49 protein-coding genes and 2 pseudogenes (1 of these 51 running past the window's edge) are annotated in these 57,671 nt (G+C 38.2%); 10 read left to right on the forward strand and 41 right to left on the reverse strand.

Annotation, left to right across the window (positions count from 1 at the left end; all coding sequences use genetic code 11):
* Positions 1–95 precede the first annotated feature (95 nt).
* The 13 genes from sda to COE25_RS07925 form a co-directional block, all read right to left on the reverse strand.
* Positions 96–269 (reverse strand): sporulation histidine kinase inhibitor Sda, encoded by a 174-nt coding sequence (sda, locus tag COE25_RS07860; protein WP_098932208.1) that lies wholly within the window; start codon positions 267–269, stop codon positions 96–98.
* A 191-nt stretch (positions 270–460) separates the two neighbouring features.
* Positions 461–1,075, reverse strand: coding sequence for a hypothetical protein (locus COE25_RS07865; protein ID WP_098932209.1), 615 nt, complete (start codon positions 1,073–1,075; stop codon positions 461–463).
* A gap of 528 nt (positions 1,076–1,603) precedes the next feature.
* On the reverse strand, positions 1,604–3,037 hold the full coding sequence (gene aspA, locus COE25_RS07875; protein WP_088090371.1) for an aspartate ammonia-lyase: 1,434 nt from the start codon (positions 3,035–3,037) through the stop codon (positions 1,604–1,606).
* Positions 3,030–3,845, reverse strand: a complete 816-nt coding sequence (locus tag COE25_RS07880; RefSeq protein ID WP_098932210.1) for an alpha/beta fold hydrolase — start codon at positions 3,843–3,845, stop codon at positions 3,030–3,032. The genes aspA and COE25_RS07880 overlap by 8 nt, the downstream gene beginning before the upstream one ends.
* 174 nt (positions 3,846–4,019) lie before the next feature.
* Positions 4,020–4,802: an SDR family NAD(P)-dependent oxidoreductase gene (locus COE25_RS07885; protein ID WP_256942321.1), complete on the reverse strand. Its 783-nt coding sequence runs from the start codon at positions 4,800–4,802 to the stop codon at positions 4,020–4,022.
* A gap of 46 nt (positions 4,803–4,848) precedes the next feature.
* Complete coding sequence (locus COE25_RS07890) at positions 4,849–5,358, reverse strand: aromatic-ring-hydroxylating dioxygenase subunit beta (RefSeq protein WP_098932211.1); 510 nt, start codon at positions 5,356–5,358, stop codon at positions 4,849–4,851.
* Between the two features lie 21 nt (positions 5,359–5,379).
* Positions 5,380–6,681 carry an aromatic ring-hydroxylating oxygenase subunit alpha gene (locus tag COE25_RS07895; RefSeq protein ID WP_098932212.1) on the reverse strand — a complete coding sequence of 434 codons (1,302 nt, stop codon included), beginning with the start codon at positions 6,679–6,681 and terminating at the stop codon, positions 5,380–5,382.
* Positions 6,682–6,718: 37 nt separating this feature from the next.
* The gene (gene nadX, locus COE25_RS07900) at positions 6,719–7,504 is read right to left on the reverse strand and encodes an aspartate dehydrogenase (RefSeq protein WP_088086708.1); all 786 of its coding nucleotides are present in this window, start codon (positions 7,502–7,504) and stop codon (positions 6,719–6,721) included.
* Between the two features lie 15 nt (positions 7,505–7,519).
* Positions 7,520–8,965 (reverse strand): aldehyde dehydrogenase family protein, encoded by a 1,446-nt coding sequence (locus COE25_RS07905; RefSeq protein ID WP_098932213.1) that lies wholly within the window; start codon positions 8,963–8,965, stop codon positions 7,520–7,522.
* A gap of 13 nt (positions 8,966–8,978) precedes the next feature.
* Positions 8,979–10,667 (reverse strand): thiamine pyrophosphate-binding protein, encoded by a 1,689-nt coding sequence (locus COE25_RS07910; RefSeq protein WP_098932214.1) that lies wholly within the window; start codon positions 10,665–10,667, stop codon positions 8,979–8,981.
* Positions 10,668–10,697: 30 nt separating this feature from the next.
* On the reverse strand, positions 10,698–11,489 hold the full coding sequence (locus COE25_RS07915; protein WP_088086705.1) for an SDR family oxidoreductase: 792 nt from the start codon (positions 11,487–11,489) through the stop codon (positions 10,698–10,700).
* A 260-nt stretch (positions 11,490–11,749) separates the two neighbouring features.
* Positions 11,750–12,283 carry a cupin domain-containing protein gene (locus COE25_RS07920; protein ID WP_088086704.1) on the reverse strand — a complete coding sequence of 178 codons (534 nt, stop codon included), beginning with the start codon at positions 12,281–12,283 and terminating at the stop codon, positions 11,750–11,752.
* Between the two features lie 361 nt (positions 12,284–12,644).
* Positions 12,645–13,460 carry an IclR family transcriptional regulator gene (locus COE25_RS07925; RefSeq protein WP_098932215.1) on the reverse strand — a complete coding sequence of 272 codons (816 nt, stop codon included), beginning with the start codon at positions 13,458–13,460 and terminating at the stop codon, positions 12,645–12,647.
* Between the two features lie 275 nt (positions 13,461–13,735).
* On the opposite strand from COE25_RS07925, the gene COE25_RS07930 reads away from it, so the two are divergent.
* Complete coding sequence (locus COE25_RS07930) at positions 13,736–15,025, forward strand: MFS transporter (RefSeq protein ID WP_098932216.1); 1,290 nt, start codon at positions 13,736–13,738, stop codon at positions 15,023–15,025.
* 150 nt (positions 15,026–15,175) lie between these two features.
* Here the strand turns inward: COE25_RS07930 and ystJ are convergent, their stop codons facing one another.
* From ystJ to COE25_RS07950, 5 genes are all read right to left on the reverse strand, one after another.
* Positions 15,176–16,423, reverse strand: coding sequence for an NADP-dependent malic enzyme (gene ystJ, locus COE25_RS07935; RefSeq protein ID WP_098932217.1), 1,248 nt, complete (start codon positions 16,421–16,423; stop codon positions 15,176–15,178).
* 125 nt (positions 16,424–16,548) lie between these two features.
* A complete protein-coding gene (locus COE25_RS30575; protein WP_179195767.1) occupies positions 16,549–16,707 on the reverse strand; it encodes a hypothetical protein in 159 nt (52 codons plus the stop codon).
* Between the two features lie 42 nt (positions 16,708–16,749).
* The gene (locus COE25_RS07940; protein ID WP_088086700.1) at positions 16,750–18,030 is read right to left on the reverse strand and encodes an MFS transporter; all 1,281 of its coding nucleotides are present in this window, start codon (positions 18,028–18,030) and stop codon (positions 16,750–16,752) included.
* A 456-nt stretch (positions 18,031–18,486) separates the two neighbouring features.
* A complete protein-coding gene (gene thrC, locus COE25_RS07945; RefSeq protein ID WP_098932218.1) occupies positions 18,487–19,890 on the reverse strand; it encodes a threonine synthase in 1,404 nt (467 codons plus the stop codon).
* 304 nt (positions 19,891–20,194) lie between these two features.
* Positions 20,195–20,482, reverse strand: coding sequence for a putative quinol monooxygenase (locus COE25_RS07950; RefSeq protein WP_088086698.1), 288 nt, complete (start codon positions 20,480–20,482; stop codon positions 20,195–20,197).
* A gap of 297 nt (positions 20,483–20,779) precedes the next feature.
* Between COE25_RS07950 and COE25_RS07955 the strand changes: the two genes are divergently transcribed.
* Positions 20,780–21,886: a GntR family transcriptional regulator gene (locus COE25_RS07955; protein WP_098932219.1), complete on the forward strand. Its 1,107-nt coding sequence runs from the start codon at positions 20,780–20,782 to the stop codon at positions 21,884–21,886.
* A 190-nt stretch (positions 21,887–22,076) separates the two neighbouring features.
* Here the strand turns inward: COE25_RS07955 and ftsZ are convergent, their stop codons facing one another.
* Positions 22,077–23,228 (reverse strand): cell division protein FtsZ, encoded by a 1,152-nt coding sequence (gene ftsZ, locus COE25_RS07960; RefSeq protein ID WP_088086696.1) that lies wholly within the window; start codon positions 23,226–23,228, stop codon positions 22,077–22,079.
* Between the two features lie 369 nt (positions 23,229–23,597).
* Positions 23,598–23,768: a YuzK family famiily protein gene (locus COE25_RS30580; protein ID WP_179195766.1), complete on the reverse strand. Its 171-nt coding sequence runs from the start codon at positions 23,766–23,768 to the stop codon at positions 23,598–23,600.
* Between the two features lie 496 nt (positions 23,769–24,264).
* Between COE25_RS30580 and COE25_RS07965 the strand changes: the two genes are divergently transcribed.
* On the forward strand, positions 24,265–24,963 hold the full coding sequence (locus tag COE25_RS07965) for a hypothetical protein (protein ID WP_098932220.1): 699 nt from the start codon (positions 24,265–24,267) through the stop codon (positions 24,961–24,963).
* A 239-nt stretch (positions 24,964–25,202) separates the two neighbouring features.
* On the opposite strand, the gene COE25_RS07970 is transcribed toward COE25_RS07965, so the two are convergent.
* Complete coding sequence (locus COE25_RS07970) at positions 25,203–28,286, reverse strand: MMPL family transporter (protein ID WP_098932221.1); 3,084 nt, start codon at positions 28,284–28,286, stop codon at positions 25,203–25,205.
* A 240-nt stretch (positions 28,287–28,526) separates the two neighbouring features.
* Here COE25_RS07970 and COE25_RS30585 point away from each other — a divergent pair, with 240 nt between their 5' ends.
* Positions 28,527–29,072 (forward strand): TetR/AcrR family transcriptional regulator, encoded by a 546-nt coding sequence (locus COE25_RS30585; RefSeq protein ID WP_180247440.1) that lies wholly within the window; start codon positions 28,527–28,529, stop codon positions 29,070–29,072.
* Between the two features lie 272 nt (positions 29,073–29,344).
* Here COE25_RS30585 and COE25_RS07980 read toward each other — a convergent pair whose 3' ends face one another.
* The 9 genes from COE25_RS07980 to COE25_RS08025 all read right to left on the reverse strand — a co-directional run bounded on the left by COE25_RS07980 (position 29,345) and on the right by COE25_RS08025 (position 39,238).
* Entirely contained in the window at positions 29,345–29,995 is a 651-nt protein-coding gene (locus tag COE25_RS07980; protein WP_098932222.1) for a 3-oxoacid CoA-transferase subunit B, read from the reverse strand.
* Positions 29,996–30,024: 29 nt separating this feature from the next.
* Positions 30,025–30,711: a CoA transferase subunit A gene (locus COE25_RS07985; RefSeq protein ID WP_373408530.1), complete on the reverse strand. Its 687-nt coding sequence runs from the start codon at positions 30,709–30,711 to the stop codon at positions 30,025–30,027.
* A gap of 72 nt (positions 30,712–30,783) precedes the next feature.
* Entirely contained in the window at positions 30,784–32,316 is a 1,533-nt protein-coding gene (locus COE25_RS07990) for an acyl-CoA carboxylase subunit beta (protein ID WP_180247460.1), read from the reverse strand.
* A gap of 40 nt (positions 32,317–32,356) precedes the next feature.
* A complete protein-coding gene (locus COE25_RS07995) occupies positions 32,357–33,139 on the reverse strand; it encodes an enoyl-CoA hydratase (protein ID WP_098932317.1) in 783 nt (260 codons plus the stop codon).
* Between the two features lie 13 nt (positions 33,140–33,152).
* Positions 33,153–34,079 (reverse strand): hydroxymethylglutaryl-CoA lyase, encoded by a 927-nt coding sequence (locus COE25_RS08000; RefSeq protein ID WP_098932223.1) that lies wholly within the window; start codon positions 34,077–34,079, stop codon positions 33,153–33,155.
* A 32-nt stretch (positions 34,080–34,111) separates the two neighbouring features.
* Positions 34,112–34,324, reverse strand: coding sequence for an acetyl-CoA carboxylase biotin carboxyl carrier protein subunit (locus COE25_RS08005; RefSeq protein ID WP_088086689.1), 213 nt, complete (start codon positions 34,322–34,324; stop codon positions 34,112–34,114).
* A gap of 11 nt (positions 34,325–34,335) precedes the next feature.
* Positions 34,336–35,697 carry an acetyl-CoA carboxylase biotin carboxylase subunit gene (gene accC, locus COE25_RS08010; protein ID WP_088086688.1) on the reverse strand — a complete coding sequence of 454 codons (1,362 nt, stop codon included), beginning with the start codon at positions 35,695–35,697 and terminating at the stop codon, positions 34,336–34,338.
* 210 nt (positions 35,698–35,907) lie between these two features.
* Positions 35,908–37,875, reverse strand: a complete 1,968-nt coding sequence (locus COE25_RS08015) for an acetate--CoA ligase (protein ID WP_098932224.1) — start codon at positions 37,873–37,875, stop codon at positions 35,908–35,910.
* Positions 37,876–38,098: 223 nt separating this feature from the next.
* Complete coding sequence (locus COE25_RS08025) at positions 38,099–39,238, reverse strand: acyl-CoA dehydrogenase (protein ID WP_088086686.1); 1,140 nt, start codon at positions 39,236–39,238, stop codon at positions 38,099–38,101.
* 244 nt (positions 39,239–39,482) lie between these two features.
* Between COE25_RS08025 and COE25_RS08030 the strand changes: the two genes are divergently transcribed.
* Complete coding sequence (locus tag COE25_RS08030) at positions 39,483–41,303, forward strand: helix-turn-helix domain-containing protein (protein WP_098932226.1); 1,821 nt, start codon at positions 39,483–39,485, stop codon at positions 41,301–41,303.
* A 175-nt stretch (positions 41,304–41,478) separates the two neighbouring features.
* On the opposite strand, the gene COE25_RS08035 is transcribed toward COE25_RS08030, so the two are convergent.
* The 3 genes from COE25_RS08035 to pdxR form a co-directional block, all read right to left on the reverse strand.
* Positions 41,479–41,661 carry a 4-oxalocrotonate tautomerase gene (locus COE25_RS08035; RefSeq protein ID WP_088086684.1) on the reverse strand — a complete coding sequence of 61 codons (183 nt, stop codon included), beginning with the start codon at positions 41,659–41,661 and terminating at the stop codon, positions 41,479–41,481.
* A 193-nt stretch (positions 41,662–41,854) separates the two neighbouring features.
* Positions 41,855–42,124, reverse strand: coding sequence for a hypothetical protein (locus COE25_RS08040; protein WP_098932227.1), 270 nt, complete (start codon positions 42,122–42,124; stop codon positions 41,855–41,857).
* A gap of 254 nt (positions 42,125–42,378) precedes the next feature.
* Positions 42,379–43,809, reverse strand: coding sequence for a MocR-like pyridoxine biosynthesis transcription factor PdxR (gene pdxR, locus COE25_RS08045; RefSeq protein ID WP_098932228.1), 1,431 nt, complete (start codon positions 43,807–43,809; stop codon positions 42,379–42,381).
* A 178-nt stretch (positions 43,810–43,987) separates the two neighbouring features.
* Between pdxR and COE25_RS31425 the strand changes: the two genes are divergently transcribed.
* Both COE25_RS31425 and COE25_RS08050 read left to right on the forward strand, forming a co-directional pair.
* Entirely contained in the window at positions 43,988–44,122 is a 135-nt protein-coding gene (locus tag COE25_RS31425; protein WP_257208728.1) for a hypothetical protein, read from the forward strand.
* Positions 44,119–44,457, forward strand: coding sequence for a replicative helicase loader/inhibitor (locus COE25_RS08050; RefSeq protein WP_180247441.1), 339 nt, complete (start codon positions 44,119–44,121; stop codon positions 44,455–44,457). Before COE25_RS31425 ends, COE25_RS08050 begins: the two co-directional genes overlap by 4 nt.
* Positions 44,458–44,657: 200 nt before the next feature.
* Here the strand turns inward: COE25_RS08050 and COE25_RS08055 are convergent, their stop codons facing one another.
* The 6 genes and pseudogenes from COE25_RS08055 to COE25_RS08080 form a co-directional block, all read right to left on the reverse strand.
* The gene (locus COE25_RS08055; RefSeq protein ID WP_098932230.1) at positions 44,658–49,121 is read right to left on the reverse strand and encodes a coiled-coil domain-containing protein; all 4,464 of its coding nucleotides are present in this window, start codon (positions 49,119–49,121) and stop codon (positions 44,658–44,660) included.
* Entirely contained in the window at positions 49,099–49,845 is a 747-nt protein-coding gene (locus COE25_RS08060) for a DUF6063 family protein (protein ID WP_098932231.1), read from the reverse strand. The genes COE25_RS08055 and COE25_RS08060 overlap by 23 nt, the downstream gene beginning before the upstream one ends.
* Positions 49,842–51,353, reverse strand: coding sequence for a hypothetical protein (locus COE25_RS08065; RefSeq protein ID WP_257208729.1), 1,512 nt, complete (start codon positions 51,351–51,353; stop codon positions 49,842–49,844). Before COE25_RS08065 ends, COE25_RS08060 begins: the two co-directional genes overlap by 4 nt.
* Positions 51,344–52,387, reverse strand: a complete 1,044-nt coding sequence (locus tag COE25_RS08070) for a DUF2220 domain-containing protein (protein ID WP_257208730.1) — start codon at positions 52,385–52,387, stop codon at positions 51,344–51,346. Before COE25_RS08070 ends, COE25_RS08065 begins: the two co-directional genes overlap by 10 nt.
* 166 nt (positions 52,388–52,553) lie before the next feature.
* Positions 52,554–53,076: pseudogene (locus COE25_RS31430) on the reverse strand (aconitase family protein); the annotation flags it as partial.
* Between the two features lie 4 nt (positions 53,077–53,080).
* A complete protein-coding gene (locus COE25_RS08080; protein WP_098932234.1) occupies positions 53,081–53,968 on the reverse strand; it encodes a LysR family transcriptional regulator in 888 nt (295 codons plus the stop codon).
* Positions 53,969–54,144: 176 nt separating this feature from the next.
* On the opposite strand from COE25_RS08080, the gene COE25_RS08085 reads away from it, so the two are divergent.
* Complete coding sequence (locus tag COE25_RS08085; RefSeq protein ID WP_098932318.1) at positions 54,145–55,128, forward strand: YeiH family protein; 984 nt, start codon at positions 54,145–54,147, stop codon at positions 55,126–55,128.
* Between the two features lie 396 nt (positions 55,129–55,524).
* Positions 55,525–56,025, forward strand: coding sequence for a hypothetical protein (locus COE25_RS08090; protein WP_098932235.1), 501 nt, complete (start codon positions 55,525–55,527; stop codon positions 56,023–56,025).
* A gap of 398 nt (positions 56,026–56,423) precedes the next feature.
* On the opposite strand, the gene COE25_RS08095 is transcribed toward COE25_RS08090, so the two are convergent.
* Positions 56,424–56,936, reverse strand: coding sequence for a hypothetical protein (locus COE25_RS08095; protein ID WP_088086648.1), 513 nt, complete (start codon positions 56,934–56,936; stop codon positions 56,424–56,426).
* A gap of 71 nt (positions 56,937–57,007) precedes the next feature.
* On the opposite strand from COE25_RS08095, the pseudogene COE25_RS30170 reads away from it, so the two are divergent.
* Positions 57,008–57,268: pseudogene (locus COE25_RS30170) on the forward strand (class III poly(R)-hydroxyalkanoic acid synthase subunit PhaC); the annotation flags it as partial.
* A 133-nt stretch (positions 57,269–57,401) separates the two neighbouring features.
* Here the strand turns inward: COE25_RS30170 and COE25_RS08100 are convergent.
* On the reverse strand, positions 57,402–57,671 hold the 3' end of the coding sequence (locus COE25_RS08100; RefSeq protein ID WP_098932236.1) for a hypothetical protein. It continues 441 nt past the right edge of the window; only the last 270 of its 711 coding nucleotides appear in the window; the start codon falls outside the window, past its right edge; its stop codon occupies positions 57,402–57,404.

Raw genomic sequence — 57,671 nt, forward strand, 5'->3', positions numbered from 1 at the left:
TGTAAGTCTAAAGATTCTTCATAGGGTGCAAGTAATCTATGATTAAAAAACATTACTCTTATCTACGAAAAAAAATATTTTACTATATTCAAATTCTAATCTGATTTAATATACTGATTTAAAATTTTTCTAGAATCATTTATGGGTGATTCATTAATAAATCGTGTGTTTAACTCATTAGCCAATAGCAGAATAAAGTCTTTGCAAAGATTTAACTTAATAGCAGAATTAAATGCTTCTAGCAATTGTTCAGTGCTAAGGTTATGCATACTTGTCTCACTCCACTTTACTCAAATACCTTCTTTCAAGTAAGAATATGAAGAGGGAATACTCAGTTGTAACAAAATTAAAAAAGCAGCGTGCCGTGAAGGTAAGGCTGCTTTTTTTGTACGATATAGGATATTTATTAACAAAGAAGGGCTCATCCGATTAAGAATGTGTTTTCCTTTAAATATGTACATTATTTACTTGGAGCAACAAGTACACGCACGCTATCTTCCAATCGATGGGCAATATTTTGATGAGTTTTTCTAGCCTGTTTTAAATAGTTGTCTGTGACAGCTTCCCAAGCATTCAGTGCTTCATTTGTATAGTCAATAAATGCCTCGCTATTTTGTTCAAAAAGTTTCTCAGTTCTTTCAATTAAATCAAAGGCTGAGTTAATTGGAGTTAAAGAAAGCTCCTCTAATTTACTAGCTGCTTCACTAACATGACTTTTTAAAGATTCAGTCACTTCATGAGTCGATTCATTTGTTTTAAAAATGTTGTTTTGGAATAATCCTTTACGCAAATCGCCATTTAATTTTGTTGTTTGCTCAAAAAGACCCTTTAACGTTTTGAGGTATACTCCATTGAATTTTGTAGTTTCTTTTATAGCCTGTAAGTAAAGTTCTTGGCGTTGTTCTCTATAATCTCTTGTACGAGATACGGCACCTTCAATTTGATCCCAAAATGTTTCAATAAATGAATCCGTAACATAGCTTGGTTCATTTTGCTCCTCTACTTTCGGAACCTCCACTTTTTTAACTTCCTTTTTTAGGACTTCTTCTTTTTGATGAATCATCTTTTGGACCATCTTCGTTCCTCCTCATTTACTTTGTAAATTTCTCTATTTTATCCTCCCTATGAAACGGAGGTATGTAGAGCTCAAGAAAACTAAAATACATTTTAAAAAATTGATCGAGCATGGATTGGTATAGCTCGAGTTGATTTGCATGACTACAGCTTAACAAAATTTCTATATATGTATTTTACACATATAGGCCACATTTCGTCAATTACATATAAACAATAAAATGAATAAAATTTAATAATGCATCTATTTTTTGACTATTAAAGTGCTTAAGGTACTTTTCTCCAGTAATATCAATATCGCGATGAGCTCTTTTTTATCGAACGCTAACGCCCGTCATATAAAAAATAGTGGCCTGGAATTATTTCCAACGCCACCATTCTCTTATTGACAATATTTTTACTTAAAGACACGTCACATCAACGTAATTAGTTTGCTTATGAGACACCCCTATGGCACATAGATGGATGTGTGGTACTCCTAATAAAAATTTGGAAGTTCCTCCTATGAAACAACAATAATTTAATATTTTTACTCTCGATTAAAAAGAACTGCTCCTGCAATGCCGGGGTGTGTCATTTCATAAGGATCTAATATTAGGTCTAACTCTTCTTCTGTTAATACATCATTTTGCAGGCAAAGCTCACGTACTGATTTTCCATTTAAAATGGCTTCTCGTGCGATACGTGCTGCCACCTCGTATCCAATATGCGGATTTACAGCTGTAATAATCCCTGCGCTTTTTTCTACATATTCTTTTAAACGATCTTCATTTGCTTCAATGCCTGCAAGACAGTAGTCGGTGAATGCGCGGAAGGCATTATTCATGATGCTGATGGATTGAAGTAAGTTGAACACAAGCACAGGTTCCATCACGTTCAATTCAAGCTGGCCCGCTTCAGATGCCAGGCAGATCGTATGGTCATTGCCGATAACTTGGAACGCTACTTGGTTAATCATTTCGGGCATAACCGGATTGACTTTTCCCGGCATAATGGATGAGCCGGGCTGACGGGACGGCAAGCTAATTTCCGCAAGTCCCGCACGAGGGCCTGAGGCCATTAATCGTAAATCATTGGCGATTTTCGACATGTTCATCATGCATACTTTCAAGGCAGCAGATACTTCTGTATACGCATCCGTATTTTGTGTTGCATCAACAAGATGCTCAGCGCCTATAAGTGGAAGGCCGCTAATGTCTGCCAAATGTTTTACCACGTTTTCAATATAGCGAGGGTCTGCATTTAAGCCTGTGCCAACGGCTGTCGCACCCATATTGACTTCATATAAATGCTGGCGTGATTGTTGAATACGTTTAATATCACGCTCCAACACTCGGCTATATGCTTCAAACTCTTGCCCAAGACGGATCGGTACCGCGTCTTGAAGATGTGTACGCCCCATTTTAATGACATGATCAAATTGCTGTGCTTTTTTCTTAAACACTTCCAGCATATATTGCATCGTGTCTAACAATTTTCCAACCAAATGGAGGGTTGCGATATGAATGGCGGTTGGAAACACATCATTCGTTGATTGTGACATATTGACATGACTATTTGGACTTAACTCAAAATAGGAGCCTTTTTCTTTGCCGAGCAGCTCAAGGGCGCGGTTCGCAATGACTTCGTTGGCATTCATATTCATGGATGTACCAGCCCCGCCCTGAATCGGGTCCACCATAAATTGGTCATGCCATTTTCCTTCGATGATTTCATCTGTTGCTTGAACAATCACTTGTCCAAGTCCCTCATATAAACATTTCACATCCATATTTGCAAGTGCTGCTGCTTTTTTAACGATGGCCAACGCTTTAATCAATTCTTCATGAATGCGATATCCCGTAATCGGGAAATTTTCCATAGCCCTTACTGTTTGAACACCGTAATACGCATTAATAGGCAGTTCTCTTTCACCTAAAAAGTCTTTTTCAATTCGTACATTTGATTGAATGGTATTAATCATTGACAAAACAAGCACCTTCCTCTTTGTTAAGAAATTCTATGATGCTTGAATTAAACTTTTCAGGATTTTCTTGATAACACAAATGACCACCTTCTGGAATAATAACGAGCTGGGAGTTTATCAATTCTTCATGAATCGCTTTCGATTCCTTTACAGGAGTAACAGAATCCAATTCACCACAAATAACAAGAACAGGAACATTTATCTGAGATAACACTTTCATATGATTTTGATGATAAAGTGAATATGCTACTGAACGATATCCTGCCGGTCTAACCTGTGTCATAATCTCTTTTACCCGCTGATATACTTCTTTTGAAGCATAGGGAGATAGCAAGGCATTGATCCTTTTTTCCGCTATCTCCTCAGGAGACAGATTTTCAATAGAAAATAATCGATTTTTTAATTTCAGCTCGTTCTCTTCTGGATCCAGAGCAGCAGCTCCTCTTGTTGGATCAGCTATTATAAGCTTTTGAACCTTATGAGCGTAAAGTCTACAAAACTCTATTGCAATTGCTGCTCCCATTGAATGCCCGAGAAGATAGATCTTTTCCAACTTCAGCTGATCCAGCATGCCTTTTAGAATATGTGCAAACTCTTTAAAATATCTAAATTCTTCAGCTGGATCTGAACTTTTCCCATAACCCGGAGCATCCCAGGCAATAACTGTGTAATGCTTTTTTAAGTCCTGTATTTGTTCCTTCCACGACTGTGAATTATTGCTCATACCATGCAGCAATACTAATGGTTCTCCATTTCCTTCTATTTCATAATGGATACTCAAGTCTTCTACTTGTACGTAAGGCATACTACCAGTCCTCCGACTTCCCATGAAAAAGTTGATATTTCACCGATTTTACTTCTCATAAGTAGGGTCCATTTGTTCAGACAACGTCACATGACCGGACCCTATTTTTGCTGATGCATAAATGACAACTTTTAGAACCTTCTTTCTAAAGGTCTATTTATTTCATTTTTTTATTTAGCCAAGTCCTCGCACTGACAATCCGCCATCGCTGGAAATAACTTCACCGGTGATCGCGCGTGCTTGGTCGGATGCTAAAAGTACATACGCCGCAACATGATCTTCTGGCATCTGGGCGAGTTGAAGAACATTTCGTTTTTTAATTCTGCTTGCTTTCGTATCATTATCCACGATTTTAACAAATGGACGCAGCGGTGGGATAACCGAGAGTGCTGTCAGTGTGCCCCCTGGTGCTACCGCATTTACGCGGATAGACGGCGCGAGTTCGAACGCAAGCTGGCGCATCAGTCCTATTTGAGCGTGCTTGCTCGCTGTGTACCACACGCCACCTCCATCAGGATAGAAACTCGCACCAGAAACAGTAAAAATAATATTACCATTTGTTTTTTGCAGTTCTTCAAGAGCTGCTTTTGCGCCGAAAAAAGAACCTTTTACATTAATATTGAGAAGGTAATCATACGCTTCGGAAAGCGCATCAGGAGTCACATCGGCAAATTTAGCAAAACCATCGAATACTCCAGCATTAGCGATAAAAACATCTAACTTTCCAAATTTTTTGACAGTAGCTTGGACAGCTTGCTCATTGTCTTCGTATTTGCTTACATCTCCCTGATAAGTGAGGATATTTTCACCAAATTCTTCTTTCATTTTCTCTAACGTTTCTAAAGAGCGGCCGATAATGCTCACTTTTGCTCCTTCTTGTATAAAACGGCGTGTGACAGCTTCTCCTATCCCTGAAGCGCCACCTGTAATCAACACTACTTTATCTTTTAAGTCCATTACCATTGTCTCCACCTCTCTAGTTATCTTTCATACGTGATTATTGTTACACGAAGATGGCAAGATTTCTTGTATTTATTGTTGTTTGATCTACAATGAATACCCGTTTGGAAAGTTTCCATTTTCCATCTTCAAATAGAAATTCATCATTTCGTTCACCCGAAATTAAATCATGATGAATATCTGTGCTTCGGCTACGGTAAATCAGCAAATTGCTCTTTACAACTGCCTTTTCACCCTCAACAAAGTCTTTCACACGCACATTGCTGACAAAGCGGCGCGTTCTTGAAGGAGGAATTTCCGCCCATGCATAATCCGTTTTCAAACGCTCCACGCGAAGCTTTAACAACTCAATATCATCATTAAACGTAAACATATCAGTTGAATAGTCTGGACGTTCTACTCCTTCTTTATTAACACGTACAGGCATTTGATAACGCAAGCTCGAGTGCATTAAATGAAACCAATCATCAAATTCAATGTCATCAAGTAATTGTGCTTCATCATACAACCACTGTTCAAACTCACATTTTGTCAGCATTTTTTCTACGTTCATTTTTCTTCCCCCTACTGCTCATCACTTCGTCATTAATTCCAGCCAATATTTGTAGAAATTACGCTGAGCCGCTTCTGTGAATTTATCATTGAAGGCAACACCTGGTCCGATAAACTCAACAGGTTCGCGATGAAGACCCATTGTATAGTTATAATTTAACTTATTTTGAAAAGGCATTGAGCCTTGGGCTGCTTCCGTAATGTCCGTAAATACCTCAGTATCATCTTGTTCAAAAATACCAGATGGGCTAAACGTCAAGATAAACGAATCTCTCGAACGATCCTTCCAATCTTGAGGGGCGTTTTTTTCAACGAGCATCCAAGCGATTACTTCCATCTTATTAAGACCAATTGGCCGCCACATTCTTATGGAAGTGTTAGAGATTAACTGGTCTTTTATTTTTGTATGGGAAATTAAAAATGATAGGTTCGGAAAAACGTTACCAATCATATTTTTCAAGTTTGATAACACTTCAAATTGTTCTTCAGACAAATTATTTTTATATTCATCTTTCAATTCTTCCGGGAAAGCAAAGTCAGGGTTAGGTGTTCCGAGATTTAGCCCATGTCCGTTTTCTGTGTAAATTTGAAAACCGCGCTTTGAATACGTTGCATTTGGCACCATTCCTAGTTTTGCAATTGAACCATGTGTGACCATCGTATGATAGGAATCACCAACAAAGTTATCAGAACCGACTTTCCAGTTAGAGTTCACGATAAATCGTTGAGGAGCCCCAATCACTTCCATTTCTGCGCGTCCTACAACGATATCTAAATACCATTTGAAATCGCCGAGAAACTCTTCAAGCGGCTCCGCATCTTGATTCCATGTTCCAAATAAAAGACCTTTATAAGATTGAAGCTTCACTTGGTGAAGACCCATTTCTGAACGGTTAAGCGTCTCGCCATAAATATCTTTTTGAAGCGGAACACCAACAAGCTCACCTGTATTTTTAAAGTTAAATCCGTGATATGGACACGTAAATAAAGACTTATTCCCTTTGTCAGCCCGACATAGTTTCATTCCACGATGGGTACACATATTATAAAAAGCACGAATTTCTCCTTCTTTATCACGTGTAATTATGAGTGAATATCCGGAAAGTTCACGTGTCATGAAGTCCCCTGTGTTCGGGATTTCAGATTCATGGCCGACAAAAACCCACGTTTTCAAAAATACTTTTTCATGCTCTAAATCGTAAACAGTTTGATCGCCTAAAAGGTAAGCAGGGATTACCCCATCCTCTGGTTTGACCGTTTCGTTCAAATAATTAACCACTTGCTCTTTCGACATTTCTTTTAATGATTGATCAGTTTTAAGCATACTTGTACTCCTCCCTCTACGGGCTTCACTTAATTCATTATCCAACTAGAATAGTCTTGTCTTTGTTTTGAAGCGTAGCCAGTACACTTAACGCAGCTAAATAACTCGTTTTCGGATTGTTTGGCATCGGATCATTTTCTACTTCAAGCTTAAGTTTTCCGAACGAACCTGACGCTTCAATAAGATGGCTATTCTTCAACACATCTGGATCGGCAATAATTTTTACTTTCGTCTTTTCAGAACCAAGACCAGCTAAAGATAAAACAATCGCAACATTAATATTTCTCGGAAACTGCTTAATTGCTTCAGCTGCAAAGCCTTCAAATAAAACCGTTTCTTTTTCTAATGAAGCACCTGCTGGCAATGCGCTTGTCGGTTTTCTCGTTGTAATGGACACTGATTCAAGTCCATTCACGGCTTTTGCAGATTTTAGTACATCGAGTCCTCCAATCGCACCAGATGGAAGAAAAACGTTTACATTATTTTTTCGGCAAATTTCGCGTACGCTTTTTTCAAAAGCAGCATCGGCCATTACTCCTATGCTACTTAATAATAAATCTTTTCCACCTTCAAGCACTTTCAATGAGTACTCTTCAGCGGCTTCAATGGTCGCTGCTTCAATGACTAGATCCACATCAGAATGAAGGAGTGAGCCAACATCTCGATACGACTGTGTCCCAAATTCCTCTGCTAGTTGAGCTGCGATTTCTTCGCGGCGTGCATAAATCGAAACGATTTTTCCACCTGGAAGAAGTCCGTCCTTATTTATTGCCTGAAGCAGAAATGTACCGATATTACCGCACCCAATTAGCCCTAGTTTCATGTCATTCACCCTTTCTCAATCAGCAAACCCGTATGAATCTGCATAGAATTCCAGTCCACAATGTCTCGTTTCGCGGGAAACACCACTTTCTTTTAAACCCGGAAAGTCGAGAGCCAAATCACTGAAAACGGTATGATTGTTATGGAAAACAGCTCCTGCCTCGAGGCGATCGGCCAGCTCAATAGCTAATTCTTCATTCTCAGTCCAAACAGACGCCCGTAAACCAAATTCACTATCATTCGCTAACTTTACCGCTTCATCAACATCAGAGAAAGGCAAAATAGGGATGACTGGTCCAAATTGCTCGACGCGAACTACTTCGCTTTGCTGATCGATTCCTGTAACAATCGAAGGAAGCATATAATAACCTTGATCCCACGATTCCGGATTAAGTTGAATGCCGGAAGTGATTACTTCTGCACCTGACTTAACTGTACGTTTGATCAACTCATTCACATAATCAAACTGCGCTTTATTATTTAATGGCCCCATTGTTACATCAGGCTGAATGCCATCACCAACAACAACCCGTTCAAACTCTTTCGTTAATTTTTTCACAACTTCTTCATAACGTGATTCATGGACATACACTCGTTTAATAGCTGAGCAAACTTGGCCTGCTGCTCGTAAAATACCCATTTTAAGACGATTGATCGCTGCTTCATCCATGTTAGCATCGTCCAAAATAATTGCCGGATCATTGCCGCCGAGTTCCATATATACTTTTTGGAGATTTCCTGCAGACTTCTTCATAATATCTTTTCCTGTTTCAGTACTGCCGACAAAAGCGACGGTACGCACGCGGGAATCAGAGCAAAGTATGTCACCGATTACTTTTCCTGAACCTGTCACAATATTAATGACGCCTGGTGGAAAATGTTCAGCGACTACTTTTAAACAAGTCATAATTGTTAACGGACAATTTGTAGCAGGTTTTACAACGACGGTATTGCCTGCTAAAATGGCTGGGATGACTCGTTTAAATGTTAAAATCATGGGTGAATTCCATGGTGTGATCACTGCTGTGACGCCTCTTGCTCTTCTTCTAACTTGGACTTTTTGATTTCCTGGAAGCACTTCTGGTTTCCACCAGTTAAGCAGCTCTGCTGCGCAGCCCTTCATGACCTCAACACAGCGTAGTAAATCTTTTTTAGCTTCTACTAGTGTTTTTCCATTTTCCCGTACAAATAGTGTGACATTTTCCTCGATGATAGTCGCCAGGTCTTCTGCCGCTGTGTTCATGAGGGCTGCTCGGTCTCCTATATCAGAACGAGACCAGGTTTCATAAGCCTTATCTGCCACTTCTATCACTTCATTTACAATGTCCTCAGAACATATTGCCACTTGGCCTACTACTTCTGAAGTGTTTGCAGGATTAATCACATCGGCTGTTTCTTTTATTTCTTTCCATACTCCATTAACGAGGTATCTTCCTGAAACAACTGGATAAGTCGAAATCATTTTCAATCCTCCTTTATATTTTTTTTGGTTTAAATGCTTCCGCTGCCCCTGGAGGTCCGCCGAACGGTTTTGCCATTGGCCCAACAGCTTCCATATCGACAACGATCATTGACGGTTTACGTCTTTCTTTTGCTTTTTTTAGTTCGCTAACAAATTCATCTCCAGAACCAATCCGTACAGCAGCATAGTGCATTGACTCAGCAAGCTTTACAAAATCAGGACTCAATAAATCCACAGCTACTTGGCGTCCATATGCAGCGTCTTGGATATTGCGAAGAACCCCGTAGCCTGAGTCATCAAACAATACAATGATGATAGGTAAATTTTCTTCAGCTGCCGTAACCATTTCCCCGACATTGACCATAAACCCGCCGTCTCCTGCCATCAGCACAACTGTTTTATCTTGACAACCCATTTGTGCACCAATTGCTGTTGGAAGGCCTTGACCAATTCCGCCCCCTGACGCATGAATGGAAGTCCTCGGTTCATAAATTTCAAATAAACGGCTTCCCCAAACGTTTGCCTGAACAGTTACATCACGAACTAAAATGGTATCGCGCGGCAATATTTCTCTCATTCCATCTACAAATTGCTCATATGGTCCGAGCGTTTCACGGAGTTGAGCGCGCACTTCATCTCTTAGGGAACGTACTTCTTCTATATAAGAAGGTACTGCAGAAACTGATTTTTCTTCGAGCTTTTGCACGAGAGCCTCTAACAAATCTTTTGCATCGCCAACTAAACCGAATGTCGCTTTATAGTTACGGTTGATTGCCTGCCAATCCGCATCAATTGCAATATGCTCTTCTGGTACAGGTACTTTCCAGTTGGACGTTTCATTCCCTCTAAAACGGACACCTACGCTGATCAATAAATCCGCATTTCGTAAAAACTCTTTTGTGGACTCATATGCCGCAAAATGTCCGATGCATTGTTCGTGGTCTTCTGGAATCGAACCTTTTCCTGTTTGACTTGTAATAACTGCTGCGCCAAGAATTTCCGCCAATTGTTGCAGCTCATGTGAAGCATTAGCAGTGATGACACCGCCTCCTGCCCAAATTACTGGACGGCGTGCTTCAATAATTTTTGTCACTGCTTGTTCAGGAATAAATGCCTTTGATTGTTGTTTAGACTCTGCAACTTGTACACCATCAAGTGAAAGATCCTCTATAATCGCCGATTGAAAGTCAATCGGAATTTCCAGTGATACCGGTCCAGTCGGCGCAGTTAACGCTTCTTGAATCGCCTTTCTTACTACTGCAGCTGTTTGTTCCGGCCTTCTAAGCCGTACAGCATGTTTACATGCACCGCTCATCATCGAGAGCTGATCTTTGCATTCATGTATGTATCCTCTACCTGTTCCAAGATATGGAGATGCGACTTCTCCGGTAAGATGAAGAAGTGGAACGCCGGCAGCCCAAGCTTCAACTAATGAACCAGCTGCATTTCCTGCTCCTGTTCCCGTACTTGTAATAACTACACCTAATTTTCCAGTCGCACGCGCATAACCATCTGCCATATTGACTGCACCGCTCTCACCACGCGAACAGATAAGCTTAATGCTTCCCTCTCTAAGAATGGCATCATAGATAGGCATATTATGAATACTGACAATACCGAAAGCGGTTTCTACGCCTGCACGTACTAGCTCTTTTACAATGGCATCAGCTGTGGTAAACTCTATCTCTTCTTGTTTTTTCATTGTGATATCCACCTTTGTTTAGTAATATAATTAAAGCGCTTTACCTATCGCTCCTGCAGTTTCAATCGTCGAGCCAGCTACATAACTCGCTTTGTCTGAAGCTAGAAATACAATAACACTAGCAACTTCTTCCACTTCACCAACACGGCCAAGTGGAATATTCCGTTTTTTCGCAAGATCTCTATAATATTCTTCCGGATCCATATCAGGGGCATTTTTCAATCTTCTGCGCTCCCACTGATCAGTCCGAATCAACCCGAGGCTAACTGAATTCACTAATATATTGTCTAAGGCCAGTTCTTGAGACAAAGTTTTGCTTAAATTTAAAAGACCAGCCCGTGTAGCTGCAGTCGCTACCATGTGACGCTCAGGCTCTTTAGCAAGCGTTGCATTAATATTAATAATCCGCCCGCCACCTCTTTTAACAAGGTGTGGATGAGCAGAACGAACCGCATAAATGATAGCAAAATACTTTAATTGAATTTGTTCTTGCCACTGTTCATCTGTAATGTCAAAAAAATAACCCATCACGCTTTGTCCAGCAGCATTTACTAATATATCAATTCCGCCTAACTTTTCTGATGTGCTGTTAATAAACGATTCAACATCTGATTTCGAGGTAACGTCACAAGTTGATGCAAAAATATCTTCTTTGTTCCCAAATGATTGCAATTGATGTTGGGCATTTTCCATGCGCTCTTCGCTTCTTCCACATATAGCTACTTTTGCGCCTTCACCTAAAAACATTTCTGCTGTTTTTAATCCGACACCTGATGTGCCTCCCATAATAACAGCAACTTTTCCTTTCAAACCTAAGTCCATCTCGTCACTCCTTTAAATATGCAGCTTCTCGATTCGCCGCATTAACGAACGTTAACTGCTCCATTTACCCAGCCTGGACTTGTTCTTCAAAATTCGACGTAATCAAACTGATATGTCGTAAATGAGTAATTCCAAGCACTTTTTATACCTCCCTTTAAACAGATATCCCTCTCGTTAGAAAGCGTTTTCTTTGGAGATCCTCTAGAAAAGGCAACTGCATTATTTTTCATAATGCAGCTGTGACTTTTCTATTTTATTAATCAACCTTTAATGATTGCTTCTCTTTCTTTAGCACGTTGTTTACGTAGTTCTTCAAGTGCGCTACCTTCTGGATAGGTTGGCAAATTAGGCTTAACTGCTCCAAGCATAACGAGCATACGCGCCTCTTCTTTCCCATCATTTCTGATCCCGCGATATACTCCTGGAGGGCTGCTGATGCAGTCTCTCGCATTCAGTTTAATTTCATGAACTTCACTGTTGCTGTCTTCCTGAATTAACGCTGTAACTTCTCCCTCAAGAATAAAAAATACTTCTTCTACATCATCGTGGAGGTGCAACGGCCCGATACATCCTGGAGGAAGCACCATTGTACTTAATGTAAAATGTTCCGCTGCAATTACATTTGAATCATTATTCGCAGTAGCACCTCGTCCAATATACCGCAATTGTGCACGTCTATAAGCTGGGGCAATTTCCTCCTGGAACTTTAAGACATTCCAATCAAGTGTACGGTCTTCCAAGCGAGCCACATATTTTTTTTCAAATTCTTTAACCGAAAAAGTTTCTTTTGTCATTTTATAAATCCTCCCTTTATTCATTGTTCTTTACTTGCATTTTGTTTTATATATAAAACAATGTTTTATTTATAAACTAATTCTAAAATGGAATCATTATATTGTCAAGATTAGTTTTTAGAAAATTTAAAAGTGTTTTTATTTTAAAACCCCCTTTTTTTTGAACAATCCAAGGCTTTATCTAAAACTATGAACAAAAGCGGAAGGAACATATAAAACTTGGAACTTTATGTCGAAACGCTTACCCGCAGTTTATAAATTTATTTTCTAAACGACAAAAAAGTGTGGTTACCCTTAAAGATCGGGTATCCACACTTTTGAAAAAAGATGATTCTTTTTATAGTTAAGATCAATTGTTTTTTCAGATATCCTTTTGATTAAGCGCTTTTGGAATTCCTCCACTGTATCCCATATAATTCGATAGTAAATGGGAAACTTCCAGTACTTTTGGCAAGGATATTTTATCCATAAAATCTTCCTGGTAAGCCGATTCTGTTGCTACGACATTCAAAGCCGCCAAAATTTCTCCAGTTCTATCAAAAATCGGCGCTGCAACAGAACGAATACCCGGATGGAATTCTCCACTAGTCATTGAATATCCTTTTTGCCGTATTGTTTCTAATTGCTGTTGAAACTCACTCGGTGTTATGAGTGTCTTATCTGTATAAGGAGTTAGGTTTGAGACATGAAACATTTGCCTCAGACTTTCTTTTGACTGATAAGCAAGCAATAATTTTCCATTGGCTGTTGCATGAGCTGGGAGCCTCATGCCAATGTTCACATTGATGGCGGATACACCCCTGACCGGAGCACTTCCTACGTATACCACTTCCTGTCCATCCAAAATAGACAAATGACAAGAAGCACCGATTTCATCACGCAGCTTTTCCATATAAGGTTGGGCAATTTCCGGGAATTTCAAGCTGTTTAAATAACTAAAACCCAATTCAAGCACTTTTGGAGATAATTTATAATGTTTTGTATTTTCATCCTGAGACAGGTAACCCATATTTTGAAGTGTAAATAATAAACGATATGGTACCGTTCTGCTAACGCCCAGCTGTTTCGCTATTTCTGAAAGTGACAAGCTCGGCTGTTCTTCATTAAAAAGCTTTATTATTTCCAATCCTCTTACTAATGAATTGGCACTATACTTTTCTTTTTCTTCGCTTACCATTCGAGTATTCCTCCCGTTGTTTACTCTTTCAGAGCCCCTTAATATATAGGAGAAACTGATCATTATCTAATAATTTATTATTTCATATATAAAACATCGTTAATAAATAAATTATATATTTGTCTGAAATTAAATTCAATATGTTAAAATATTAAATTGACAAACAATTGTACTTATTTTATCGTATATATATTAAAAATGTTTTATCAACAAAACATATTTTTCAATTGTAAACGCTTTAATTATTGATTAAGTTTTAACAAGGAGAAGATATTATGCTTCAAGGACAAAAAAGATGGTTATATATTGCCGTACCGATTTTTTTCTTTTGGTTCTTTGGACAAATTGATAAGGTGGGTATTTCCATCATTCAAACAGATCCGGATTTCTTGAATACGTTCGGGATAACAGGTGAAGACAAAAATACAAAAATTGGTCTTCTTTCGTTTGTTTTTACTATTGCTTATGGGGTTTCAAATCTTTTTTGGGGCTTCATTATTGACAAATTTGGTGCGCGAAAAACAGCTATTGCTGGATTATCCATTTGGACGCTTACCATGTTTTCGTCAGGTCTCACTACTTCATATGAAATATTTTTAGTAAGCCGAATTATTCTCGGTTTTGGCGAAGGGATGATGATTCCTGTATCCGGTAAATTTATTTCTTCCTGGTTTAATAATCGCGAAATAGGACGTGCTCAGGCATCTGGGCTTACTGGAAACTATTTAGGACCGGCGATCGGAGCCGTTGTTTTGACTCTCATTATTTCATCACTCCACTGGCAGTCAGCTTTCTTTATTCTAGCGGCGCTTAACTTATTTATTAATATCCCAATGTTTATCTTCCTGACAAGAAATAAACCAGAAGAGCACCCGCATGTTAGTAAAGAAGAACTGGCTTTTATCCGTCATTTGGATGATGATGAAAAAGAGGGAATCACGTCTGAGAATAAGAGTTTTGCTCAGGATTACCGTTTCTGGATTGTCTGGTTTGGTATGCTCGTATGTTCTTTCCTTTTCTTCGGAATCAGTATTTGGCTCCCAACATATCTTTTGGAAGCAAAAGGCTTCGAACAAAAAGGGATGTCAAGCATCACTTCACTCTCCTGGTTATTTGCGCTTGGATTTGTCCTGTCATGCGGTTTTCTTGCCGATAAGACAAGACGGCCAGGTTTAATGGCATCGATTTTATTTTTAATGACAACCATCTTTTTGACAGTGGCAGTTTTTATCCCAAATCCAATTATAGCGGGGATTTGTATGGGTCTTGCAATGGGATGCCAGGGCGGTGTGTTCCATCTGAGTAATATGCTTATGGTAAAATACTCAACACCAGAAACAGCCGGTCGGGCAGCAGGCTTGATGGGATTCACAAATATTATGGGCGGCTTTTCAAGCTATATTATGGGCTGGCTTCGTGACATATCAAACGGGGACTTCAGTACATCCATTGCTATGTTAATTTTTGCATCTATTTTAGGTTTGGGCGCTTATGTATTTACGGTTAAAAAAGAGGCAGCTGAACTTCATTCAGCTCCTCTCGCTACGCAAAATAGGCACGCCTAATAGAATGCGTTTTTCGAAAATATGTATTGAATCAAAAATAAAAAAACGTAAAATTACAAATTGATAAATCCCCTGCCATTAGACCGACCAAAGTTAAATCTTTGAAGTCTTCTGGCAGGGGATTTTTAGATAGACATAGTTGCCCTGGATTTATACAAAAGCAGGTAGTTTTTCTTCTTCAAGTGTTAATAGACGCTCTTTGATCTCTTCTACATTTACAATTTTTCGTGAAACACCTGTTTCCATCGCAACTTTAGCCACTGCCGATGCTACATGGGCAGCAACCCGACGGTCAAATGGATTGGGGATCACATAGTCAGTATGGAGGTCTTCCTCTGAAATCAATCCAGCAATGGCATAAACAGCTGCCAGTTTCATTTCTTCATTGATTTCTTTTGCGTGAACGTCTAAAGCACCGCGGAAGATGCCTGGGAATGCAAGTACATTATTCACCTGATTCGGGTAATCAGAGCGGCCCGTCCCAACTACGAGTGCTCCCGCTTCTTTTGCATCCTCCGGCATAATTTCCGGTACCGGATTGGCCATCGCAAAAATGATTGGATTTTGATTCATGGAACGAACCATCTCTTTCGTGACAGCACCTGCAGCTGATACTCCGACAAACACATCTGCTCCCTCCAGCGCATCCGCTAATGACCCTTGTTGTTGTTCTTTATTAGTCATACGGGCCATTTCTTCTTTAAATGAATTCATTCCCTCAGGACGGCCTTTATAGATGATTCCTTTTGTATCACATAAAATAACATCTTTTACACCCATATGAAGCAACAGCTTAATAATCGCCACTCCTGCGGCACCCGCACCGTTTGCGACTACGCGAATATCTTCAATTTTCTTGTCAGCCAATTTAAGAGCGTTGATTAATCCGGCAGCTGTTACGATTGCAGTACCGTGTTGATCATCATGGAAAATGGGAATATTGCAGACTTTTCGTAAGCGATCTTCAATTTCAAAACATTGAGGTGCAGAAATGTCTTCTAAGTTAATCCCGCCAAATGTAGGCTCAAGCAATTTGACAACCTCGATAATTTTGTCACAATCAGTTGTATCTAAGCAAAGAGGGAATGCATCTACATCGGCAAATGATTTGAATAACAATGCTTTTCCCTCCATAACCGGCATGGCAGCTTTTGGGCCAATATTTCCAAGTCCGAGTACAGCTGTACCGTTTGAAACAACGGCAACTAGATTACCCTTCATGGTATAGTCATATACCTTGCTCTCATTCTCATGAATGTCTAGGCAGGGTTCTGCAACGCCTGGTGAATAAGCAAGACTTAAATCGTTTGCATTGCGTACTGCGACTTTTGAGTAAACACCAAGCTTTCCTCGATTTTCTTTGTGCATCTTTAATGCTTCTTCACGTAAAGTTGACATACAATGTCTCTCCCTTTGTTTAATATGTTATGGTTATAGGAAAATCTAGAGAAAAGGGCTATGTGAAAAGGATACAAAACTTTGGGCTTCAGCCCATTTTATTCTTAGTTATCATGGTAAAGATCTTAAACAGCAACTAAATCAACACCATAATCATTATAATAAGCAATCTCGGAAAGAATCTTACAGCCTTCAATGTTTTCGAAAGCTTCTTTTGCTTCTTCCGCTGTGTCATACTCAAACATTTTTATATTTGAATTTGAATAGAGCGTGATGACCCACATTAACATTTCCCCCAATTAAATTTGACTTCATTTCAATTCCATTTATACAATTACTTTATTTCCTGATGTATTGCTTAGATGATTTCCAGCAGCCTCTTTTTTAATCATAAACAGGTACGCCACAAATCCAATAATAGCTGCCACAATCAACATGATAATGGATGGACCAAAATCTCCGCCCGACGAATCGCGTGCCCACCCCATAATATAGCTCGAAAAACCACCCATAATATTCGTGAACCCCATTAAACCGGCTGCGCGGCCCGCTGTTTTAGGTGTTGAAAATTTGATAATGAATAAATTGGTTAGATGAAACATTCCTCCCTGAGATCCCATTGCGAGTCCCATTGAAACGCCTGCCACGATAGGATTTGGTGCAATAACTGCAATTGTCAAAAATGAAGCTGTAAGTATGAAAAGAATCGCCGCCTGTATACTCGGGCGTTTCGTTTTGTCTGCTAGGAATCCACCAACCAGTACAAATCCAAGTGCGAATAGCCACGATAATGATGTAATCCCCGTCATTGCTTCTCTTTCAAAGCCTTTGGCTTCAACGAGATATGTAGGCAGCCAAATACTGATTCCAAAGAAAAGAAAGGACGACATCAAATTGCCAAACCAGACAATCCAATAACGAAAATCCTTAGCGAAGAATTGCTTCGTCTCTGCATCAACTGCTTCGTCTTTTTGGCGAATATAGGAGACCTCTTCTTTACTGAGACGTGGATGTTCTTCTGGCGTATTACGTGTCAGAAAAAGGAACATTGGAATATTAATAAATAAGTTAAAGCCGGCGAGAACAAAGAATGCGGCCTGCCAATGAAAAGTGGAAATAACTAATATGAGGATAACCGCACCCACTGCTGGACCAAGATAGTTGCCAATAATCCAGGATGATTGTGCACGGCCAAGTTCTCGTTTATTAAACCAATTCGAAATAAATTTACCCGATATTGGAATCATCATACCTTCCCCGATTCCAAGGATGATTCTACTAATTAGAAACATTTCATATGAAGTAGACAGCCCTCCAATTACCATGGTCGCTGTCCATACCAGTAGACCCAAAACAGCTGTTTTCCTTGCCCCTAACTTGTCGATAATAATTCCCCAAAAAACGTTGGAACACGAGTATGAAATCATGAATATAAAGGAGATTAAGCCAATTTTGGCATTTTTATCTGGACCAGTTAAACCAAGATCACTTAAAAATCCCGGATCTGTTTGGATAACCGAAATGCCTACTTTATCAATCTGACCGAAAAACCAAAAGAAAAAAATTGGAACGGCAATATACAACCATCTTTTTTGACCTTGTAACATGTTAGTATCCCCCTTCAATATAGTCCTACACGAATACGCTTTCATAATTTGCGATAAAAATAATATCACTCACACTATTAAACACCATCAACTCCCCTTTAATAGAGTAAACCATTTGTTTTATATATAAAACAATGTTACTATTATTTATAATATTATATTGTATTTTAATAATAGTCAATAATATTCAGATAATTTGTTTCGATAAAGTAAAATAGTTTTATATACAAAACAAAAAAAGTATTGTTTCATTGAAGTCAACAATGAAACAATACTTTTTTCTTTTTCATCAATACTTTTCCCTGTATATCCCATAAAACCGGATAAAGAATCTGAAATTTCACGTGCCTTCATTCAGCCGATTAAAAATCCCTTTTCATTATCATTCTTCATCTTTGTGGACTATTAAAGTAAACTATAGTTCTTGATTCTATACCATGAACCTAATTTTAATATTTACTTAGCAGAAAAACTAAAAAGCTTTTCTAATTTACGTACAATTTCATCTTTATCCGCCTCAACAACTTCTAGATGCTGCGGTTTATTAAACAATTGACTTATTTGTTCAGGAAATGTCTGCTTAATATCACACCGTTCGATGGATTCATTAAATTTTGCCGGATGGGCTGTTGCAAGTGTAACACAAACTTCAATAGGTTCATTACAACTTTCGTAGGCAGCGACCCCACAAGCAGTATGTGGATCTAATAAATAACTCGTTTCAGCATAGTACTTCGTAATTGTTTGTAAGCATTCTTCCCCTTCAACTCCATGTGCTGCAAAATCCTCTTTTACCTTTCGGAGCAGTTCCTCGTTCACAACAATTTTTCCTTCTGACTTGAATTTCTCCATTAAGGCAGATACTTCGTTTGGATTTTCACCAAGCAAGTAGTACAAATAACGCTCAAAATTGCTAGCGACTTGAATATCCATAGAAGGGCTATACGTACTGCGGAACTCACCAGGCATGTACACCCCATCAGAGATAAAATCTTCTAAAATGTTATTCTCGTTGGTCGCAACGATGAGTTTACCAACCGGCAGTCCCATTTTCTTTGCAAGATAACCAGCAAAAATATCTCCAAAATTTCCAGTTGGCACACTGAAGTTAACGCTCTGTGAACCTGTCTCTTTTGTTACTTGGAAATACGCATAGAAATAATAAACTGTTTGAGCCATAATACGAACAAAGTTAATGGAATTGATCGCACGCATATGGTATTTGTTTTTAAAATCCACATCTGCGAACAATTCTTTGATGATTCTTTGACCATCATCAAACGTCCCTTTGATGGCTAAATTCAAAACACTTTTATCATCAACAGTTGTCATTTGTAATTCTTGTACCTTACTTACTTTGCCATGTGGGTGCAAAATGCAAATGCGAATGCCTTCTTTTCCTCTGACACCCTCAATCGCTGAGGCACCCGTATCCCCTGAAGTTGCGCCGAGAATATGAATTGATTCACCTGTTTTCTTTGATACATAGGAATATAAATTCCCTAAGAATTGCAGAGCAATATCTTTAAAAGCAAAGGTCGGACCATGGAACAGTTCTAGCACATACATGTTATCCTTCAGCTTTTGAACAGGTGTTACTTCTGGGTGGCGAAAGGTTGCATAGCTTTTCTCGATTAAAGCCTTTAGCTCATTGTCTGGAATTTCACCATCAACATAATAGGAAAAGATTTCGTATGCTAGTTCCTGATAAGTTAACTGGGACATTGCTTCTAACTTATCTGCAGGAATTTGTGGGATTTTCTCAGGGACTAAAAGTCCCCCATCATTAGCTAATCCCATTAAGACTGTATCAATAAAACCAATTTTATTTACATTTCCGCGTGTACTAACAAAGTTCATAGCATCCTCCAAGGTTATATTAAAAGTTTTTACTATCCGATAAAATTTGCTAACGAGGGTTTCCTATATTATTTTCGTGAAGCTATAATATATAAAATTCATTTTAATACATAATTTAGCGAATAGTCTATAAATTGTCGTTTAAGAAAGCATATTTTTTCTCAATTATTCTAAATCAGGCACCATCCTCATGGGAGGAAGGTGCCCGGGACAAGAAGAATATGTAAGTACTTTCCTTTTTAACCTCTCCTAAGTGGAGATTCAGGATTCCTCTCTATAAACTTGATTCAATTTCCATTGGGGGTTATTTTACTTCTCTATAAAGGTTGATTTCTGTACTTTCTCGAAGTTTTCTAAGCTCTGGAACAATTTTCATAACATGTTCACTTTTATTATGTTGATTTAAAGCCTCTTCATCCACCCATTCTTCGAGCATAGTAAGGATGGTCGGATCATTGATATCTTGATGAAGTGTGTACGTTATACAGCCTTTTTCTTTTCTGGTTTCTGACACAACTTCTCTTGCCAAAATAAAATATTCTTCTACCTTTACACCTGGTTTTAGTTTTGCTTTACATACAACTTTAATCATTTTATTAACTCCTTCTCTTTTTTATTATTGCCTTATTACGGAACATAGCTCAACTTTATAATAACATGATTTTCGATATAGCTTTACACTGTGCAATCTAAGATTACTTATTCAAAAACTTGATCTATACAAATTCCAAAAGCATCACAAATAATAGGTCAGCCTCAATATGTACGTATAATGCTAGTAAATTATCTCATGGTCAATCTCTTGTTTTTTTGTTAATATTAATTTATTAAACATGTTGTACGCACAAGTAAATAAACTTGCTTCCAAGTTGAAAGTGGTGTAATCCAATTGGCTCAACAAACTAAATATAATATGGTAAAAGAAAAGATAACAGAATGGATAACTAGCGGTCAGGTAAAACCTGGGGATAAGATTTATTCTGAAAATGAACTTGTCAAAATGTTTGGTGTAAGCAGACATACGATTCGTCAAGCTATCGGGGATTTGGTTCATGAGGGATGGCTATACAGAGAACAAGGTGCTGGTACCTTTTGTTCCAATAAGTTATGGAATGAAAAGCCTCAAATCCAGCATCAATCGAGTAATGGAAAAAATATCGGAGTTATAACCACCTACATTTCTGACTATATTTTCCCTTCCATTATCAAAGGAATTGAATCATATTTAACAGCTGAGGGATATTCTTTAACCTTTGCATGTACGGATAATGATGTTGAGAAAGAAAAACAATGTTTACAAACGATGTTAAGCAGGAATATTGACGGTCTTATTGTTGAGCCTACTAAAAGCAGCAATTACAATCCTAACATTCATTACTATCTGGAATTAGAACAGAACCATATCCCATACTTAATGATTAACCAATTCTATCCCCAGCTTATGCCTCCTCATATCGTTGTGAATGATGAACACGGTGGATTTGCGGCTACTGAACATTTAATTAAATTAGGACATGAAAAGATAGTTGGACTTTTTAAAACGGATGACCTCCAAGGGGTATATCGTATGCAGGGCTTTATCCGCGCTTTCAGAGAGCATGGCATCACATTTTTCCCGGAGATGGTGATTACCTTTACCACCGAAGAAAAAGATAGCAGATTATTAGAACGATTAGAAAAATTTTTCAATGCAGATTCAATCCCTTCAGCAATTGTTTGTTACAATGACCAACTGGCCTTACAAATATTAAATATGTTAAGAGAACTTGGATTAAGTATTCCTGATGATGTTTCGATTGTTGGATACGATGACTCCTTTTTAGCAGAGGCATCAGATGTAAAACTAACATCAGTAACCCATCCAAAAATGCAAATGGGTATTGATGCTGCAAAATGGATTGTTGAAGCTGTCGAAAAGAAGGATAACATTCCTCCATCTATCGTATACGAGCCTGAACTTGTGATTAGAAGTTCAACCACTACATTGAAAAAATAACAAGTGTAGAAATTATTTTAAAGTTAACACGAAGACGCTTTCGTAATGTATTTTTCAACACATTACGAAAGCGTCCTTTATTTAATTTAAAGAGATATATTAATTCCAGAATCTTTCATGAGGACATGTTCTATTAGATTCTACAAGTTTTGTCAGCATGACCCTTACATATGAAATTCAGATGTTATATTTATAAAAATCGTTTTTTTCGATTGCGCAAGAACGCTGGTATATTCAGAGATTCTTCTGACTGTTCTGAGTGTCTTTCATAATCTTGAACTGGTTCGCCTCGGTTTATTGGTTCACGCTGTTTACGTTGTTCCCTTTGATATGGATTAGACATTTCTTCCATTAATGGCTGGGAAAGCGGTTGTGCTAATATCTCCTCTTGCTCAGTGAATCCAGTGGCAATAACAGTTACGATAATTTCTTCTTCTAAGTTTTCGTTAATGACCGAACCAAAAATCATATTTAATTCCTCATGAGAAGCAGAAGCAACTATATCGGCTGCCTCCTGTACTTCAAAAAGACTTAAATTATTTCCACCAGTTATGTTCATGATCACACCATGAGCTCCATTGATGGAAGTTTCAAGTAAGGGACTATTTAAGGCTTTCTGCGCAGCCTCAACAGCACGATCTTTACCTTTTGCAATACCAATTCCCATTAAGGCAGTTCCCTTATGGGACATGACCGTTTTCACGTCAGCAAAATCAAGGTTGATTAGCCCTGGCACAGCAATTAAATCGGAAATCCCTTGAACACCCTGGCGTAGTACATTATCCGCTTCACGGAAAGCTTCAATCATGGGTGTTTTTTTATCTACAATCTCTAATAATCGATCGTTGGGAATAATAATTAAGGTATCTACTGCTGCCCTCATTTCGTTAATTCCACTTTCTGCGTTAGATGCACGCTTTTTGCCTTCAAACTTAAACGGACGTGTTACAACACCAATAGTCAGTGCACCAAGATTGCGGGCAATTTCTGCTATGGCAGGCGCTGCCCCTGTGCCTGTACCACCGCCCATACCGGCTGTAACGAAAACCATGTCTGCGCCTGCTAACACTTCTTTTATTTGCTGTTTGCTTTCTTCCACAGCTCTTCTACCTATTTCCGGGTTTGCCCCTGCTCCCAAACCTCTTGTCAATGCAGTACCGATTTGCATCGTGACCGCTGCTTTTGATTGATTAAGAGCTTGTGCATCTGTATTAACGGCAATAAATTCTACACCCTCAACTCCTTCGTCGATCATTCGATTCACGGCGTTGTTTCCCCCGCCCCCAACACCGATAACTTTTATCTTGGCGAGTTGGTCCATATTTGTATCAAATTCTAACATTTTCATTCCTCCGCTATAGTAGATTAGGTGACAGGAAATTTTACTATTGCTTTCTAATTATTTCAGAGCAAAACCTTAATCCTTATAAAATCCTGAAGGAAAAAGATATTGGACAGGTTAGGTTCTTCCCCTCTAATTAAAGTTGCTTGTATGACCTCTTATGATAATAAAGGTATTTATTATGAACTAGTTTTTAGTCTACTTAACCTAAATTTTCTTGTCCAGTTAAGATTAACCTATTTATAAGTTTAATAAATGGGAAAAAACCACCCTTAAATAAGAAAAGGATGAGGAATTTTTCTTATTTATTTTTGCTTTTAATCAAAAAAAAGGAAACCAGTGTGTATTCACATTGGTTTCCACTTTGATTCATGCCTTTAATCGATTATTAAAATGAACAAGCCGGTCTAAATCTGCAACCATTCTAAGACAATTAATATAATCCTTTTTACGGCGTTTTTCGACTCTCATTCTCACTGTATGATGTCTTCTGTAATCTTCATAACCTACACCATGTGCACTATACATCGCTTTTTCCATTTCGCTCGTATAACTTAATTGTAAATGATTGATAACAAATCATTCCTTTCAGTTCTTTTCCCCTGGGCGAATTGTTCTTTTACGTAGGTTTCATCTTATCATTGAATTCTAAGTCACACAAAGTCAAAAAGCCGGTGTATTTTGCTGTATATAGGATTGTCATTCAAACTCGAGAATATATCACTGACATCCTTACTCTTTTAGCCATATCCTTCCATATAGTGCACAACCTAAAAAAAATTCCAGAAAAAAGAATCTAACAGGATTTATAAAATATACTCAATAATAGGCTGTAATTTGTCGTTTTAGAAAGCAGAATTTTATCATTTACATGTTTCGATAGTAGATTTACTCATAATTTAGGAGGATCCATCGCATTTCATAGGAAAGTGACGATGAAAACTCTTTCTAATCATACAGGAATGTGAAGAACGATATTGAATTATACACCTACAAGGAAAATAATCTTGTAACAAATCGGAAAGGTTGTGAGTTTATGAGACTTTCGAATGTGCAGCCTAAGAAAAACTTCAGTTACATCTTCGTTCAATTTCCAGGGATGAAAATGAATGTCCCTATGCTTTCTGACGAAGAAGGAACGGTGATGAAAGAAGATGTTGCTTTATGTGTCCAATTAAACAGTAAAGAGAAGGTAAATCAATTATTCTTTGTACGCACCCAGAGTATAAAACCTTTTGATTTTACAGATGAAGGAATTGGAGCAAAAGCATATTATCGAGTCATTAAGCAAAAAGAAAACTCTCAAGACTCACACACGAAAGAACCCGAAGAATTCGTCACGTTTATCACAGATGAAGTAAACATTTTACAAAAGAAAACTGAAACAGGATATAACTTCATCTTGGTCGTCAACAATCGTGAAATCGGAATAGTCGCTTCGATTGAAGAAGAAGTTTTCCAAACCGAGAAAGGACTTTTAGTACTTAGTGAGAAAGTGAAAGAGCGTGTCACTGTTAACACAGATAGCAAGAAAAATATGACTGCCATCGTAAGGAGGAAGAAAAAGAGGATAATCATGGGAGGTAATGTCTTTCAGGATCATGAAATTCTTGAGCCGATCCGAATTGCTTTGGAGGGCAGTAAAAGAAAATTTACAGTATTTTCTCCTGCCGCATTAGATTTCATCGGTCCAGGTGATCAGAACCCATCCAATTTAATGATGAGGAGGTGCTGATTAAGATTGCCCTTTCGGAAAAAACTTCATACTAGTAAAATCGAAACAAAAGGATTAAATGGATAATCCTTTTCGATAAATAAACTTTAGGAAAGGAATGAATTATTGGCTTTAGCCTAATAATTACTAAGGAAAACTAACGAATCCATTTTATTATAAGGACTTAACCAACGAGTTAAGTCCTTTTTACTGTTCAGACAATTACATATTCAGACTTTTGATGCCGTGAAACATAGTAATTATAGTACTTTTTCCTCCAAACTTAAGTCATCTGCCTTTTTTCTTGAAAATAAATTGGCAAGAGCATCTGGCATGGCAATCATCGCCGGCAAAAAGACAGGAAGTAGTACAAAACAAAGCACTACGAGGCCTGTAATGACAGCGATCGCCAATTCAAACAAAAGCAGGATTCCGGAAGGCATTAGTGTAGCAAAAGTACCGCCAAGTATGATGACTGCGGATATGATTACCCCACCTGTCTGCCTGGAAGCCACCACGATTGCCTCTTTTGGCGACAATTGTGGATATTCCTTATAGCGCATCATCAGGAATATACTATAGTCCACTCCCAAGGCAACAATGATAATGAATGAGAAAAATGGAACGAACGAAGATATTCCTTCAAATCCCAGTAAATCTATGAAAATATAATTTATCATGAACATGGCTGAATAGTATGCTCCAATAAGAGACCCAGTTATGAAAACCGGTATCCAGAAAGATCTTATCACAAAGAACAGCACAAGTAATACTCCAATAATTACTATAGCTGTTGTTTTATTCAGATCCCGGCTCAATATATTATTCATATCATTTGTAGTGGCACTTGGTCCTGAGACACCAAACTTTGCCTGTGAAAGGACTGTGCCTTTAAGTCCATCAGAAACTGTTGAATTTATTTTATTAATCGTACTTAAAGCTTCTTTTGAATAAGGATCAGCTTTTAAAACAATAATCATCTTAGTAATTTTTCGATCATTGGACATAAACGCGTCTAATGATTTTTTGAAGTTCTTGTCCGTCAAGGCTTCCTTTGGAATAAAGAATGTTTTATTTGTTTTAAATTGCGTTAAGAAACCATTCGTTTGTCCTAATCCGTCAGAAATTTGCTCCAATCCGCCGTTAACATCGGACAGCTTTTGACCAAAAGTACTGAATCCATTAAGACCGTCTACAAGTTGCTGCTGACCTGATTTCATCTGCCCCAGCCCATCGGTTACACTATTCATATTTGTAACGATTGTGCCTATTCCTGAAGATGCTTTCCCAAGGCCGCTTTCGAGTTTTTTCAAACCATCGGTCATTTGGGAGAGACCGCTGCTTATTCTTACAAGATTTTTATTGGCTATACCAAAACCAGAAGTTACTCCATTATAATTTTCATTTAATGCTCTTATTCCTTCCGGTGTAATTTGGTTTAAAGATGAAGATAACTGATCTATTGTTTGCTTTAATGCTTGGTAATTAGCATCTTTCTCAGAATCTGAATAACTATTTCCTAGAGTAGCCACCATTAGTTGCATTTGAGAAAGTGCACCTTTTACACCAAGAAGAGCCCTTGCCGCATCTTGGTAGTGAGTTCCCATCTCTTTGTAACCAGCCTGCATTTTCCCATAATTATCAGCTAATACTGCTACTCCATTACTCATCTTTGAGAGATTCGTTTCTATGGCCGCTATACCATTACTTATCGTTTGTGAATTACTTGCCCCATCATCGATACCAGCCTGGATTTGCTTTAATCCATTGGTTAAGGCAGCCACACCATCTTGAAGCTTTGCCGTACCATCCACCATTTGGCTAACCTTTGAAAAGTCTGCTGATTCAAGTTTTTCTTGAGCCAGCTTTAATCCATCATTTATTTGATCCACACCATTTTGAGTTTTTGAAATACCATCCGTAACGGACCCCATTTGACTATCGATGTAGAAATCTTCAATTTGCTTTCCCTGAGGTTGTGTTACCGAAGAAACCTGATCCACACCTTTAATACTCTTCAGTCTTTCGGTTAAGTTATCGATTACGACAAGAGATTCATTAGTATCCAGGGCTTCCATATGTTCAATAGCAACAGTAGCAGGCATGGCCTGGCCTTTACCAAAATGCTCCGCAATTAAATTAAAGCCTTTAGTGGAAGGATATTTATTTCCAAGTTCTCCAATGGTATCAAAGTTAAGCTTTTCCTCATGTAAATACACCATCGGTCCGATGATCAAAAGAATTAAGACCACTGGTAGAAGAGGATGCTTTGTTGCATAGGAGGATGTTTTACCCCAGAATTTGTTTTCCTTATGTCCACCAACATTTTTGGAAGGCCAGAAAAGTTTTTGACCTAATACTTTCATGATGAAAGGTGTTAGTGTCAAAATTTCCAGCAATAGAATCGTTACACCGATTACCACCACAACACCGGATTTATAAATAGGCGATTCAGCAAAAACGAGAGCAAGGAAAGCAATAAAAACAGTGAGAATACTATAAGCAATTGTTTTCCCTGCCGTTTTATAGGTATTTACGATGGATTCATCGATCGAGTGGCCTAGGGATAGCTCCTCCCTAAATCGATTAAAAAGTAGTATATTGTAATCTGTACCTATCCCAAAGAGAATCAGGACTAGGAGCATTTGCGTAAGACTTGTAATCGGAAATCCTGCTTTATCAATTAATTGAGCTGCAATTCCCATGGAACAAAGATAGGAAAAGGCTACAGCCACTAAGGATATCAAAGGAGTAACTACAGACCTAAACGCAATGACAAGTACGACTAAAATAAAGATAACTGTCAATGCAGCACTTTTCTCTACACCACCTTGAGAAGCCTTCAGATAATCATTATTAATAAAGTCTTCACCACTTAGGTAGTATTCCACAGGTACTTGATTGAGTTTGCTATCCAGTTCTTTTTTTATATCATCTATTTCCCTTGATTTCTTATCAAGCTTAAAGCTGACCATAAGAGTGGTGCCATCCTTAGAAACTAAAGAACTTTTGGCATCCGGCATACTAAAAGGATCAATCATATCTGTAATCCCTAGCACTGTGCTGCTATCGCTAATGTCCTTAACAGCATCACCGATTTTGTCCATTTCTTCATCTGAAATTTTATCTTTATCATAAAAAACGATAAGATCGTTGGTACCCTTAGCCGTATCGACCTTCTTTAGAATATTATCTGCGACCACTGAGGGGCTGTTACTATTTGCACCTTGCTGCCCTTGTTGTCTTAATATTGCATTGATGTCTGGCTGAATAACTGTAAGCACGATCGTCGCGATTAGCCATATAGAGAAAATAGCCCAACGGCCTTTTATAATCTTTCTCACCTTATACCCTCCCAGATAATTTCGTTTAAAATATTTATTTTTCATACAACACATTAAAACAACAAGTTATTATTTAAACACTCCGTTGATTTAATGGCATGAAAAAAGTATATTAAATCTAATGGAAGGTAACAATAAGCAATTTGAAAACATGTGTTATTAAACCGACAAATCTTTTGTATTTTGTTCAATAAAATCCCTATTGAAAAAGATTTGGTTTTTAAAGAGGAGGAGCATTATATGGTTGGCGTAAAAGGAAACCGGCGAACATTGTATAGCAAAAAAGTAATTATTGATGCTTTTTTAATGCTGCTTCAAGAAAAAACCTTAAATAAAATTACGGTTACCGATATTTGCAAAGAAGCAGATATTAATCGTGGAACTTTTTATTCTTATTACAATGATCCGTTTGATTTAATGAGAAGTATCGAGGAAGTAATGATAGAGAAGTTGATGAGTACCATTAATATTTCTGGAGACGAATCTCTTCAAAATATGCTTAATGAAATATTTAATTTGATACTTGAAAATAAAGAGCATTGTAAAATTATTTTTAATGAAAAAACTAGCTCTCATGTGCTAAGCACCATTTTGAATTCTGCTTATGAAAAAAAAATCGAAGATATAAAAAAACAGTTTCCAAATGCTAATGAGACTCAATTAGAATATTATTTCACCTATATAACTGGAGGAACAATTGAAATCATACGAAAATGGATTAATGATGACATGAAAATTCCTACTGGAGAAGTTATACGTATCTTAGAAAGTTTGTACGAGACCTAGTCTCAATACTTTTTAAATGATTAAAAGATCGAATTTGCACAAATCTGAAACCATATTTTGAAGCTCAAATTACATAACTTATTTCTACCAAAACAACAATAAGGCCATCAATTAGTGACATTTCATCCTTGTAAAACATAAGTTCTTGAAATAATATCAAAAAACCGCACGAGTGATAAAATCCAATGCGGTTAATTTATGATAGTTTTTGATGAAACTGTGTGAGAAACCCCTAATAAAATTTATCCTATCACTGGGACCAGTCCAATCTTTTACTTCACTAGTAATTCGACACCAATTATAAATGAAGCCTCCGTTTTTTCAATAACTTCATCAACCGATACTCCGTCCTGGGTTTCCACGAGAACCATTCCTTCCGGAGTGAAATCAAATACAGCCAAATCAGTTATTAAACGGTGGACCACTTCTTTTCCAGTAAGGGGAAGTGTACACTCTTTTTTGACCTTTGATTCTCCGTGCTTATTAACATGTTCCATAATAACCACAACACGTTTTGCGCCGTTTACTAAGTCCATGGCTCCGCCCATTCCTTTGACCATCTTCCCTGGAATCATCCAATTAGCCAAATCTCCTGTTTCAGAAACTTCCATTCCCCCTAAGATAGCAAGGTCGATATGACCGCCGCGAATCATTGCAAATGATTCTGCACTGTCGAAAAAAGAAGCACCAGGTACAGCAGTTACCGTTTCTTTTCCCGCATTTATTAGGTCGGGGTCTTCTGTACCTTCAACAGGATAAGGTCCAATGCCCAATAAGCCATTTTCTGATTGAAGCAAGACGTTGTATTCGCTTGGAATTTCATTGGCAATAAGGGTAGGGATCCCAATCCCTAAATTTACGTTCATTCCATCCTGAATTTCTTGAACCGCTCGTTTTACAATGGTTAACCGCGCATCCTTCAATCCACTCACTCCTTGTCTCTTTTAAACTATTAGGCTTGTACTACTGTACGTCTTTCTATCCGTTTTTCATAGTTTGTTCCGAGCAGCACACGTTGAACGTAGATTCCTGGCGTATGGATTTCTTCTGGATTTAAATCTCCTACCCCAACGATTTCCTCGACTTCTGCAATTGTAATTTTCCCGGCCATTGCAGCCAATGGATTAAAGTTGCGTGATGTTTTTCGGAAAACAAGGTTTCCAAGCGGGTCGGCCTTCCAGGCTTTCACCAGGGCAAAATCGCCGACAATTCCCTCTTCTAATAAATAGGTTCTTCCTTTAAACTCCTTGTGCTCTTTTCCTTCTGCAATTGGAGTTCCCACCCCAGTAGCCGTATAAAAACCAGGTATTCCGGCTCCGCCGGCACGAATTCGTTCAGCAAGCGTTCCTTGAGGGACTAGTTCGACCTCAAGCTCACCGCTTAAAAACTGCTTTTCAAAAATTTTATTTTCACCGACATACGATGAAACCATTTTCTTAATTTGCTTATTTGCAAGCAGCAGACCAAGCCCCCAATCATCAACACCACAATTATTGCTAACGATTGTTAAATCCTTCGTTCCTTGATCTCTTAAGGCAAGAATTGCTTTTTCCGGAATTCCGCACAGTCCGAAACCACCAACAATGATGGTATCGCCATCTGAAATATCTTGTATTGCTTCCACAAAGGAGTTTACAATTTTTCCATTCTTCACAGGATCCGCCTCCTTATTAAGATAAAGTCTCTTACATTTGAAATTAACTGTTAAAAATTAGACCGGATATACAGAATGTTTTCGTTCTGAAAAAATGAGATATTTTGAAGAGTATGCCTCAAAACGATTAACAAGCTCTTTACGCAATGAGTTTGCTGGAATAATACCGTCGATCACCATTTCGGAAGCTAGATGGTAAATATCAATGTCCTCTTTATATTCCTCACGCTTTTGTTCAATGAATGCGGTTCGCTCCTCTTCAGGAAGCTCTGCAATTTTATTAGCATAAACGGCATTAACTGCTGCTTCTGGTCCCATAACCGCAATTTGAGCAGAAGGCAATGCAAGACAAGCATCCGGTTCAAATGCAGGGCCAGCCATTGCATAAAGACCAGCTCCATATGCTTTACGTACAATAACAGAGATTTTTGGAACACTTGCTTCAGCCATTGCTGAAATCATTTTCGCACCATGACGAATGATTCCTGCCCGTTCTACCTTTGTACCTATCATAAATCCAGGCACATCAACTAAAAACAAAAGGGGAATATGGTAGGCATCACAAAGATTAATAAATTTTGCGGCCTTATCTGCTGAATCGTGGAATAATACCCCGCCTTTAACACGCGGCTGATTGGCAATGATTCCGACAGGTTTCCCATCCATGCGGGCAAGTCCTGTAATAAGTTCGCCAGCAAAAAGTTTTTTGATCTCAAAGAAGGAGTCTTCATCAATAATCCCGTTTATTAGATCATGCATATTAAATGGTGCATTCTGATTAGCCGGAATCAGCTCTTCTAATGTTTTTTTCAATGGTTTAGGAGCCACAGACAAACGAACTGGCGGTTTCTCTGAAAAATTAGCAGGGAAATAAGAAAGATAGTTTCTTGCCATTGAAATGGCTTCTTCTTCATTTTTTGCAAGAACATCACCACAGCCTGAAACAGAACAGTGCATGCGCGCGCCGCCCATTTCCTCCAAGGTTACTTTTTCACCAATAACCATTTCGGCCATTCTCGGTGATCCAAGATACATCGATGCATTTTTATCAACCATAATAACAATGTCACAAAAAGCTGGAATATAGGCTCCGCCAGCAGCAGATGGGCCAAACAGAATACAGATCTGAGGAATTTTACCTGAAAGTTTTACCTGATTGTAAAAGATTCTTCCTGCCCCACGACGCCCAGGGAACATTTCCACCTGATCCGTTATCCGCGCTCCAGCAGAATCTACCAGGTATAATAATGGTACGCGAAGTTTTTCAGCTGTTTCTTGGATTCGAATGATTTTCTCAACCGTCCGAGCTCCCCAAGAACCAGCTTTGATCGTTGAATCGTTAGCCATCACACAGACAAGCTGGCCATTAATCTTGCCCATCCCTGTCACAACACCATCTGCAGGAAGATCCCCCGCCATGCAGTTTGCAAATAGCGCATCCTCCAGTTCAAAGCCAGGATCGAATAATAATGATAAACGCTCGCGGACGAACAGTTTTCCCTGCTCTTGGTTTTTTTCGTGATATTTGGGAGCTCCGCCCTTTTTGATTTGTTCGACTCGATCATTCAGAGTTTGTTGTAAAGGTTTCATATCCACTGTCATTATTTTTCCTCCTATTAATCTAGTTTTCTTATTCACCATTGTAGATTGGGGCGCGTTTCTCCTTAAAAGCCTGTAATCCTTCTGAACGATCTTTTGTTGGCATCGTCACTTCATAGGCATTTTGCTCAATGGCAAGACCGGTGTTTATATCAACATCATAGCCTTTATCGATTGCGAACTTTGATTGTGCAACGGCAATCGGGCCATTCCGAACAATTTGTCCTGCAATTTCTAATGCTTTATCAATTAAGCTTTCAGCAGGGACCGTATACTCTACTAATCCAATCTCAAGGGCTTCTTTTGCATCAATTCGTCTTGCAGTGAAAATCAGCTCTTTTGCACGTCCCTTTCCTACTAATCTTGGTAAACGCTGTGTTCCGCCTGCACCAGGAATAATTCCCAATGATGTTTCCGTCAGTCCAAGTTTCGCAGTTTCAGAGGCAATACGGATATCACAAGCGAGCGCTAGTTCAGTTCCTCCGCCAAAAGCAACGCCGTTCACAGCCGCTATAACCGGTTGTGGTAATGATTCTAAAGAGTTGATAGTTTCACGGATCAAAGAAACCGTCTTCCTCACCTCAACTGGATCCATTCCAGCTCTTTCCTTTAAATCAGCTCCCGCACAAAAAGCTTTCTCCCCAGCCCCTGTAATGACGATACAGCGGACTAATCGATCATATTTACAGTTAAGAATGGCGCCCTTGAGCCCCTCTAACATCTGTAAGGATAAAGCATTAGCAGCTTCCGGCCTATTTAAAGTAATCATCACGATTCCGTTTTCCATCTTGTTAACTAATATGGTTTTACTCATGATCTCACCTTTCTCACAAAGCATTTCCAAGCTTTCCACTCAGCGTGGAACTCGCGGCTTGAAAACTTTTACTTGGTAAAGGTCTACCAAGTTTCTCCTGAATGAATTGGGATGCATGAAGCAGCTTTTGCTGATCAGCACCAGTGTAAATTCCCATCCCGTGAAGCATATAGAGTAAATCGTCTGTTGCCACGTTTCCGGATGCTCCAGGCGCATAAGGACAACCTCCTAGGCCGCCAAGCGAAGAATCAAAAATGGTAATTCCCATTTCTAACGATACTAAGATGTTGGCCAAAGCCGTTCCACGTGTATCATGAAAATGCATTGCTAATTTATCTGCTGGAAATCTTTTTAATAAAACTTCCAACACATTTTGAACTTGCCTTGGATTTGCCACACCGATTGTGTCCCCGAGAGACAACTCTGCAATACCCATTTCAAATAATGTTTCGGACACTCTTATGACCGCATCGATATCAACATCACCTTCATACGGACAGCCAAAAACAGTAGAAACATAACCTCTGCTTAATTTTCCTGCTGAAATGGTTTCTCTGACCAAATCCCGTAACACAGGGAAAGTCTCGCCAATCGTTTTATTGATATTTTTTAGGTTATGTGTTTCGCTTGCTGACATAAACACTGCTACTTCATCAATGTTCGCTTTAAATGCCCGTTCCAAACCTTGAAGGTTAGGAACGAGTGCTGTATAGGTGACACCAGGCACTTTGGTAATGCCAGTAGCAACGGCAAATGCATCTGAAAGTGCAGGAATCCATTTGGGATTAACAAAAGAGGTAATCTCAAGATGTTTTAGTCCACTATCTGACAATTGATTAATCCAAACAATTTTATCTTCTGTTGATATAAATGCCTTTTCGTTTTGCAATCCATCACGAGGACCAACCTCTTTAATCGTTACACCTTCCGGCCACTTCATTGATTCATCTCCTTTCCACCTATATCCAGGCTTTATTCAACTACTACAATGACGTCGCCTTCATTAACAAAGTCGCCTTCGTTCACTTTCACTTCTTTCACCGTTCCATCGAATTCAGCTGCAATTGGAATTTCCATTTTCATCGATTCTAAAATCACTACATCTTGGCCCTCTTCTACCTGATCTCCAGCTTTAACTAATACCTTCCATACATTTCCTGCCATGACTGCAATTACTTCACTCATGATAATTCCTCCTATTTTACGTTATTTTTTTTTTTAGTTTTTAAATGCTTGTTAACAAAGTCTGTTGTCGTATCACCTGAATGGAATGCTGAGTGGGCAATAACCTCTTGCAGCATTGGGATATTTGTTTTAATACCTTCAATATGATAATCAGCTAATGCAGCTTGCAGACGATTTATTGCCTCTTCACGATTGCTGCCTTTGACGACAAGCTTAGCAATCATTGGATCATAAAAAGGTGTGACTGCGGATTGACCGTGAATGGCTAATTCATGTCGAACTCCAGGACCGTTCGGCAACTCTAATTTTGTTATTTTTCCAGGTGAAGGGAAAAATGTTTTGGGATCTTCCGCATAGATTCTAACCTCAATGGCATGACCCTCACGTTTTACGTCTTCTTGAGAAAATTTCAGAGCTTCACCTGCAGCAATTTGTAATTGTTCTTCAACTAAATCCAAACCTGTAATTTCTTCCGTAACAGGATGCTCTACTTGTAAACGGGTATTCATTTCAAGAAAGTAGAAGTTTTGCTCTTCATCAACTAAGAACTCGATTGTTCCTGCATTTTTATACCCAATTGATTGGGCCGCTTTTACTGCAGCCTCCCCCATCTTGGTACGAGTTTTTTCAGTAATAAACGATGATGGGGCTTCCTCTACGACTTTCTGATGACGGCGTTGGATCGAACATTCACGTTCCCAAAGGTAAACGGTATTTCCAAAACTGTCTGCCAAGATTTGAATCTCAATATGCCTTGGATTTTCAACAAATTTTTCAATATACATTGCTCCATCGCCAAAGAAATCAGTAGCCCGCTTTTGGTTCCCCGCAAATGCTTTTCGGATTTCATCCCCGTTATGGACCACTTGCATTCCAATTCCGCCACCGCCTGCGGAGGCTTTTAGCATAACGGGATAACCGATACGTCCCGCCGCTTCGACCGCTTCCTCTTCATCTGCCAATGGGTAGGTAATCCCTGGAACGACAGGTACACCTGCTCCCTCCATCGCTTTGCGTGATTCAATCTTACTTCCCATTTTAGAAATAACCTCTGGAGAAGGCCCGATGAATACAAGTCCTGCTTCCTCACAGCGGCGGGCAAAGTCCGTATTTTCAGACAGCAAGCCATATCCCGGGTGAATAGCCTCCGCTCCTGAAACCTGAGCGACCTCTAGAATTTTATTGATATTTAAATAGCTTTCTGCTACACGGGAACCTCCGATTAAATAGGCCTCATCTGCCATTTTTACATGGGGAGCATCCGCATCAGCCTCTGAGTATACTCCAATTGTGGTAATCCCTAAGGCTTTGCATGTACGGATTACACGGACAGCAATTTCGCCACGATTAGCAATTAAAACTTTTTTGAACATGCCTTTCCACCCTTTCTATCTTCTATTTAAGAAGGTTCAAAACTCGTCAGCATTACAAATGCTTAAACTGTGATGATTAAGGAGATATGTAAAAATCTAACAATTCATTTTGCAACATTCTTTACGTTTATCTTTTACTCTTAATCTAGTAATATGGAACCAGTCATTTGCCGGTGATTTTCCTGACAAATGACTGTCTCTAATTAATAATTATTTAACTGATGACTTTTCAGCAACTATTTTTTGGATTTGTGCAACCGTCGTCGGGTCTTCTAGTCCTGTAATGTCGCCGGAAACCTTTCCAGATACAACAATTTCCTTTAATAAGCGGCGCATGATTTTTCCGCTGACTGTTTTCGGCAACATATCTGTAAAAATAATTGATTTTGGGGTTGCAATCTTACCAATTTGTTGAATGATGTGATTATTTATTTGTTGTTTTAATTCCTCTGTTCCTTCATAGCCATCGGCCAAACGGACAAATGCGAGCGGAACTTCTCCTTTAATTTCATCTGGGATTCCAATGATTGCGCTTTCAGAAACACCCTCACATTCAAGTATAGCACTCTCCATCTCCATTGTACTTAAGCGGTGTCCGGCTACATTAAATGCGTCATCTGAACGTCCAACTACCCATAAATATCCATCATCATCTATTAATGCTAGATCGCTAGCATAATAGCAGCCATCCACTTGGCTATAATAGGATGCGTAATATCGTTCTGGTTCTTTCCAAAGTGTCCGGCATAGCATAGGAAATGGTTTTCTAATAACCAGATTTCCTAAGACACCAGGTTTAACTGGATTGCCTTCTACATTAACGATATCCATAACCGCACCTAAAAATGCAGTACCTGAGGAACCTGGTTTCATCGGCGTCAGCCAAGCTGCTCCAGCTATAGGCGATCCCGCTGTTTCGGTTTGGCCCCAAGTATTATTGATATATACCTTCTTCTTTCCTAAAACTTCATATGTCCAATGCCAGGTTTCCGGATCGAAAGGTTCTCCAACAAGGGAAATGACATCGAGGCACGATAAATCAAATTTCTCTAATGCCTTTTCTCCCATACTTTTTAACATCCTTAATGCTGTTGGGGCAGTAAACAGTTTATTCACCCTGTATTTTTCAATGATTTGATAAAAACGATCTTTTGTTGGATAATCAACAGCCCCTTCAAAGACAACGGTTGTTACACCATTCGCTAAGGCGCCTGTAATTCCCCAAATATGCATGGTTAACCAGCCGATATCCGCGGTACACCAGAAAACATCGTCTTGATGGTGATCCATATGATACTTGGCATATGTGTAATTCTGTGTGACAAAAGCCATGCCGGAATGCACGACGCCTTTTGGTTTACCTGTCGTACCACTTGTATAAAACACAATGCCGCTCTCATTCGCTTCTATTCTCTCAGGTTCACAAACGATACTAGCCGCTTTTGTCTGCTCATGCCACCAGTAATCCCGGCCATCTTTCATTTGAACCTCTGAACCTAATCGGTCGACAACAATTACTGCTTCAATCGATGGAATAAATGGTACAACATGATCAACTTTTTCTTTTAAAGGAATGAATTTACCCCGACGTTCTGTTGCATCCGCAGTGATCAATACTTTTGGCTCAAAATTGATGAGACGGTCTGTCAATGATTTTTCCGAATATCCTGAGAAAATTGTATTGTAAATAGCACCAATTCGAAAACAAGCTAAAACGGAAATAAAGGCTTCGGCCAGATTGGGAAGAAAAATAGCAACACAATCACCTTTTTTTATACCAAATGATTTAAGAACATTCGCAAAACGATTTACTTCAGCAAGAAGCATATTATACGTGTAAAATTTGGTGTCCCCGTTTTCACCCTCCCAAATGAGAGCGGTCCGGTTTCCTGCGCCATTTTCTACATGCCGATCAAGTAAATTTACACTTGGGTTACTTATGCCGCCGGCAAAAAAGCGAAAATCGGGAAGCTGTCCACTAATGGTTTCATTCCATGGTTCATACCAAACAAGTTCGCGGGCTGCACGATCCCAAAATTTAGCAGGATCTTCTTGTGATTGTTTAAGAAGTTCTTGAAATGCTTCGCTGCTCCCAATGGAGGTTGAACGGACTTTTTCTTCTTCTGGATAAATGAGTTTACTATTTGATACTACTTGTAAAATTCCACTGATATCCATGTAATGGCTCCTTTAACAATTTTTATTTAATCACTATGTCTCTACTAGACTGTTGATTTCCGCTCCAGGCGCTTCGCTTTCCGCGGGCGTGCCGGGGAGCCTCCTCGTCGCTTCGCTCCTGCGGGGTCTCCCCTGCCCCGTNNAGTCTTCGCGCCTTCCGCTCCAATCAACGTAGTCTTAAGATCAACCATCACCTTTAACACAGCCATCCTAAAATAATTCATTAACATCCAATTTGTTTGGCAATAACCATTCGTTGAACTTCAGATGTTCCTTCACCAATTTCCAAGAGTTTCGCATCACGGAAGAATCGTTCCACTTGATATTCCTTCATATATCCATATCCGCCATGAATTTGAACGGCTTGATCACATGCTCGCATGCATATTTCCGAAGCAAATAATTTCGCAAATGCCGCTTCCTTTTTAAAAGCTCTTCCTTGATCCTTTAACCAAGCTGCTTTAAAAACCATATTCCGGGCTAATTCAATATTCATTGCCATGTCAGCTAATTTAAATTGGATTGCCTGGAAGTTGGCTAAACTCTTTCCAAACTGTTTTCTTTCTTTTGCATATTGAAGAGCTTTTTCATAGGCTCCTTGAGCAATACCTACAGCCATGGCACCGATTCCAATTCTTCCGCCATCAAGCGTAGCTAAAAATTGCTTGTAACCGTTTCCATCTGTTCCCAGCAGATTTTCTTTTGGAACCCTTACATTCTCTAAGATAAGTTCTGTGGTATTTGAGGCATGCAGACCCATTTTTTCGTAGTTGTCGATTACAGTGAATCCTGGAGCATTTGTAGGAACAATAAATGCGCTGATTCCGTTGATTCCTTTTGAGCGGTCTGTTACCGCTGTCACTGCAAGGTGATTAGCATAGCTTGCATTTGTAATAAAACATTTTGAGCCGTTAATGACCCATTCATCTCCATCAAGAACTGCTGTTGTTTGGGTTCCCCCTGCATCGGAGCCTGCATTCGGCTCAGTTAATCCAAATGCTCCAAAAGACTCTCCCGTACAAATTGGTGTTAAGTATTTCTCTTTTTGCTCATGTGTACCAAATAAATTAAGAGGAGCTCCTCCTAATGATATATGTGCTGAATATGTAATTCCTGTTGATGCACAAACACGACTAAGTTCTTCAACGACAATTGCAAAGCTGATCGTGTCAGCCTCACCTCCACCGTATTGTTCAGGAAAAGGCAGACCCATGATCCCTAACTCTGCTAATTTTGCAAAAATTTCCTTAGGGAATTCCCCCGTTCGATCACGTTCATCCGCTCCAGGAGCAACTTCTGCATCAGCAAAATCTCGAACTAACTTGCGTATCATCTCTTGTTCTTTCGTTAAATCAAAATTCATTTATCTTCAACACCTTTCTAAATATTCCGATTGTTTCAAGCAAAAAAAATTAAGCCTCCACTACCTATCTTTACGCTGAACTCCTTTCATTAATTTCAAAACTTTCTTATAATAAGAATATAATCATTATGAATATTATGCTATGTACATTTTCATGAATATTAATATGAAAAATTTGTGTCTTTTACACAAAAACACGAAAATGGATGAAATGTAAAAAATCTTAGAGAAAGGATGATGACAGATGCAAGATACATTAACCCATCGGCAACTAAAGTCCTTAATCCATGTGTCCAACGTTATCAATTCCAAATTAGATATTGATACGATCTTTGATTCAATCATGAATGAAACGATATCTGTCGTTGAAGCCGCAGGAGGAGGCTCTATATGGATTTTTGACAAAAGCCAGAATCGACTCATCGCAAAATCAGCTCAAGGATTATTTTATCCACATATTTTTAGGCAAATTAAACTAGTTAGCGGTGAATCCATGACTGGGATGTCTTTTGCTGCCAAAAAATGTCTCATTTTTTGGAATGAGGTAGAAATTAAACAGGCGTTGTCAACATTAACGCCATTTAACAGAGATTTATTGGATCAGTCTATTCCGAGTAATTTTCATTTTACATCTGTCATTTCTTCACCTATTTTACAAAACGGAAAATGTATTGGCGTGATTACATTGGACTCTTTTGAACAATCTTTGCAGTTTAAGCAAGAGGATATTAATCTATTGGAAGCGATTGGCCACCAAGCAGCAGTTGCCTTGGAAAAATCCAGTCTTTATTATGAGAAGGAAAAAATGGTTCAGAAGCTTTCCCATTCAATCGAAATACATAGGAACCTGGCCAATCTCGTTGTAAATGGAGAAGGAATTCAATCGATTATGAATTTTATACATAAAACAATAGGACAACATATGTTTCTCTTTGATGAAATAGGTGAACTTAGGGCTTCTGCCTGCTATTCCTCCTTTTCAATTGAAATGACCGAGTATATGAAAGCGTATGCAAAACAAATTATCCTAACACTTGAAAACTCACATACCGTTTCCGAAATAACATTAAATGATGAAACGTATCAATTAGTTGTATTGCCACTTGGGTCCAAATTAAAGTCTCTAGGCGGACTAATCATCCTTTCAAAACAAAAAATGAATGAAGTGGATATCGCTGCTCTTGAACATGCTTGTACAGTCATTTCACTTGAACTGGGAAAAGAGCAAGCCGTTTTTGAAACACAGCAGCGTTTAAGAGGGGAATTCGTGACCAAGCTTTTTTCAGGACAGATCGATGAAGCACTTATACAGAAAGCAAAAAATTTAAATTTTGACCCTAACCGAAACTATGTTGCCATACTTATTAATTTTGAGGATAAGTTAAACGAGCAAAAGGTGATCGGCGATCACTTCATAAGGAATTTACTCCATATGGCCAATACATTACTTGGGAGGAACTCGCAAGTAATGGCAGTACGGGATGAAAATCAAATCGTTGCCCTTCTATCTTTGCATTCAAGAGTTTCTTCATCCAATATTATTGCTGAATTAAAAGAACTAGCAAAAATTTTACAGCATGAGATTAAAAATAAATATAGAGAGATAGACGTATCAATTGGGATTGGAAGAATTAAGCAGGGGCTTATCTTTGTCCACGAGTCATTTGTAGAAGCGACAAAGTGCATAAAGTTTCTCAAAAACTATCGTTTTGATCATAGAGTTCTTAGTTATACAGACCTTGGCGTTCAGAGGTTTATTTTACAAAATTCAAAGGAAGAATTGATCGATTTTATCCATGAAGTATTAGGTCCCCTCATTGAATATGAACAATCTAGAAAAGGCGAACTGTTAAGCACTCTGATTGTTTATTTAGACCAAAATCAAAACATAAAGAAAACGGCTGATTCTTTACATATTCACACAAATACCTTAAGCTATCGTTTAAAACGAATTGAGGAAATTCTATTAACGGATTTGAATGATAGTCAACCATTATTTAATATTCATTTAGCAATCAATATATATCAATATATAAAAGATAACACTAGTGTTGCCTTAATTTAATTTCAAACTAAAAGTTACTTACCGATAACGTAAAAAACCGATTTCCTAATGGAAGTCGGTTTTTTGTACTCTAATTATCTTTCTTATTTTCGAACACAAGCCATTTCCCCTCATTTTTAAACTTACATTATTAAACTTAAGCATAGTGGTGTTACCACCATGCTCAAGTCATTTTCTATTTTTCAACCGGCTCCCCAGCTTTCCCCCAATGTGTTTTAGGAATCTCGGTTACGAGGACTCTTATATTCTCCTTCGGTGAATCCAATGTTTCGGATACGGTGGTCGTGACATTGCGAATTAATTCAGCCACTTTTTCTTTCGGTCTACCTTCCATCATTTGCACATGAATAATAGGCATTAAAATCCCTACTCTCTACAATTATTAATCTGTCACGGTAAAAGACACATCGACAAAACCATCAAATTTCCCGCTGACAACTGTTATATCTGGCAGTGTGAAGGCAACTAAGATGATGGCTTTTTTTCATTTATACCCAACTACTCTCGTAACTCGAAAACGAAGAAAGCGACTCCACAAAATGAAGTCGACTTTAATAATTATTGAAATTTTTCAAGTAACTGTTTAGCACTTTTCTATACCGCCATATATCTTTATTATCAACCGGAAGCTCATTTATATCCCAAAAGGTTTGATACTTCCTATGAGCAGTAAGCGTGCCATCTGGATAACGCATAAATGTAACTGTTCCGTTATTTTGATCATCTTGTAGGGCAATGTAGTGCTTCGAACCATCCCAGATGGCCAAATCACCAAACCTCTCACAAAAGAACTCAACATCGGCTTTACTTCGAATAACCATTTAATTCACTCCTTGATAAAATTATTTGATTACCGCTCTTATACCGTTGTTTCTTGTGAGGAAGTGACTATTAGCTGCTAGGGTATTAATTGAACAGTGAATTTCAAAATATCTTTGCTAGAAATATATTATGAAAAAAATTAAAATTCGAGCGCTTATCATTGATTTGATAGTATTATAACATAACTGAAATGGATTTGCCGAAATGAATGTTATAGTAATCCTATGAACATGATCCTTTCTAATTTTAAGTATTAAATAGACCCAAGTGCTTCCGCAAACCTTTTAATTCCTTCATGTATTAATTCTTCATTTTCCCTAGCAAATGTAAAACGAACAAAACCTTTTTTGGACCCCATCGTGTAACCTGGGACATAAATAACTCCTCTGCTGATTGATTCCTCCAGTAATTGCATTTCATTCACCTCTTTTTTTATCCTGCACCAAATATGAATTCCTCCCTGAGGGATGGAGAAATCAACTTTATCCTGTAAATAAAATATAAGACTAGTAATAATTTGATCTCTTCTCTTTTCTAATTGTTTGTTTAAATTTTCGATATGAGAATGGAAATTTTCCGATTCTAAAAAATCATTTGCGATCCACTGAGTAAAACTTGCATGACCAAAATCAATTTGTTGCTTCGCATCGGATAATCTCTCAATAACAGGGGTGGGGCCAATAATCCAACCAATTCTTAATCCAGAAGCAACGATCTTTGTTAAAGAGCTAATATATAAGACATTTCCGTTAATATCCATTGATTTTAGAGTAGAAATCTTTTCCCCTGTAAACGAGGTTAAACTATAAGGATCATCCTCAACCACAGGTATACCATGTTCTGAAGAAATTTCTAAGATCGCTTTCCGTTGCTTTTCCTGAAGTAAAGCTCCTGTTGGATTTTGAAAAGCAGGATTCAAAAATATCATTCGGATTCGATGCTTTTTATGTAATGAAAGTAAGTCATCCGGGTTGATTCCATCTTGGTTTACAGGTATGAAATAAGGTCTCAGTCCTGCTGATTTAAAAATCGGAAGATTATAGTTATAAGAGGGATCTTCCAATGCAACTGCATCTCCTTGTTTTAATAGGCATTGAACCACCAAGTGTAATGCTTGTTGTGCCCCAGATGTAATTAAAATGGATGAAGGATTTGTTTCAATTTTTCTATATTGCTTAACATGCTTTGCAATCGTTTCTCTTAGTATTGCGTTTCCTTGCGGGTGATCATAACCTAAGCTTCCTATAAACGATCTAGAAGAAGTAATCTCACTTAAGTATTTCAGCGGAAAAAGATCCTCTGACAGTTCGCCGCTAGCTAGATTGATTAACTTCTGTTCTACTGCTTCCTTCCTTATCCTCTGTGTTATAGGCAAGTTAGGTAAAAACGATCCTGCTTCAATATACCTGTTCCAGTTCGGTATACGTTTCTTGGTAATTCCCCAGATATCTTTACTTATGGTCGTCCCGCTTCCTCTATTCCTTTGTATTAGTCCATTTGACTCCAATTCATCATATGCTGCAACTACTGTACTTCTATTTATGTTAAGGTCCTTAGCTAAATTTCTTTCAGAAGGTAATGGTTTATCTGGAGGAAAAGTACCATCTGCAATTCCATTTTCGATATAATCAGCAAGTTGTTTATAGATAGCTTTTTTGGCTTGGCGATCTGGTTTCCAATCCATATATTTCAGTCCTTATTATGTAATGTAGTCTAACTATTATGTTTCTTTATTAATATTATTAATCGTTTGTTATGAACTTTTAAAAAAAACTATTGTTCATAATAATTAATTACCATCCAAATTATCATAAATTTAACCATCCACTTTTATTATAACTTACAGCGCGTTGTATTGCGAAATGGCCATCCAGTCAATAATAGAAGCAGAGAAAAACGGCAAACAGCCTAAAAAGTCAAAAAAGGAATCCATGTCTGACCGGGTGGAATGGCTGATTCATGAAGAGAAAATTATGTTAGAGGAGGAATCGCATTGACCAAGGAAGAGGTAGTCAAACTTTTAATACTTATTGAATCGGTTTATCCCAACTGCATTTTTAAGGATGAAACGGTCCAGCAATGGTTCCAATTTTGTTCTGAAATGGATTATGAAAAGGTAATGGCGAAGGTGAAAAACCACATTCGAAAAAGTCCTTTTCCACCTGCGATTGCTGATATTGCTGTATTCCCTTTTGAAGAAAATAATTTTCCAGAAACATTACAAAAATGGATGAGGAAAGGACGGGAGAGAATTGAACACGAAGGCGAACCTAACCAACGAAGTACATTACCTGATTGGCTTGCCGAATATTCAGCAAGAAAATCTGTTTGAAGCAGAAGCATCCTATTAGGCGCGGTCTTTCTCGCTCCTGAACTGATTCATGAAATCACATTAGAGCCATGCCATTTTTCGCAGAAATGAAATCAGCACCTGTTTCAAGCGATGAAGGAATTGCAAAATAAAAATCCCACCTTCCATATCGAAAGTGAGATTTTTTACGTTTATATCCTTGACTATATGATTGTATTACCTTATTGAACGACTACTTCTCCCTGATAAATCCGAAAGGCTGGAACAATCGTGTCCGAAACAATTTCTTTTCCTTTTTCACGAATGAAGTCCAATTTATAATAGGAATCAAATCTTTGGCTGATTTCCGTTTTCACCAGTTCAGGCGGTGTGACGACGATGAATTGGAACTTCAGTTTTTCGGCTACGGCGAAGATCGGGTCAAGGACATGTGCCGAAGCTGCTTGTCCGAACGGATTATCACAGACTAAAGGAACCCAGCTTTGATCGGTTTCGCTTTTAACTGATAATAACATCATCATCATCACCATTCGAGCGGATAGCTTTTGTCCGCCGCTGCCATCGGATTTCGTCCTAGAACCTTGATTAATAGTCTGCCAGGTTGAATAATGCTCTCTTTGCGGTTTCCCGTACATAAAGGCATTATCCGTTCGCATATTATAGACGAGCAGCTCAGGATATCGATTTCGGAGTGATACAAATAAAATTTGCTCATCACTTATCAGTTGTTTTATTTCTTCATCTAAGGCGCGATTATGATCATCAATCATATCAAATTGTTTAGTGATTTTGTTAATAGCAGCTACAAAATGCTGCTTCAGCAGTGGTTCAATATCTTCCGCCTTTTTAGGTAAGATGTCTTCTTTGAGCTGAACGAGCGGAAAGGATCCTCGTTCATTTTTCAGCTTCATTTTCGCAATCATTGAACGAATCGCCTCTGCAATGCTCATCACTTTCATGCTGGCACGGCTTGCCCAGAAGTTTTGAGCCTTTTCTGCCCTTTCTTTGTCGCGTTCTAATTGTTCCAACCCACTTTGTGAAAAACGCTTCATATTTTTAACGATACTTTGGATATGTGTATAATGCCTTGTATCCATATGGTCTAGTGTGGTTAATACTTCATTTTTAAAGCGAATCTCCCAATCTTTTCCTTCAATCGTGAGCTTTAAATTCCTTAATGATTGATCGATTTTCGCATGCTTCTCCTTACCTTCTTCCTGAATCACTTGATGTCCTTCACACCAGGATAAGATACATGCTTTCCCTTGACTCTTAATTTTTTCTAAATCATGATTCGTAAAGGCTGCCGCTTCCTCCTTTAGGATAACGGATAAGGTTAACAAATCCCCTTCGAAACCCGCAATATTCGTTTCTGTTTCTTTTTGGCGTTTCTCAGCCTGCTTTACTTCCTCTTTTGTTAATTTCGTTTGGTCTTTAATTTCTAAAGCCTTTACTTCTAAGTCAAGGTCTTCCCATTCTTCCGGCTGTTTTTCATGCTTTTCAACTTTCTTTCCTGACTTGTCACGCTGTTCGGTCGCATGCTTTAAGGACGTTTCTGCTACTGTTACAGCCGTTCCTTGTTCCCGTTCTTCTTTTTCCGCTGTCTTCGCTTCCTTCTGTGCGGTTTGCAGCATATTTTCTAATATACTGATAGGTTCATCTGGTTCTGGAGCATTATTCCAATCCTCATCATGAGCATTGAGTTTTTTCTCTAATTTCTTTTGCTGCTTTTGTTCGGTTTCTTTTTTTGCTTGAATAACGAGTAATTCTCTAGCCTGTTCTTCCTTTGATTTCTGGAGCTGTTTTAGCTCTCCAATACTTCCGTTTATCTTTTCTAATAAATGTGGTGAAAGATGAGGGACCTCATCACATGGGTCTGCTTTTTCATCAGTAGGAAAAACCGCTTCTTCCACAAAGAACCTGATCTCCTTTATAGTTTGTTCGGTTGTCAGCTTCCATTCTAAATACGTTTGATTCCACTGGTTTTGCAGTTCAACTGTATTTTGGAGCTCTTTTCCTATTTCTTGCTGCTGAGAACCTAAGGCTTCCTTTTGTTTCTCTTTCTCTAATTTCACTCGTTTATTTTCTTGATGAAGAGTTTTTTCTTGATCAAAATCCTGTAATGTTTCCACATCTTTTATAAGCTTTTCTATTTTACCTTTTGTATTCTCCAGCTGTTCTTTTAGCTGAAGCTGTAATTCTTTTTCTTTTTCTTCTTGTGCTTTGATTTCCTGTAAATTTGTTTTCTTAGAATGAAGCGCATTTTGTTCCTGATTGAGAGCTTTTTCGATATCAATTGAAAGCTCGCTTGATAAAAATCGATCGATTTCCTTTAAAACACGACGTAAGGAGGTTTCTGTTTTTTCAATTTCAAGGAGAGTATCTTTCTTTTCTTCTATTTGTTTAGCAATCTTTATTTTCCAGTTGGTGAATTGGTTTTTATCCGTTAATAGCTCTTGCTCGGTTCCGTTAATGATCACAAAGGAAGTTTGATGATATTCGCTGTTCATTTCCTCCCTCAAGAAAATCGGAACAGGACTTTTGAACATTCTTCCGGAAAGAACTTGCTGATTTATTTTTTGCCATTGCTGCCCGCTTACGACCAAACCGTATGGAAGGAGTGGATACTTCATAAGGTTATTCGCTAGGTCTTCTGCACGTAAGGATTGGAGAAATTGGGTACCATAAAACACATCAATGCCAGTCTTCTCATCAATCCATTCCTTTAATTCTTTTACATCTTTATTTGCAACCCAAAAGGGCTCATCGTTTAAGGAATGGTCGAGTTGTGTTTCCCATAGTTCTTTTTTAATTTGTTCAGCTTGTTGTCGGTTATGACCCAGTATTTCTTCTATTTGTATTGCATACTTGGATAAGAGAGAGTGAGTGAGCGGCGCTGTGACATCATCTAATAAACCATGAAGCTTATCTAGTAGTTTTGCTTCTCTTTGCTTTTGCTCTTCATTTGCTAGGTTTAATTCTTCACATTTTTCTTCTGAAAACTGAATCGATTGGACGAGCGTACCATGTGAAGTGGCAAGTTGGTTTTGTCGTTCACTAGATTCTTTATCCTTTACTTGCAACTCTACTAATCTAGCCTTTTTGTCTTCAATTTGTTTAAACAGACTTTCGATCAAGCCCTTTAAGTCATAGCTTAAGCGGTCGCCAAATGCTTGGATAAGTGCCGCTTCCTTAGATTCAAAGGTATGAATCTGCGTGTAAAGAAAATCAATTTCAGTACTAAGCTGAGCAATCTTTTTTGTCTTTTGCTTATCCTGTTGCGACAGCTCCGTTCCTTTTTTCTTTATGAACTTTTGATACCCCATATACTGCATAATCGCTTCTTGTATGGATAAATAGGACTGATCCCATTGCTTTTTAGCTTCTTGTTTGATTTCTTCCATTCTTTGATTCACTTGCTCTAAGCCGCTATTTTGTTCCAATGTCACAATTTGCTGTGAAAGAGAGCGAATACTTTGTTCATTTTCACTCCACTCTTTCAATAAAGCCTGAAATACTAACTCTTCTTTTCGCTTCTGTTTCTCTAGAACGATGGCTTGTAAGGAAGTATGCTTCTTCCTTTCTTCCACTAATTTCTTTTCCCAATCCATAACTTCTCTGTGAGCTTTTGCATACTCTAAATTGTCTTTTTGATAGCGGAGTTCTGCTTGCCTTATGAATAATTTTTCCAAATGTTTTTCTAAAGTAAGCCGTGTTTCCTCTTCCGTTTGCTTCAAATGCTGTAGCGCACCCAGCAGTTGTCTTCCTGCCTGTATACTTGCTTGAACAATTTCTTTATGTTCTACTCCTTTAGCTAGGTGCTCTTCAAATGGGACAATGTCTTCTAAAAACTCTTTATGGGCTTGCTCTCTTTTTAAGAGAACAGGCAGGTCCTTAGCTATACTTGCCTGACTCTTGAAAATCTCTACAAGATCGTTTTTTTGATGTTCCGTCCTGTGCAAGACTTGACTGACAGTGGGAACAATTCGTTTTTGGAACAGGGAATGATCATCCTCCGCTCCCTCAAAGTATTTTCCAACGCCGCCTTCATCCTTGTTAATATCCTTCATAATATCCCAGTCTTTACGGTTAATTCCGTATGTATCAAGGATGCGATAGTGCTTCTTCGTATCTCGGTAAACGTCATATCCATTCCATTTTAAATAGTCCTTCAAACTTTCAATTTCAGCAACCTCATCATTATCGTAGAGTGGAATATGCTCAAGCACTGCCTCATCTTTCCGTTCAAATTCTCTCGTATAAAAGGTAATCGTAGGGAGGATCTTTGCTTCCTGTTCCAATGTTTTACTTTCATTTCCACTTTCTTCACTCATCGAGATCCGTTGTTCGGCTGAGAACATTCCTCCAGTTATCAGATGCCGGCGGTCAGCACCATCCAATTCCCATTGAATAAGAACATGAAAGGTATAGGGAATAAATTGCTCTTTATTATTAAAGAAGAACTGCTGATAATAACGATTGTTTTGTTTCCCCCACGAAGTTCCTGGTTTCAGTATTTGGAAGATTGTTTGAAGGAACACACCTTTCCCGCCCCCATTCATCATTGCTATAAGGCCATTGGTTGATGTCTCTTCATTATGGAAATTAAAAGTGGTATCTTTATATTGCTTTTGCATGCCATCATACTTCAGGTTAACAATTCTAATTCGATGGATCTTCGGCATGCTCATCCTCCTCTGTTGTCATTAATTGCTTAAAAACTTCATAACGGTCATAATCGTGATACAGGTATTCAATTCGCTCAAAAAGCTCTTGTTTTGGTATCACCTTAGCTATATCGTCCCGATCAAGAATGACGATCAGCCCCTCCGTCTCTAATAAACGCATAGCTCCGGCAATTAAACCGATTCTTGTTCGTCTATTGCCTTTTTTTACTCCATAATCGTCCGTGTCAACCTCCATGTATTTCCAGGTGGTTACAGCTTCCTTCATATCAATTCGTTCGTTTTCCCCGAAGGTCGGTTTAGCTTTAAGAATGCTATCCCATTGAATCATTAGGTCGTTGACTTGCCGTTCTAATGCGTAATAGCTAATCCCTTCCCGCTTCGTGCGAATTTTTGCAGCCTGGTTGCGATCGATGGCAGCTAAAAATGACATAATGACAACACTGATAAGATGAAAATGTTTCTTATTTTCGACTTGTCGATGCTTTTCTTTCAAATGGGTAAAATTGGTAGCAAAGACAGAGCCAGTAGGCTGGACAACTATTTGGATACGTTTTGGCGATTCAATGATATATGTACCAGATTCGTCTGCTAATAAAAGAACTGTCTGTCTCACTTCTGGATCAAAATAGGTCTGGAAGTGTTCACTATTCTCGTCGATTACTTTATCTTTTAATAAAGTAAAATAGACAGCGGATGCTCTTTTGATCGTTTCTGCATTCATCCTTTCTCCTCCTGTACACATAGTTTAAAAGGGGTCATTTTCGTTTGATACCATAAAAAAGGCTCCGCTTTATGATCAAACTCGGTAAAGATTTTTGTGCCCTCAAAGGTTTGAAATTGACGATATTCCTTCATTAGTTTATAAAGAAGAATTTCCCTCTCATCGCTTAATGTTTCTTCCTTTCGATACAGCACTTGAACCTTCAGCGGCTTTTTATCGAACATCATCCATAAATCAATCGTTTCAGATTCTTCAAACCATAAATCCTGCACTTCTAATGGCAATGTCGCTAAATCAGCTAACGAAAACTCTCCGCTGGTTTGTAAAAATTGAAAAACATAACTCCATGCCTTAATGACAGATTCCCAGTTCGTCACTCGCAGACGAGTAATACTTTCTTCTGCCTCCTCTTCAATGACGGCATCGGTTAGTTGTTTTTCATCGAATTCTTGCTCACCCCAAATCCAATCGAGCGGCAAAATAAATTCATTCTTCGGTGAAAATAAAGGAGAAAGCACCGTTTCGATTTCCGTAAAAGTTTGAATTCCATTCTTCATGAACCAATTTTCATAAATATGCTCTCGAAAGGAGACCAAACTGTTTTCCCAAAACAAGGAAGGGTTTTCCACTTTTAATTTCATTTCATAGGAAATATTTTGAATAACCAGCTTAGCAAAACGATCGTGCAATTGCCTTGTATGGCCAATTTTTTCTTGGAGAAGAATCAATTCTTTCTGAATATAATCATTTTCTTCATTTCTTTTCGTTTTATCGATCATACTAGTGATGGTACGGAAGTGGTTTTTTTCTTCTTCAAATTGCTTTTCAATTTCCACACGATTGTCAGCCCTTTGCCATTCCTCTTCCATCAATAAGATTTTGGGATTGTTGATCATTTCCTTTTGAAAGGAGAATTCCTTTGCCATTAAGCGGTTTACTCGTGAAATGAGGTGATCGAGGTTTCGAGTAGCTTTTCTAAAATTTCCGTTTTTAATCAGCTGCATACTGTAGAGTTGTTCAATCGTTATCGAGAATTCCTCAGCCATTTCCCTGCTCATAAAAATCATTTCCTGAGCAACATCCGTGAGTTTATAAACAATGGATCCTCCCATCTCTAAATTCGTATATAATTCATCCATTGTGACATATCGGAAGACCTGAGTCTCCCAGGATTGTCTTATTTCATCGTAATATAAGGCTTCAAACGGTTTACTATACTCTTCTTTCCCCTGATACAGGAGCCCGCTTGTCATCCGTTCAATTTGCTTATCGTCTGCTAAAAGCTTCATTTGTTTAATGGAATCTTCCACCATATACTTGATATCTGACTTGCGTCTATGATCATCATCATTTAATTCTCTATAAAAGATGGTCAGGAGCACTTGCATGAGTATGGTTTGGATATGAGGTTTAAGCTCACCCACTTCCATTCCCCTCCCAAGCTCAAACAGTGGATTTAATCGTTGCATTCTCTGCGCGAATCCTTCCCATGATTCGTTCACATCCATCGCCTCCATGTTTCTATGTTTAAGACTTCTTGTGGGATCCGCTTATTTTCTTGCCATAATTGCATTAATAAGGCTTGCTCCTCTTCCGTAAACCATTGAAAGAATGCATCACGGTATTTGCTGTTTTGTGTTTGCCCTTGTTTATGGTCATTCCTTTGTTCTAGACATTGTATCATTTTGCGATAAATTTTTAAGGCAGGCTGAATACAGCAATCCGAGTATTTTTCGATAAGCCGAATGAGGATCCCGTATCCCGCGGCATCAAGGTCTCCTGCGTAATAGAAAAGATAGGGTTTGGGCGGAAACATTGTAAAGAAAAAGGAAAAGCTCCGTTCGATTTTAGTCCCTTCACCATAAATGATTAGTTCAGGTTCATAATCAAGTTGACTGGCTTCCAATAACTTAATGGAAGTATGAAAGAATGATAGATTTTCGACGATCAGAACCCGCTGAATATCTTTTATTTCTTTCCCTTGTTTCATCCAAAATACAAAAGGCTCCCCGTATTTCACCATTTTAAGTTGCTCTTCAGATACTCCAATTCTAGCTAAAAACCCATTTCCATCCGGAAAGCTATCATTGTCTAGTAAGAATTTTTCATGACCAAAGAGCTCCAAACTTCTTTCTTCGAATGACACGTTTTCCCGTTCCTGACTGGATTGGAGAAAAGTATAAACATGTTGGATTCGATTCCATTCGTCTTTCGTTTGCCATTCGGGATGCCGTTCATAAAAGGAAAAATCAAACTGATCACCTAATTTCATCATTTCGAGACGATCCCATTTGAGTCTCTGAACTTTTGTATTAACCCAGTAATATAAGGCAAGCGCTGGGCTTCTTCCATTATATTGATTATTTGGAATAGGAATCAGGTGTCCTTCCGCTTGCAATGTTTCAATGGCACGATAAAACAACGAATAGCCGTCCATTTCAAAATAATCATCCAAAAGCTTGCGCAACTGAAGTTCTAGATCGTTAATATTTACTTTCTTTTTTTGGTTAGGGTGTTGAATATCAGCTATAAATCCTCTCACCCGCGTTTCAATGATATCGATAATAATTCACCTACTTTAATCTCTTAGTGTCATAGGAATAGACTTTTACGATCCCATTTGGACATCCTTTTATTATAAACTAGTTGAGTTATGGTTGGTAAATGAAATTTTCTTGATATAATGACCGGTGCAAAATGACAAATAAGCCAGCAAGACAAGCTACGATCGTAGAGAGATTCAGCTCGATCAATTCGGAGTATACAGGGTCTGGGCTGTTATGATCTACGAACATCTTTTGAGCTTTATAGTAGGATTCAACAAGCGCTATTTGTTCCTCGCTACGCCCAATTAGCCTCAAATAATTTAATGATTCCTGATCTATAGGAAAAAAGCCCATTGTCGCTCCGTACTCAGGCGCCATATTGGCAATTGTAGCACGCTCTGCTATACTCATTTCTCCAATTCCAGGTCCAAAGAATTCGACGAACTTTCCAACCACGTTTTTTTTCCGAAGGATATTTGTCACTGTCAAGGCCAAGTCTGTTGCGGTTGCTCCTTCTGGAAGAGATCCTGTTAAAGCCAACTACTTCCGGGATGACAAAATATAAGGACTGCCCCAGCATTGCGGCCTCTGCTTCAATTCCCCCTACACCCCAAGCAACTACGCCAAGCCCATTAATCATGGTAGTGTGTGAATCAGTTCCAACGAGAGAATCGGGATTGAGTTCAGAATCATTGATTCTTTAGATAATCTTCAATTAACTCAATAAATAAATTCATAGATTTCGTTTGCAATTCAACAAATTCTGTGATAACTGAAAAATTTCTTTTTATCGGTGTCCCTTTTACATTTAATAATTGAATGGTACCAAGCAGTCTTTCTTTTTTTACAGTAAGTTCTGATAAATAACTAATACCTAGTCCCGCTTCGACTGCTTCTTTAATTAGTTGTGTGCTGCCGAACTCCATTAACCTAGTAGGACGTATTTGCAAAGTTTCAAATAATTTTTCTGTTGCATCTCTTGTTCCAGAACCTTCTTCACGAACAATCCAATTCTCTTGTTCTATCTGTCTTCGTTTAACTTCCTTATTGAAATAAATTGGATATTTCCCTCCTGCTACGATATACATTTGGTCAGTTGAAACTGTTTTTATATATATATTTCGATGAGATATCTCACCCTCTACAATTCCTACATCAATCTCATGACTTATGATTGCTTTTGCAATATCTCTTGTGTTGCCAATCTGTACCGAAGGGATGATTTTAGGAAATCGATTCTTCATTTTTGCAAGAATATGCGGTAAAACATATTCACCAAAAGTATAACTGGCACCAATTTTTAATAGTCCTGATGGCTCGTTATTTAATTCATTCACTAACATCGACATTCGTTTATATAGAGCTGTTATTTCATTAGCGTGTAAATAGACAATTTCACCTGCTTTAGTGAGCTGTACACTTTTGTTTGTCCTTAGTAGCAGCTTTGCACCTATATATTTTTCTAATTGTTGAATTTGCTGGCTAACGGCAGGCTGCGTCATATGAAGCTCTTCCGCTGCTCTGGAAAAGTTTCTTTTATCTGCTACAGATATAAATACTGATAATAGTTGATCCATTGGGTTCACCCTCTTTATATCGTTTTTACTTATTATAACTATAATAATCATTTATTTTCCTTATTGTAAATCATTCGTTACGATAAATTTAAATATTGCAAATGAGGGGATGAAAAACATTGGAACAAAATGCATTAATACTTTCCAGTCCAAATAAGCAAAAAAAAGCTAGAAAAATGCTAAATGTTTCTTTGATACTTGGAATTGGTTTTACATTAATCATAGCCATTTGTGGGTTTTTTTTGGCGACATTGCCAGGTCTAAATCATATAGGAGAACTTGCATGTGCCATTTTACTTGCTATGGGTTATAGACAAGTATTTGGATACCCAGAGAGATTACGTACTGGCATTCAATTTGCATCTAAAAAGCTGTTAAGATTAGCCATCATTCTTTATGGGTTAAAGCTTAACATTATCGTCATATTTCATCAGGGTTTCCCTCTATTGCTAAGAGGAGCCTTAACAATCATTTTTTCAATTGCAGTTTTGATGATACTTGCAAAATGGCTCAAAGCAGATCTTAATCTTTCTTTATTATTAAGTGTTGGAACAGGCATATGTGGTGCCGCTGCAATCGCGGCCGTATCGCCAATTATAAAAGCAAAAGATGAAGATACAGCTATGGGGGTCGGCATCATCGCATTAGTAGGAACAGTTTTTTCAATTATCTATACTTTACTATTTCCTTTTTTACCTATTAGTCCTATAGACTACGGGAATTGGGTTGGAATTAGCCTTCATGAGATTGGCCACGTTGCTTTAGCAGCTGCACCTGCTGGCCAGGATGCTCTAGCGAACGCTTTACTCGCCAAACTTGCCCGCGTGTTTCTATTAATTCCACTTTGTTTTGTCCTAATGTTTTGGATGAAAAAGAAAGGAAAAATAGAGGGTGACGCAAAATTCGAGTTTCCATGGTTTTTAATTGGATTTATCGGTTTGAGCTTTGTGGGGAGCTATATTATCGGTAATGAGTTTGTAGTATCAAAAAAACATATGTCAGATATTGCAGTTTTCACATCATATTTATTAACGATGTCTATGACCGGCTTAGGATTAAATATAAGCTTAAAAGAATTACGTACCAAAGCAATACGTCCTCTTATTGCCATTATCATTACATCTATTCTTTTATCTCTTCTAACGTTTTTTAGTATTTAACTAAAAAATCATATTCATAAAATTAAAAATCATCGTCCCATAAGTGAAGGGACTCTTCAAGCAGACGAACTTAATCATTTATTAATGGAGCATTTGTACGGTAATATTAGCACAGCCCATATAGCTAGCTCCTATTAATCCTTCATTCATTTCGGGTTAGTATTAAAGATTCATCTAAAACAACTATACAGAACATTTTCTTAACCATATTGTGTCATATAGGTATTGACCTGCATATGGTACACCAAGTAATTGTCAAATGTTTATTGGGGGGGTTATTTGTACAGGCAATTCCAGGAACAAACGTATGGTAACTATACTTATGGAATAAAGTTAATTAGCCTCTACTAATGGTTTGCTTTACGCATTATCGTTTTAAAGAAATGGAGGTATCGTATGACAAATTTTTATTCTTTTCACGGGACTGTCACTATGATTAGTGATTTTTTTACAGGTCAAAATGGTGAAGGAGAAGGCTGTAATAAATTAATATCTGTAGAAAACGGATTGGGAGCATTAGTAAATTTCGTGGTGTCACCCTCAACTTACTTTGTTGACCATGTAATGGTGGCAGTAGGAGATCGCGTGACTGGATATTATGACGGAAATGCACCTGCTCTTCTGATTTACCCTCCACAATATCAAGCACTTGTCATTGTAAAAGATAGCCCATATCAGAATGTAAAAGTAGATTATTTTAATAGTGAGTTGGAGAGTAGTGATGGACGATTACGATTAAATATTTCTCCATATACTCAAATAGTATTAACAAATGGGCAACTCTTTTCAAGAACCCCTGCGAACAGAGATCTAATTGTTATATACGGACCTGTCACAAAAAGTATCCCCGCCCAAACCACACCCTATAGAATTATAGTTTTGTGTTTACTGTTATAATAGAAAATTCCTGTTTAGATTATTAATTGGTATACAAAAACACAAAAGACTCGTCCATTTATCCTAAGACCAAAGCACCCGTTATCCATCCTTGCAGCCGAGTTGTCCACTACAGAGGATCGAATATAATGCGAAATTCTGGTTCAGCTAAACTGCTTGTTAACACAACAAGGAGCTGCCAAATGGCAACTCCTTTCTTTGCAGCAGTTGATGAAGATTAAGGTATATTTTCTCCAATTTCTATATCCATGTGACTTAAACAAAAAGGAAATCTATGTTAGTCAATAGAACAAAAAAATTTCTCTTGTTTAATAGAATTTAATAAAAAATAGCAGAACGGTAGTAGGATATATATATTATATGTACATTGTAAAAAAAAACAGCGAAAATTCGCTGTTCTACTTAAACAAATTAAATGCCATTTTTGTGTTGGATTCAAATAAATCCATAAATCCTTTTTGTGCAGTTTTAAATTGATTTACAGCCTCTTCACGAATCTTTCTTTGCTGTTCGATACTATTTTTAATCGATTGTTGAAACTGCTCTTGTGACTGATTTAATAAATTTAAACTTTCTTTGTATGGAGTGGAGGTTAACTGTTGAACACGGTTATTTATTTCATCTAGTTGAGCATACCACTTTTCGAAAGTTTGGCTTGCTTGTTCACCGTAAACTGTTTCAACATTTTGCATTACATAATCGCGAACATCTGCAATTAATTTTTTCTGTTGTTCTTGGATAAAGTCCATTCCTTCAGCAATTTTCTCCAATGATTCTTTTTGTGTTGTAAATGCTTGAAGCAAAAGATTTTCTATTTCTTTTTGAGAATCGGTCACCTCGTCCAAACTGTTTGTCCAAATGTTTAATAGAGAATCACCAAAATTAGTAACGAACTCATTGTTTAATTCCATTATAAAAAACCTCCTAATTAATAAATAACACTATATGTAATTTACACCTATATGAGAAGCTTGTCAAATATAAGCTGATTCAAGGGGAACTCGAAATTCGCGGACGAAAGGTCAACTTAAGCAACATCACCGTTAATGTACTCAACCTTTCTGCTGAAAGAGATCATATTGCCCAGCCGCACCAGGTGGAAGCGTTAATGAAAGTAATATCCAGCAAAGGTAAAACGTATATTTCTCTTCCAACCTTACACGTATCTGGAGCATTTGGCTCTAAAGCAACAAAAGTCACTTATCCAACAATAGGAGATTGGCTGGAACAACGGTCAGATTAACAAAGATTTTAGGAGTTGCAAACTTTTTGTGGAGTACAGAAGTTGGTTCCTTCTTCTGTTTACGCCGAACGTCCAAGAGGAATCTCTTGGACGTTTTATTAAAGTAGCAGAACTTCACTCCACTACTTCATATTTAAAAATCCATATCTATGACTTCTTTAATAGTCCCTTTTACTTGATCACTTTCGACTAATTGTCCTTCTTTAATATCTTTCACTTCTTCCGCAGGTTCAATGGCAGGATTATACTTATTTGGATTGGTAACCGGACGGAAGGTAAGTTCCTTTTTAAGTAAGTTAATCTCGTCTAAAAACTCTCTGCGTAGGGAGTTTAACAACGTTTGGAATTCTTCCTTGTCTAATTTTTGCTCACCCAGTTTCGTTACAAAATCCCGCAACTCGGT

The sequence above is a fragment of the Bacillus sp. AFS031507 genome, from assembly GCF_002584635.1.
In the GTDB taxonomy this organism is placed as follows: domain Bacteria; phylum Bacillota; class Bacilli; order Bacillales; family Cytobacillaceae; genus Neobacillus.

Coding starts and splice junctions, on each gene's coding strand:
- sda (WP_098932208.1), bottom strand. CDS start 269: ATGCATAACCTTAGCACTGAACAATTGCTAGAAGCATTTAATTCTGCT.
- COE25_RS07865 (WP_098932209.1), bottom strand. CDS start 1,075: ATGGTCCAAAAGATGATTCATCAAAAAGAAGAAGTCCTAAAAAAGGAA.
- aspA (WP_088090371.1), bottom strand. CDS start 3,037: ATGATTAATACCATTCAATCAAATGTACGAATTGAAAAAGACTTTTTA.
- COE25_RS07880 (WP_098932210.1), bottom strand. CDS start 3,845: ATGCCTTACGTACAAGTAGAAGACTTGAGTATCCATTATGAAATAGAA.
- COE25_RS07885 (WP_256942321.1), bottom strand. CDS start 4,802: ATGGACTTAAAAGATAAAGTAGTGTTGATTACAGGTGGCGCTTCAGGG.
- COE25_RS07890 (WP_098932211.1), bottom strand. CDS start 5,358: ATGAACGTAGAAAAAATGCTGACAAAATGTGAGTTTGAACAGTGGTTG.
- COE25_RS07895 (WP_098932212.1), bottom strand. CDS start 6,681: ATGCTTAAAACTGATCAATCATTAAAAGAAATGTCGAAAGAGCAAGTG.
- nadX (WP_088086708.1), bottom strand. CDS start 7,504: ATGAAACTAGGGCTAATTGGGTGCGGTAATATCGGTACATTTCTGCTT.
- COE25_RS07905 (WP_098932213.1), bottom strand. CDS start 8,965: ATGATTTCGACTTATCCAGTTGTTTCAGGAAGATACCTCGTTAATGGA.
- COE25_RS07910 (WP_098932214.1), bottom strand. CDS start 10,667: ATGAAAAAACAAGAAGAGATAGAGTTTACCACAGCTGATGCCATTGTA.
- COE25_RS07915 (WP_088086705.1), bottom strand. CDS start 11,489: ATGGACTTAGGTTTGAAAGGAAAAGTTGCTGTTATTATGGGAGGCACA.
- COE25_RS07920 (WP_088086704.1), bottom strand. CDS start 12,283: ATGACAAAAGAAACTTTTTCGGTTAAAGAATTTGAAAAAAAATATGTG.
- COE25_RS07925 (WP_098932215.1), bottom strand. CDS start 13,460: ATGGTAAGCGAAGAAAAAGAAAAGTATAGTGCCAATTCATTAGTAAGA.
- COE25_RS07930 (WP_098932216.1), top strand. CDS start 13,736: ATGCTTCAAGGACAAAAAAGATGGTTATATATTGCCGTACCGATTTTT.
- ystJ (WP_098932217.1), bottom strand. CDS start 16,423: ATGTCAACTTTACGTGAAGAAGCATTAAAGATGCACAAAGAAAATCGA.
- COE25_RS30575 (WP_179195767.1), bottom strand. CDS start 16,707: ATGTGGGTCATCACGCTCTATTCAAATTCAAATATAAAAATGTTTGAG.
- COE25_RS07940 (WP_088086700.1), bottom strand. CDS start 18,030: ATGTTACAAGGTCAAAAAAGATGGTTGTATATTGCCGTTCCAATTTTT.
- thrC (WP_098932218.1), bottom strand. CDS start 19,890: ATGAACTTTGTTAGTACACGCGGAAATGTAAATAAAATTGGTTTTATT.
- COE25_RS07950 (WP_088086698.1), bottom strand. CDS start 20,482: ATGATTAAAGTTGTATGTAAAGCAAAACTAAAACCAGGTGTAAAGGTA.
- ftsZ (WP_088086696.1), bottom strand. CDS start 23,228: ATGTTAGAATTTGATACAAATATGGACCAACTCGCCAAGATAAAAGTT.
- COE25_RS30580 (WP_179195766.1), bottom strand. CDS start 23,768: ATGGAAAAAGCGATGTATAGTGCACATGGTGTAGGTTATGAAGATTAC.
- COE25_RS07965 (WP_098932220.1), top strand. CDS start 24,265: ATGAGACTTTCGAATGTGCAGCCTAAGAAAAACTTCAGTTACATCTTC.
- COE25_RS30585 (WP_180247440.1), top strand. CDS start 28,527: ATGGTTGGCGTAAAAGGAAACCGGCGAACATTGTATAGCAAAAAAGTA.
- COE25_RS07990 (WP_180247460.1), bottom strand. CDS start 32,316: ATGAAACCTTTACAACAAACTCTGAATGATCGAGTCGAACAAATCAAA.
- COE25_RS07995 (WP_098932317.1), bottom strand. CDS start 33,139: ATGAGTAAAACCATATTAGTTAACAAGATGGAAAACGGAATCGTGATG.
- COE25_RS08000 (WP_098932223.1), bottom strand. CDS start 34,079: ATGAAGTGGCCGGAAGGTGTAACGATTAAAGAGGTTGGTCCTCGTGAT.
- COE25_RS08005 (WP_088086689.1), bottom strand. CDS start 34,324: ATGAGTGAAGTAATTGCAGTCATGGCAGGAAATGTATGGAAGGTATTA.
- accC (WP_088086688.1), bottom strand. CDS start 35,697: ATGTTCAAAAAAGTTTTAATTGCTAATCGTGGCGAAATTGCTGTCCGT.
- COE25_RS08015 (WP_098932224.1), bottom strand. CDS start 37,875: ATGGATATCAGTGGAATTTTACAAGTAGTATCAAATAGTAAACTCATT.
- COE25_RS08025 (WP_088086686.1), bottom strand. CDS start 39,238: ATGAATTTTGATTTAACGAAAGAACAAGAGATGATACGCAAGTTAGTT.
- COE25_RS08030 (WP_098932226.1), top strand. CDS start 39,483: ATGCAAGATACATTAACCCATCGGCAACTAAAGTCCTTAATCCATGTG.
- COE25_RS08035 (WP_088086684.1), bottom strand. CDS start 41,661: ATGCCTATTATTCATGTGCAAATGATGGAAGGTAGACCGAAAGAAAAA.
- COE25_RS08040 (WP_098932227.1), bottom strand. CDS start 42,124: ATGGTTATTCGAAGTAAAGCCGATGTTGAGTTCTTTTGTGAGAGGTTT.
- pdxR (WP_098932228.1), bottom strand. CDS start 43,809: ATGGATTGGAAACCAGATCGCCAAGCCAAAAAAGCTATCTATAAACAA.
- COE25_RS31425 (WP_257208728.1), top strand. CDS start 43,988: ATGGCCATCCAGTCAATAATAGAAGCAGAGAAAAACGGCAAACAGCCT.
- COE25_RS08055 (WP_098932230.1), bottom strand. CDS start 49,121: ATGCCGAAGATCCATCGAATTAGAATTGTTAACCTGAAGTATGATGGC.
- COE25_RS08060 (WP_098932231.1), bottom strand. CDS start 49,845: ATGAATGCAGAAACGATCAAAAGAGCATCCGCTGTCTATTTTACTTTA.
- COE25_RS08065 (WP_257208729.1), bottom strand. CDS start 51,353: ATGGATGTGAACGAATCATGGGAAGGATTCGCGCAGAGAATGCAACGA.
- COE25_RS08080 (WP_098932234.1), bottom strand. CDS start 53,968: ATGGATCAACTATTATCAGTATTTATATCTGTAGCAGATAAAAGAAAC.
- COE25_RS08085 (WP_098932318.1), top strand. CDS start 54,145: ATGCTAAATGTTTCTTTGATACTTGGAATTGGTTTTACATTAATCATA.
- COE25_RS08090 (WP_098932235.1), top strand. CDS start 55,525: ATGACAAATTTTTATTCTTTTCACGGGACTGTCACTATGATTAGTGAT.
- COE25_RS08095 (WP_088086648.1), bottom strand. CDS start 56,936: ATGGAATTAAACAATGAGTTCGTTACTAATTTTGGTGATTCTCTATTA.